This window comes from Escherichia fergusonii ATCC 35469 (assembly GCF_000026225.1).
Classification (GTDB): Bacteria; Pseudomonadota; Gammaproteobacteria; order Enterobacterales; family Enterobacteriaceae; genus Escherichia; species Escherichia fergusonii.
The window spans coordinates 3,286,226-3,343,896 of the sequence record NC_011740.1; the positions used below are offsets into that span (position 1 = coordinate 3,286,226).

Consider the following 57,671-nt stretch of genomic DNA (forward strand, 5'->3'; position numbering starts at 1 on the left):
GAGCCTGATCAGCTACGGTTGGGCGCGCGGCGATCAGCCAATCGAGCAGGGCAACATGGATCGCCATAAAGATCGGGTTGCCGGGGATCTCCGCCAACACGCGGTGGAAATCAACGTCTGAACGAATGAATGCCGCGTTGTTATCCAGCGACTGACTGTTGATTTCCAGTGCTTTTGCCAGCAAATCAATTTGCTCATCGGTGGCATGTTCAGCCGCATAGCGCACCAGGCTGGATTCAAAGAACAGACGTAATTGTTCGAAATGGGCAATCCCGCCAGGATGAGAAAGGAAATCTTTCGCCATGCCGGAAAGCTCGCCGATGATGGTGTCCGCCGAAGGACGCGAGACGCGGGCGCGTTCTCCATTGTTTATTTGCACCAGACCTTTTCGTTTTAATGCTGCCAGCGCTTCACGCACCGAAGGTCGCCCGACGTTAAAGAACGCCATCAGTTCGCGCTCAGACGGCAACTGCTCACCTTCGCCAAACTCGCGGCGGCGGATCATCTGCTCCAGCTCTTCTTCCACCATTTCGGAGAGTTTTTTACGCGCCAGCGGGCGGCTGCGCAAGTTGCGACCGATAGTAGTAGTAGAATCTTCAGCTTGCGGATCAAATGCGTTCATAAGGCTCTTTCTGGGAAAATGCGTTAACGGATAATAACGAAGTTATCGTAACACAGTATCAAAATCAGACGAAAAGAAGGTAGATAGCAAAACAGGCCACATGGGCCTGTTTATCATTTATTTCACAACCCGCAATGCCGGGCGTCCACCTCGTGGAGGCTGTGGCGGCTCGTCATCAGGATTATTGTCATCGTCATGATCGGGCTTATCACCGTCAATGACCGACATCACCGTCTCGCTTTCATCAGCAGAAGTGGTTTCGTCATCATTCTGGCTTGCGATTTCTTCGTCGTAAGCCGCTTCCGGCTCAAACATAGTGCCCGCACCATTTTCTCGTGCATAAATTGCTAACACGGCTGCCAGCGGAACATAGACCTGGCGAGGAACGCCACCAAAGCGCGCATTAAAACGCACTTCATCATTTGCCAGTTCAAGATTTCCCACGGCACGCGGTGCAATGTTCAGAACAATTTGCCCATCACGCGCATATTCCATCGGGACTTTCACGCCGGGAAGCGTCACATCCACCACCAGATGCGGTGTGAGCTGGTTATCCAGCAGCCATTCGTAAAATGCACGAAGCAGGTATGGCCGACGTGGTGTTAGCTGTGACAAATCCATACAGATTAACTCCGACCGAGGCGCATTTCGCGTTCGGCTTCTGTTAAGGAAGCGAGGAAGGAATCACGTTCAAAGACGCGCGTCATATAGCCTTTCAGCTCTTTCGCGCCCGGACCGCTGAACTCAATCCCCAGTTGCGGCAGACGCCACAGCAGCGGTGCCAGATAGCAGTCTACCAGGCTGAATTCATCGCTCAGGAAATAAGGCTTCTGACCGAAAACTGGTGCGACAGCCAGCAACTCTTCGCGCAGCTGTTTACGCGCAGCATCAGCTTCTGCATTAGAACCGTTCATGATGGTATTCATCAGTGAGTACCAGTCTTTTTCGATACGGTGCATGTACAGGCGGCTTTCACCACGTGCAACCGGGTAAACCGGCATCAGCGGCGGATGAGGGAAACGCTCATCAAGGTATTCCATAATGATGCGAGATTCCCACAGGGTCAGCTCACGATCAACCAGGGTCGGTACGCTCTGATTCGGGTTGAGGTCAATCAGATCCTGAGGCGGATTGTCCTTTTCCACGTGTTCGATCTCAAAGCTAACACCTTTTTCAGCCAGCACAATGCGGACCTGATGGCTATAGATGTCAGTAGGACCAGAAAACAGCGTCATTACCGAACGTTTGTTGGCAGCGACAGCCATGAAAACCTCCAGGTATAGTCAGAATTTTTACTGCTACCAGCCAACATATGGCCAGTCAGAAGTGATGTTACCCGCCAGCGGATGCGTCATTCATGTTCGGAACGCAAACAAAAAATGAACAATACCCGTCATTTGGGCAGAAAATTGGATGATAGTTTACCAGATTTTGCGACCTTTGTGGTGAGTCGATTCTGGAAATGGGGAAAAAGAGGCGACAATCAGAAGAATGCGACAAAACCAGACCCACTTTGGCGATAAAAAAACCCGCCGAAGCGGGTTTTTTCGCCAATGGTAATCTGCGTAAGCAGAAACCAATTAACGTTTGGAGAACTGCGGACGACGACGTGCTTTACGCAGACCGACTTTCTTACGTTCAACCTGACGAGCGTCACGAGTAACGAAGCCAGCTTTACGCAGTTCGCCACGCAGGGACTCATCATACTCCATCAGAGCGCGGGTGATACCGTGACGGATCGCACCAGCCTGACCAGAGATACCACCACCTTTAACGGTGATGTACAGGTCCAGTTTCTCAACCATGTCGACCAGTTCCAGCGGCTGACGAACTACCATGCGGGCAGTTTCACGACCGAAGTACTGTTCCAGAGAACGTTGGTTGATTACGATTTTACCGTTGCCCGGTTTGATGAAAACGCGAGCTGCGGAACTTTTGCGGCGACCAGTGCCGTAGTATTGATTTTCAGCCATTGCCTATAATCCCGATTAGATGTCAAGAACTTGCGGTTGCTGTGCCGCGTGGTTGTGCTCGTTACCCGCGTAAACTTTCAGTTTACGGAACATAGCACGACCCAGCGGGCCTTTTGGCAACATGCCTTTAACCGCGATTTCAATCACACGCTCAGGACGGCGAGCAATCATCTCTTCAAAGGTCGCTTGTTTGATACCACCGATGTGGCCGGTGTGGTGATAGTACACTTTGTCAGTACGCTTGTTGCCGGTTACAGCAACTTTGTCAGCGTTCAGAACGATGATGTAATCACCGGTATCTACGTGCGGAGTGTATTCCGCTTTGTGCTTACCGCGCAGGCGACGAGCCAGTTCAGTAGCCAGACGGCCCAGAGTTTTACCGGTCGCGTCAACAACATACCAGTCGCGTTTTACGGTTTCTGGTTTAGCTGTAAAAGTTTTCATTAAAAGCTTACCCAATAAATAGTTACACGTTGGTGAACACCCAAACGTCTTCAATTGTTGAGGTTCACACGACAAAGTCCGGCAAACCTACCCCTTCGAATAGCCTATGCCAGCACACAAAAAGTTTTGGGAAAAAAACTTTCTTGTAACGTGGGGTCGCAGGATTATAGAGAAGTCGGGGTCAAAGATCGACCCCTTTTTGTGATTTGTGGCAGGTTTTAACCCGCTAAATGCTCGCGCTTCAGATACTCTTCGCTTTGCATCTCTTGCAGACGTGACAGGCAACGCTGGAACTCAAATTTCAGCCGCTCGCCCTGATAAATTTCATATAGCGGCACTTCTGCACCCACCACTAATTTGACATGGCGCTCGTAAAACTCATCCACCAGCGCAATAAAGCGCCGCGCTTCGCTCTCCATCAACCGCGTCATGACTGGTACATCAAACAACATGACCGTGTGAAAGAGACGTGAGAGCGCAATATAGTCATGCTGACTGCGGGCATCAACGCACAGCGTAGTAAAAGAGACCGCCAGCGTCTGGTTCTCGACGCCCATTGTCGCCAACGGCCGATGGTTGATTTCTAACGTCGGTGAATTTTCTCGTTTCGCCCCCGCCAGCGCCAACCATAGTTTATCCATTTGCGCCTGGGTTTCATCGTTGAGTGGCGAAAGCCACAGGTGCGCCTGAGTGAGCGTACGCAGTCGATAATCAACACCAGCGTCCACGTTCATTACATCACAATGCTGTTTAATGGCATCGATTGCAGGCAAAAAACGCGCACGTTGCAGGCCATTTCGATAAAGTTCGTCCGGCGGAATATTTGACGTCGCTACCAGGGTAATACCGCGGGCGAACAGGGCTTTCATCAGGCCGCCAAGTAGCATGGCATCGGTAATATCAGAAACAAAAAATTCGTCAAAACAGAGCACGTCAGTTTCTGCTTTAAAGCGATCGGCAATAATTTCCAGCGGATCGGTCTGCCCCTGCAAAGCAGTTAGCTCTTCATGTACCCGCAGCATAAAACGGTGAAAGTGCAGACGCTGTTTCCGCTCTCCCGGCAGGCTTTGATAGAAAAGGTCCATCAGCCAGGTTTTCCCGCGTCCTACCCCGCCCCACATATACAACCCGCGCACGGGTGCATTAGTTGTATCTTCGCGTTTTCCCAGCAGTTTTCCGATCCGCACCATTAACCCGCTCGCTTTGGGCGCTGTTGGCGTACCGTTAATTAACTCCTGATAAATCGTTTCCAGTCGATTCACCGCCTCTTTTTGTACGTCGTCCGGTTGGTGACTACCCTCTTTCAGAGCCTGGAGGTAACGCGATGTTGGGGTAAAGCTTTGCATGATGTTATTGTTATTCCTCGAATACTTTATCTGTCGTAGTTCATGCCTGGCGAAAAAAAGGCCGTTCTACACTACGTGATATGCTGTCGGGATTCCACTTCTACGGGATTAACGGTTATAGTGGCATTATCAGCCGCAGGCATGGAGCCTGAAGCCAACACCCTACGGAAACAAAAGACAACGGGAGATGTTCATGACCTGGGAATATGCGCTAATTGGGTTAGTCGTCGGCATCATTATCGGTGCCGTGGCCATGCGTTTTGGTAATCGTAAATTACGTCAACAACAGGCGTTGCAGTACGAACTGGAAAAAAATAAAGCTGAGTTGGATGAGTACCGCGAAGAGCTGGTTAACCACTTTGCCCGCAGCGCCGAATTACTGGACACCATGGCGCACGACTATCGCCAGCTGTACCAGCATATGGCGAAAAGCTCCAGCAGCCTGCTGCCGGAGCTGTCTGCGGAGGCTAACCCGTTCCGCAACCGTCTGGCGGAATCTGAAGCCAGTAATGATCAGGCACCGGTGCAAATGCCGCGTGACTATTCCGAAGGCGCTTCCGGCCTGCTGCGTAGTGGCGCAAAACGCGATTAATTTATTTTTCGGGCGCAGCCATTGCGCCCTCCTCTTCTGTCCTGGCCCGACTATCATTTAATCTGACATCTGATTGTTCGCAGATTAGAAATTCAATAACATCAATCTGTTTTGAATCGATTTTCCTTATCACTCAAGGTACGAGAGCCGGAATATGAAAAAGCAAACCCAGCTGTTGAGTGTATTAGCGTTAAGTGTCGGGTTAATTCTCGCGGCACCGTATCAAGCCGCAGCATCAATTCCCGGCCAGGTTGCTGGTCAGGCACCTTTACCCAGCCTCGCCCCCATGTTGGAAAAAGTATTACCTGCGGTGGTCAGCGTTCGAGTCGAAGGCACAGCTGTTCAAAGCCAGAATATACCGGAAGAATTCAAAAAGTTTTTTGGCGATGACCTGCCAGAAGGACCTTCACAGCCTTTTGAAGGACTCGGATCAGGTGTCATTATCGATGCAGCTAAAGGCTATGTTCTCACCAATAACCATGTCATAAATCAGGCGCAGAAAATCAGCATCCAGCTCAATGATGGGCGCGAGTTCGATGCGAAACTGATTGGTAGCGACGATCAGAGCGATATCGCCCTGTTGCAAATTCAAAATCCCAGCAAACTGACACAAATTACCATTGCTGATTCCGACAAATTACGTGTCGGTGATTTTGCCGTGGCGGTGGGTAACCCTTTTGGTCTGGGGCAAACCGCGACCTCCGGGATTATCTCGGCGTTAGGTCGTAGCGGGCTAAATCTGGAAGGTCTGGAAAACTTTATTCAAACTGACGCCTCAATCAACCGGGGTAACTCTGGTGGTGCCCTTATTAACCTTAATGGCGAACTGATTGGGATTAATACTGCTATTCTGGCACCAGGTGGGGGCAGTGTAGGTATTGGCTTCGCCATCCCAAGTAATATGGCGCGCACTCTGGCTCAGCAACTGATTGATTTCGGCGAGATAAAACGTGGGTTGCTCGGAATTAAAGGTACGGAGATGACCGCTGATATCGCCAAAGCGTTCAAGCTGGATGTGCAACGTGGCGCATTTGTCAGTGAAGTCATGCCAAACTCCGGTTCAGCGAAAGCAGGTATCAAGTCAGGCGATATCATCACTAGTCTCAATGGGAAGCCATTGACCAGCTTTGCCGAGCTACGTTCCCGCATTGCCACGACCGAACCTGGCACTAAAGTCAAACTGGGCCTGTTGCGTAATGGCAAGCCACTGGAGGTTGAAGTCACGCTGGATACCAGCACCTCATCTTCTGCCAGCGCAGAGATGATCGCCCCAGCGCTACAGGGCGCAACGCTTAGCGATACACAACTAAAAGATGGTACCAAAGGTATCCGCATTGAAAATATTGAGAAAAGCAGTCCGGCGGCACAATCAGGCCTGCAGAAAGACGATGTGATTATTGGAATTAACCGTGATCGCGTGAACTCAATTGCTGAGATGCGTAAAACACTGGAAGCAAAACCGGCGATCATTGCTTTGCAGATTTTGCGTGGCAACGACACCCTTTATCTCCTCCTGCGTTAATGTAGCAAACCGGGCATCAGCCTTACGTGTGATGTCCGGTTAACTCATGGTATGCTGCTCCCGTTCCTTATTTTTATGACGCCTCCATCATGTTTGTGAAGCTCTTACGTTCAGTTGCTATTGGTTTAATTGTTGGCGCCGTGCTGCTGGTCGCCATGCCCTCATTGCGGACAATCAATCCTTTTTCTGCACCGCAATATGACAGTACCGATGAGACGCCAGCCAGCTACAACCCGGCCGTTCGCCGCGCAGCTCCGGCTGTGGTCAACGTCTATAACCGTGCAGTTAACAGCACTTCCCGCAATAAACTTGAGATCCGTGGACTGGGCTCCGGGGTTATCATGGATCAGCGCGGTTATATCATTACCAATAAACATGTGATCAGCGATGCGGATCAAATTATCGTCGCATTACAGGATGGTCGTGTATTTGAAGCCTTGTTGGTAGGCTCCGACAGCCTGACTGATCTGGCCGTTTTGAAAATCAACGCCACCGGTGGATTGCCGACAATTCCAATTAATGCCAATCGTACACCGCACATTGGCGACGTGGTTTTGGCTATCGGTAATCCCTACAACTTGGGGCAGACCATTACTCAGGGGATCATCAGCGCTACCGGGCGTATTGGTCTGAATCCCAGCGGAAGACAAAACTTCCTGCAAACCGACGCCTCCATCAACCACGGTAACTCCGGTGGTGCACTGGTAAATACGCTGGGAGAATTGATGGGTATTAACACACTGTCCTTTGATAAGAGTAATGACGGCGAAACACCAGAAGGGATTGGATTTGCGATTCCTTTCCAGTTAGCAACCAAAATTATGGATAAGCTGATTCGTGATGGCCGGGTAATTCGTGGATTTATCGGTATTGGCGGACGTGAAATTGCCCCGATGCACTCCCAGGCTAATGGGATTGATCAACTCCAGGGCATAGTGGTTAATGAAGTTTCCCCGGATGGCCCGGCAGCTCTGGCAGGTATTCAGGTTAATGATGTGATTATCTCCGTGAACAACAAACCTGCAGTTTCCGCTTTGGAGACAATGGATCAGGTTGCCGAAATTCGCCCTGGTTCAGTGATTCCTGTAGTAGTAATGCGTGACGACAGGCAGTTAACATTCCAGGTCACCATTCAGGAATACCCGGCAACAAACTGATAAAGCTCCCCCGCCTGAGGAGCTATATTAAATCAACAATATTGGCCCGGCCGGGAATCTGGCGAGAAACCCGGCCACCACCAGCGGCGCAACACCAGAAGCTATCGCTACTTTATAGAACAAGGCCAACACTCCAGGTGTGTACCCCATATCTACAGCCACCGTTTCCATATGAGCCAGGACTGACGGTATGGCCAATGCCAAAGCGTTTTTAATGGCATAAACATCAGACAGACAATTAAGCTTTGCGGCAATTATCGCCAGTTGATGCTTCCGGGAAATAATGGTTTACAACGACTGACATACAATAGCCTTTATAAGGAAGGCACAATAATGGTGCTATAAGCGACTTAAAAAATAAGTATGGACTTCCCCAGGCCTACAGACTGGCGATACTTTTTAAAAATCACCAACAGACACCTTTATTGTGCGCAAGGTTAAATCAGACGTTATTTAATAAAGCTGACGTTCTGGCATATTTCTTCAGCAACAATATCTTTACGCTGATTAAAGATAACTTTATTTTGCTCGAACAGGTTATTGCCATGAGTATCAATTGAAACAATTAAAGGGCCAAACTCTTTAACCCGGCAAACCCACAATGTTTCCGGCATCCCTAAATCGCGCCACTGTGCATCTTCAATTTCTTCAACACAGACCGCAGCAACAACCGCACAACCAGCAGGGAAAACACAATGCAAAGCTTTATGTTCAGCACAACCCTCTTCAGTGCCTTTTCCCATACCACCTTTACCGACAATCAGTTTTACCCCGGTTTGCGCAATAAATTCTTTCTCAAATTTTTCCATACGCATACTGGTGGTAGGCCCAACAGAGACCATTTCAAATTTGTCATCAGATCCTGCAATCGGACGAACAATCGGTCCGGCATGAAGAATTGCGCCACCTTCGATATTAACCGGCAGTTCTCTACCACCTTCAATTAATCGGCGATGCGCAACATCACGACACGTTACAATATGACCATTGAGATAAATAATATCTCCCGCTTTAATATCTGCGAGGTCTTCATCTTTAATTGGCGTAGTCAGGATTTTTTTAGTCATTAGAGAGTCACTCCTGTATGAGACGTAATGGTATAATTTAAATCTTTATCGAAAACGATATGGCCTTTGCGGTGCGACCAGCACCCAACGTTTACTGCTACACCAATTGTGGAAGGATGACGTGCAGTATTTTCAATATTCACGCCCATCACGGATGTATTACCAGACATTCCCTGAGGACCTAATCCAATTTTATTAATGCCCTCTTCAAGCATTTTTTCCAGTGATGCAGCCCGTTCATTTTCATTATGAGAACCAACCGGGCGCATCAGCGCTTTTTTCGACAGCAATGCAGCCGTTTCTACAGAGGTCGCCACACCAACACCTACCAACAGCGGCGGACAAGCATTTAGCCCGTAACTGGTCATCACATCCAGCACAAAGCGCGTCACACCTTCGTAGCCTGCGCCCGGCATTAATACCATCGCTTTACCCGGCAAAGAGCAGCCACCGCCAGCCATATAGGTATAAATGCTGCACTGATCAGAGTTGGGAACAATCTCCCAGAACACCGTTGGCGTACCTTTACCCACGTTTTTTCCGGTGTTGTATTCATCAAATGTTTCGACGCTATTGTGCCGTAGTGGAGAGTCAACGGTCGCTTTGATCACCGCTTCACGCAGTAGTGCTTCCAGTTCGCCAATCAGTGGAAAATTCGTACCACACTCCACCAGAAACTGGATTACGCCGGTATCCTGACAAGACGGACGATCCAGTTCTTTTGCCAGACGCTGGTTATCAAACATGGTGGTAAAGATGACATTCGCCAGTTGGCTGGTCTCTTTTTTCTGTAAATCTTCCAGTTTTGCGGTGACATCATCAGGCAGTACTTTGCCGGTATATCCCACAAACCTGGCCATAATATTGGTCATATGGGATATCTGTTCGCTTTTGCTCATAATTGCTCCTTGAAAAGGACAGTTGCGTTAATTACGGGTGAAAGGGGAAAAGAATTGGCAGCAAAATCAGGCTGACAATGGTTGAAACGATAATCAGGGGAATGCCAGCTTTGGCGTAGTCGATGAACTTATAGCCGCCAGCCGAGAGCACCATCATATTTGCTGGCATACCAATGGGTGTGGCGTAGGCACAGGAACCGCCGATAACTGTTGCCATTAAAACAGCACGTGGATCTGCGCCCATTCCAGCTGCAATCGACAAACTTACGGGCACCAGCAACGCTGTTGTCGCAGTGTTAGACATAAAGTTGGTCATAATCACCGATAAGGTAAACACCGCCACCAGTAACATAAAAGGTGAGGAGTTTTGCCCCAACATGCTAATGACATAGTCAGCAACCAGTTTGCCAGCACCTGTCATCTCCAGTGCTTTTGCCAGCGCCAGCGTGCCGCCGAAGATAAAAATGGTCTGCGAATCAATAGCGTTATAGGCCTGTTTTTCATTCAGGACACCTGTCACCACTAACACCAGCGCCCCAACACAACCGATCACTGCCAGACTAATACCGATCTGTTTTTCGAAGATCATGCCAAGGATCGTGGCGATCAATACCACCATAGACAGGATCTGCTTCCACTGTGGTATATGGCTGTAATCTCGTTGCTCGCCCACGCTACCAACCGCACCACCATTCGAGTTAGCAGGCAGGAATTTATAGCCAATTGTCAGGAAGTAAAAAATGCCGCAAGCCAGCATGGGCAGGCCGATTTTGGCGTATTCAAAAAAGCCAAACCCACTACCAATATTCTGTAAAGCGGACTGAGCAATCAGGTTACCCGGCGCACCAATCAGCGATAAGTTGCCGCCGAGCGCCGCAGCAAACACCAGTGGCATCAGCAGATGTGAGCGACTAAAACCTGATTTTGCTGCCACACCGATAACGACCGGAATCAACACCGCTGCTGTTCCGGTGTTGGAAAGAACACCGGACATCAATCCAGTCACCAGCATGATGGTGAAAATGAGCTGCTTTTCGGTTTTGGCAAAGCGAGTGATAACGCCGCCTACTTTATTCGCCATTCCGGTTTCGAATAGCGCACCGCCAACAATAAACATCGCAACAAATAAAATGACGTTATTGTCGATAAAACCGCCAAAAGCCTGTTTAACGTTGAGCACACCGGTAATGACCAGCGCAACACAAACGATCATAGAAGTGACCGCCAGCGGCACTTTTTCCCACACAAACATAGCTATGGCAAAGACCAGTAAACATAGGGTGATGGTAATGGGTTCCATATTTATAATTATCCTATCAATGATATATGATATTGTATCCAATATTGTTGGGGCGAAAATTATGCCTCGCGCCAGGCGAAGTCAACGCGTTTTTAAGAAATGGATCAGTTTTGCGATCTAAATCAAGATCGTCAGAAAACGGTTTCGATGGAAAATTTATTCGTTATATCAATGATTAATATCGCCTGCACAGGAGGTGCAGACGATCAGATCAGGCGGCGGGATCGTCTACGTAGCGGGTTAGCATGTTTTCCATTGAGCGAATAATATGGTCATGCATACGCTGGCGGGCCAGTTTTTCATCATTTTTTTCAAGAGCTTCTAATATACCTTTATGTTCCTGAATGGAAATACCGGCATATTGCTCTTCCGTCACTTTATGACCCATCGACAGGCCATTCCACATATTGGAAAGCAGCATTTTCATTTTTTCATTACCCGCAGCGTTCCAGATTTCCATATGAAACGCCTGATTCAGGTCGGAATATTCAGCAGAATTATTATCAGCGAGGGCTTTCTCCGCCGAATAGTACACCTGAGCAATGCGTGAAATATCGACTCCAGGGCGCGAGGCTTTCGCCACGGCTTCACTCTCCAGCAATGCCCGGATCTCGTAGTGTTCACGAATAGTTTGTTCCTTAATACCCAGCACAACCGCACCTTTGTTTGGTCGTACTTTAATCAGTCCATCTGCCGCCAGAATCTGAAATGCTTCGCGCACGGGCATACTGGAGACGCCCACCATACTGGCAATACCTTCCAGGGTGATCTCCTGTCCTTCCACCAGCTCACGAGACAGTATGGCCTTGCGTAATACCGCTGCGACCTGTTCTTTCGCTGAAAGAAGCTTAATTTTCCCTAACTTAGGTCTCGGCAATTTCCAAATCCTTCATATGTTGACGCATAATTTCTGCTAATGAGAGGAAGTAACGCAGAGTGACCTGCACTATTTCATCGCGTTCACCTTTGCCGATGGCAGTACTGAGTTCGCGTAAAAGTAGCGCTGACTCCTGGCTATCCTCTTTCAGATACAAAATGACATAAGAGATGTAGCCATCCAGAAACTGCTGGTAGGCTTTCGAAAGATAACGGTTATCAATATATGATACGAGTGTCAGATGAAATTCCAGCTCACGAGATTTATCTCCGGGCTGCGCCAGGCTCCGGGCAAGTTGCTTAAGTGTTTCGCCTGCCGCCGATGGAATTAAGGCAAACAGCTCAGCAGCCATTGCCGCAATGACACGAAAGATCTGACTGACATCATCAGCAGCCAGTTTCGCCACTTGCATATGGCGGTTTGGCAAACGGATCAAAAAACCTTCCTGTTCAAGGGCTTGTAATGCTTCTCTGACCGGCATTCTTGAAAGCCCCAGTTGCTCAGCAATACTCTCCTGCGCCAGTTCATCGCCGGCCTGTATATTGCCGGACAAAATTTCGTAGCGAATGATTTGAGAGATCTGATCCCTGGTTTGCTTTCTTTCGATTTTCTTCACAACATCCCCATCAGCTGTCACTAAAGACGCCGGGAGTTTAACAGATTTGTGACGTGGGTTAGTAATTCCAGTGAGGATCTGCAAGAACAAAAAACCGGAGGCATTACTCCGGTTTATCGTTGTGGTGATACAAATTCGCTTATTTATTAACGAACGCTTCACCCAGCTGAATATCTTTCTTCAGTGTATCCAGCATACCTTCCAGCGCATTCTGTTCAAAAGCGCTCAGTTTGCCGATTGATTTACGTTCTTCTACGCCGTTTTTACCCAGCAGCAGTGGCTGAGAGAAGAAACGCGCATATTGGCCATCACCTTCTACATAGGCGCATTCCACCACACCTTTTTCACCCTGTAGCGCACGAACCAATGACAGACCAAAGCGTGCTGCGGCCTGCCCCATCGACAATGTCGCAGATCCGCCACCGGCTTTTGCTTCCACCACTTCAGTACCCGCATTTTGGATACGTTTAGTCAGATCAGCAACTTCTTGCTCGGTAAAGCTCACGCCCGGAATCTGTGACAGCAGGGGCAGAATGGTCACGCCGGAATGGCCGCCAATTACCGGAACTTCGATTTCGTCAGGTTGTTTGCCTTTAAGCTCTGCCACAAAAGTATTGGAGCGGATAATATCCAGCGTGGTTACGCCGAACAGTTTGTTTTTGTCATAAACACCCGCTTTTTTCAGCACTTCTGCTGCAATAGCAACAGTCGTGTTAACCGGGTTAGTAATGATACCAATGCAGGCTTTCGGGCAAGTGGTCGCAATTTGCTGGACCAGATTTTTCACAATGCCAGCATTCACGTTGAACAGGTCAGAACGATCCATACCTGGTTTACGCGCAACGCCCGCAGAGATCAGCACCACATCAGCACCTTCGAGGGCTGGGGTAGCGTCTTCACCAGCAAAACCTTTAATTTTTACAGCAGTAGGAATGTGACTCAGATCAACAGCCACGCCGGGAGTAACTGGAGCGATGTCATACAGGGAGAGTTCTGAACCTGAAGGCAGTTGGGTTTTTAACAGTAGTGCAAGCGCCTGGCCGATACCACCAGCGGCGCCGAGGACTGCGACTTTCATCCTAAACTCCTTATTATATTGATTAGCTAAATATTTGTTGCTCCGCGGCGGCGACCTTAATTCAGAAATTCAATGAATACAATAACCACACTCTAAGAATGTGTACTCACGCGAATTTAGCTTTTATGTATTTAATTTTCCTGATTATAGCCACCCACACAACAGAACAACTTTCCAACAGGTATTGACAATATACCGTACTATTTGACCAAAACAACATCAATTTCATAACATTTTTTTTACTTTTGACGAGATTTGCGAGCCGTGACACAGGCATGTTTCTTGATAACGAAATTTGATAAAATTCTGCTCTTTCATAACATTATTTCAGCCCTCATCAGGGCAGACTGTTTGCATAAAAATTCATCTGTATGCACAATAATGTTGTTTCTACTGCCATATTACGGGTGACTTATGCGAAGCTCGGCAAAGCAAGAAGAATTAGTTAGAGCGTTCAAAGCGCTACTTAAAGAAGAAAAGTTTAGTTCACAGGGCGAAATCGTCGTCGCGTTGCAGGAACAAGGCTTTGACAATATCAATCAGTCTAAAGTCTCACGCATGCTGACGAAGTTTGGCGCAGTGCGTACTCGTAACGCCAAAATGGAAATGGTTTATTGCCTCCCGGCGGAACTGGGTGTACCGACAACATCCAGCCCATTGAAAAACCTGGTGCTGGACATCGACTATAACGATGCCGTTGTGGTAATTCATACCAGCCCAGGTGCGGCGCAACTGATTGCTCGCCTGCTTGACTCTTTGGGTAAAGCAGAGGGGATTCTCGGCACCATCGCCGGTGATGACACAATCTTTACCACGCCCGCCAGCGGCTTCTCAGTGAAAGAACTGTACGAAGCTATTCTGGAACTGTTCGAACAAGAACTTTAATCCCTTTCCCCCGTCGCCAGACGGGGGAAATCTTTCGCCACTCCCCGTTTTCTCCATGGCCTTTCACCTACCTGCTTTAGCATTGAGTGCCTTTATTAGCGACCTCATATTGATGATATGAATACAAAATGTAAATCAGGTCTATTTCCTGGTAATTCACATCTCATTGATTTATCAACAATTAAAAAATGAAATGATTCATATTTGTTATGATTTTAAGATTTGTTAACAATTAATATCACTGCAAATAATTAGCCAGGTATTAATTATTCATGCAACTAGTGTATACTTGATTTTGTGATGAGGGTCACGAAATAAAGGCCCTGATAAAGAATTCTACGAGGTGAAATAATATGAAAATGAAAACAACTGTTGCTGCCCTGAGTGTCCTCTCCGTACTGTCTTTTGGTGCGTTCGCTGCTGACTCCATTAATGCTAATCAGGCGCAAAATCGTGAAGCAATCGGTACGGTATCCGTTAGTGGCGTTGCTTCTTCGCCAATGGATATGCGTGAAATGCTCAACAAAAAAGCAGAAGAGAAAGGGGCATCAGCCTATCAGATCACTGAAGCACGTAGCGGCGATACTTGGCACGCCACGGCCGAACTGTACAAATAAACCCTCATCGTCAAGTCCGACGATATTGCCCCCCAACTGCCGGGGGCTTTTTTTATCTTAATGACGCATATTAAAGCGCAAGTGCCCTTCCAGTTCTTCTTCCGCTTCATCAAATAAAAGAATCAGAGCGCCAAAACGCCTGCGCGTTTTGTCATGGACATGAATAAACTCAATTTCCAGTGGCAGCGGTAGCTTATCCTCCATGATGACATCCCAAAGTGAGTCAAGATCGCGTACCTGATCCCGGGTAAGTCCAAACGTTTGGGTAAACTCACGGAAAAAATCTTCCAGGTTCTCAATCTCATCAAAATCAAAAGTATAGATATTCATCAACTGCACCATTTTTTCCGTCGGCTTTCCACATGACATAGTGATCAGATTATCCGCACAACGACTAAGTATAGGCGTAAAAAAACCGACGCTGTTGGCATCGGTTTTCATACTTAACTGCTTGTCAGCGCATGTTGATACTTATGCAACATGCCTGAAAGTCGCTTCACCGGCTCGGTGACTTGTGGCGGTGCGTGCCATATCCGCAATTTCTCCTGATAAATCTCCAGCTCTTCCAGCAGCTGGCTAAAATATTTACGTCGTTTATCATCGCTGCGTGCAGAAATCACCTTATCGGCAGTGCGCCGCATCTGACGATGAAATGCAGATAAGTCGTCGTTAATCGGTACGGGTGCATCGCGCAAACGCTGATGAGCAATAATCATCGTCAATGCCAGACGAAACTTCGGCAGATCACCAGGAAACTTATTCATTAACAAGAACAGCTGCTGATAAAGTGCCGGAAGGTGATTCTCTTTACGTCGCACGACATTAGTCGTCATGGCAGAGATAGCCGCTGAGACAAACTGATTTAGCAACACACGTCCGGTGCGATCCCGGGATTTATCACGCACCAGCAAAATGACGGTAAATGCCAACACGCAGCCGACAATCTGTCCAAGCGCGCTATCCAGGAACAAACTGAATTCAAACTTCATCGGGTTATCCAGCACAATGATGTTAATTGTACTGGCCAGCGCCCCCATCGAACCCAGTCGACGTTTTTGCACTTCAATACCAAGGAAGAATCCCAGCACTGCCAGACTCAGGCATAACAACAACATGCTTTGTTGCGTATTGGGGATGATCACCAAAAAATAGAGTAACCCCAACGGCAGTGCCGCCAGCGTGCCATAGATAAAATCGATTCCCACCATTCGAGGATTAGGCAGCCGCATTGCCAGTGATGTTACAACAGCAATCATCACCATTGCCCCACTACCAGAAGTCCAGCCGGTCCATAACCAGAACAATGTTCCCAACACGCAAGAAATCGTGGTTCGCCAGAAGTTAACCATTGCGTGGTGGCGTTCGGCTGACTCGGCTTTCACCACCGGCTCACCTTGTAAGATCTCTTCTTCCGTAGCGCTAATTTTGGTGTTGCTGATAACCCCGCGTTTGATCAACAGATAACGTGTCGCCGCCCCTGCCCAACTATAAATCGTCACGGGCGTTTCACGCTCTCCTGTCCATGCAATAACGCGACGTAAACGCTTAAGCTGCTTATGCACATCCTGAGCAGTTTCAACAGGAGTGCTGAAGAACTCCCGAAAAGTCTCGGTGATCAGTTCTGGTCGGGTGTTCTGAATTAAATAGGTTTCGCATGATTGAGTAATCAATGTCAGCGATAACGTATTAAGTGCTTTTAAGCGTCGATTTGCCCGCGCCCAGCGGGAAGATTCCATATTAAGATTGCTGCGCATCCCTTCCAGGGCTGTTGTCCGCCGCACCAGATTTCCCCAGGCTTTGTCCACCTCCTCCGCTTCACCGTGTTTGATACACAACTGCATCAGTTGATACTGGGCCACCAGCAAGCTATCCAGTTCACGATCCACTTCTTGTTTGATCGATCGCGGCGAAAAGATCAGGTCCGCCACAATTGCGCAGACAATACCGACGACAATCTCACTGCAACGTTCAAGCGCAAACTGCGGCGTCAGCAAAGGCTCGGGCTGAATGGTAATGACGATAATGAGCGCGGTGTAGCCTGCCAGCCCCCACGCATACGAATTTTCAACCCGTACCAGCGATGAGATCCAGGTACAAAATCCAGCCCAGATACAGCACACCAGAATCATCAACAGTGGCGCACGGATCATAGCGATGATAATCACCAACCCGGCGATACAACCAATAAACGTCCCAATAATACGCAACATTCCGCGATAACGAATCGCCCCGGCGTAAGGCTCTCCCCCGGCGGCAAACGCCGGGCCAGCGGCGACAATTGCCGCCGTCAATACCGCCCAGCGTGGCGTCTCCAGCTGAAAATGGAAACCGACAAACAGCGTCAACACGATGGCGCTCGCCAGCTTGACTGCAAAGCGAATATGTTGGTTAGCTATAGAAAAAATGCCCATCGTGATTAACCAAACTCACGCAGTCGGTGAGCCATTTTGCGAAAGAATGAATCCTGACTCTCGTCACGATCATCTTTCCCGGTAACCACCACCGTTGCTGTAGTACCTGCGGGCCACAAATTTTCTGGTTGTGCGTCAAGGCGTATCCGTACGGGTACACGTTGTGCCAGGCGAACCCACTCCAGATTTGAATCAATGGTCGCCATACCTTTAGCATCGCGGGTACTGCTGGCATTAGTTACCCCGGCAGCAATACTATCAACAGTGCCTTTTAACACACGGTTACTGCCCAGTGGTGTAATTTCCGCCCGGTAACCAGGACGAACCCCTTCCAGCTTTGTTTCTTCCATATAGGCCAGCACATAGAAGGTGTTCTGTTTTACCAGTGCAACCGCCGTTGAACCTCGGGTAATAAATTCACCAGTATATACATTCAGGTTAGTTACCCAGCCATCAGCAGGCGCGCGGATCACGGTACGTTCAAGATCGAGTTTAGCTAAGTCACGAGTTGCCTGAGCTTTCGCTAACTGGTGTAACACCGTTTGCAGGACGTTATTCGCCTGGTCAATCTCTTCACGAGACATCGCCTGTACACCCAGCCTATTACGACGACTCGCTTCCTGGCGCTTTTCCTGTGCCAGCACGCTGTAATACGCGACATCAGCTTCCGCTTCTGCCAGTGCTTTTTGATAACGTGGCTGATCGATAGTGAACAGAACCTGCCCTTTTTTCACCAACTGGTTATCATGAACATTGACGTTAGTGATGAGTCCGGCAACATCCGGGGCGATAGCCACCACATCGGCGCTAAAGCGGGCGTCGCGTGTCCACGGTGACTCCGTGTAGTAGACCCAGGCGCGAAAAATGGCAATAAATGCCAGGATAACCAGTACCAGCGTAATCGCCGTACGCGTGAGTTTTCTTATTAGTGTTTTCACTTAAACCTCAAACAAACAGGCGCGATATCAAGTAGAAGAGACAGCAATAGAGCGCAGTGTTAAACAACGCGGGATGCCAGACAAAATCGTAGATGCCAGTCGGCACTAAGACCCGACGCACCAGCCAGAAAATCGCCAGTGATAACAGCAGCTCGAAAAATATCGGTGGGAAGGAAAGACCAAACACCACGATAACGGGAAACAGACTCATGTTGACCTTGATAACTTTAGAGAGCGCAGATGATGTAGTTGTCAGACTATGTCACCGCAGAGAAGGGCAAGAAAAGCCAGGTGAGAACGACATAGCTGTTAATTGATAATTAATATATTAGCGTAACTGTTATGCTGTTATCTATATAATGTGATCTAAATCACTTTTAAGCCAGAGTGAATAATGGAAAGACTAAAACGCATGTCGGTGTTCGCCAAAGTTGTTGAATTTGGCTCTTTTACTGCCGCCGCCAGACAGCTACAGATGAGTGTTTCCTCCATCAGTCAAACTGTCTCTAAACTGGAAGATGAGTTGCAGGTTAAGCTGTTGAATCGCAGTACGCGTAGTATCGGGCTGACTGAAGCGGGTCGAATTTACTATCAGGGTTGCCGCAGGATGCTACATGAAGTTCGTGATGTTCATGAGCAACTTTACGCCTTTAACAACACCCCTATTGGTACACTACGGATCGGCTGTTCTTCAACTATGGCGCAAAATGTTCTCGCCGGACTAACCGCCAAATTATTAAAAGAGTACCCCGGTTTAACCGTAAATCTGGTGACCGGCATTCCGGCTCCTGATCTGATCGCTGATGGTCTGGATGTGGTGATTCGTGTCGGTGCCTTGCAAGACTCAAGCCTGTTTTCACGTCGCCTTGGCGCGATGCCGATGGTGGTTTGCGCCGCTAAAAGCTATCTCAGCCAGTATGGCATACCAGAAAAACCTGCCGACCTTAGCAGCCATTCATGGCTTGAATACAGTGTGCGACCGGATAACGAATTTGAGCTGATCGCCCCGGAAGGGATCTCTACACGGTTGATCCCACAAGGGCGGTTTGTCACCAACGATCCCATGACTCTGGTACGCTGGCTGACAGCAGGCGCAGGGATCGCATATGTTCCACTGATGTGGGTGATCAATGAGATCAACCGTGGAGAACTGGAGATCTTGCTGCCACGTTATCAGTCGGACCCGCGCCCGGTTTATGCCCTGTACACTGAAAAGGATAAAATGCCTCTGAAGGTGCAGGTGGTGATTAACTCATTGACGGATTACTTTGTCGAGGTGGCAAAACTGTTCCAGGAGATGCACGGGCGAGGAAAAGAGAAGTAATTAACTATCAGCACTCATGTCACATCTGGTGGCGACCTGTGCCTGATACGACGCTGACGTCGTATCAGGCCTGCACAGATTACGCTGTACCACCAACCGTCAGGTTATCAACTTTGAGTGTAGGTTGCCCTACCCCCACAGGCAGACTTTGCCCCTCTTTGCCGCAGACACCAACGCCATTATCCAGTTTAAGGTCGTTGCCGACCATGGAGATCTGCTGCATGGTTTCGATCCCAGAACCGATCAACGTTGCACCTTTTACCGGTTTCGTCACTTTGCCATTTTCAATCAGATACGCTTCTGAGGTGGAGAAAACGAATTTACCGGAAGTGATATCAACCTGGCCGCCACCAAAGTTCGGCGCATAAATACCATATTCAACAGATTCAATAATTTCCTGCGGAGTAGATTTGCCTGGCAGCATGTAAGTATTGGTCATACGCGGCATAGGCAAATGAGCATAAGATTCACGGCGACCATTCCCGGTCGGCGTCATGCCCATTAGACGTGCGTTGAGTTTATCCTGCATGTAGCCTTTCAGAATGCCGTTTTCAATCAGCACGTTGTACTGACCCGGAGTGCCTTCATCATCAATCGCCACCGAACCACGGCGATCAACCATCGTACCGTCATCAACCACAGTACACAGCGTTGAGGCAACCAGCTCACCCACCTGACCACTAAAGACGGAAGTGCCACGGCGGTTAAAGTCACCTTCCAGCCCGTGTCCGACCGCTTCATGCAACAATACCCCCGGCCAGCCTGCACCGAGAACTACCGGCATTGTCCCTGCTGGTGCCGCAACAGCTGAAAGATTGACCAGCGCCATACGCACCGCTTCTTTCGCCCAGGCGTCTGCACGGACTTCACCGTCCAGATCTGCAAGGAAAAATTCATAACCAAAACGACCGCCACCACCGCTTGCGCCGCGTTCACGTTTGCCGTCTTCTTCTACCAGCACACTGACAGACAAGCGCACCAGGGGGCGAACATCGGCTGCCAGCGTACCGTCAGTGGCAGCAACCAAGATTAATTCATAGACACCACTCAGGCTGGCAGTCACTTCCTGTACGCGCTTGTCCGCTTCGCGAGCGACCTTATCGACGCGGCGCAGGATATCCAGCTTCTCTTCACGACTCATGCTTTGCAGCGGATCAACAGCGGTATACAGCGGGGAGTGTTCAACAGCGCCCAGGGTTTGTACTTTTCCATCACCACTGTCACGGACAATAGTGCGCGCGGCCTGGGCGCTCTGTTCAAGTGCCAGCAGACTTATCTGATCGGCATAGGCAAAGCCTGTTTTCTCACCGCTGATCGCCCGAACACCGACACCCTGATCGATGTTATAAGAACCATCTTTAATGATGCGATCTTCTAAAACCCAGGATTCGTGATAGCTCGACTGAAAATAGAGATCGCCATAATCCAGGCGACGTTCGGCCAGTTGACCGAGAATGGCGAACAGATCCTGATGCTTCAGGCCATTCGCGGTTAGCAGTTGTTCACTTACCAGGTTAAGACTCATCGTTTTTGCTACTCGTTAGTTACTGCGGTAGAGGATTTTTACAGCTGCCGGATGCGGCTTTAACACCTTACCAGCTTACGGTTTCGTTCCTGCTCATTGGCCTTACGGCAACGACTCTTTAATGAGATTGGGGCAATTACACGCCCCCGTCAAATCATTGCTGGTTTTCTTTACGCGGCTGACGAAGTACTTCGTTAATCTGCGGCTGATCGATAGTCCCTGAAATGTGGTAACGCAAAATTGAGACTTTACTCCACAATGGCCCCAGAACTTTACTGGCGGCGAATACAGCCGCCCCCACAATCGGATTAACAGCAAACGCTGCTGCCACGCCGACTGTTGCTGAAATTTCAGGTGCAACCACGGCTTCCATATTCAGTTTACGCTGCACAAGATTAACCGAACCTTTCATCGCGATATCCGCTTCAAGTCCGTCCACCAGCGTATCATCCGTATGTAATACGCCATCTTTAATCCAGGCGGTACTGTTTATTGAATCGTAATAAAAACCTTCACCAAAGGTATCGCTGAAATCAAAGCGCAATTTACGCAACAAGGCATCGACACTCAGCAAGCGCAGCAACTGCCCCGCATGACCTGTGCTGATATCGGTTAACTCACCTTTGCCCAAATGCGTACGGATAATGCCGTTGAGTGTGGCTTCATCTGGCTGCCAGGGCGGATTACGCCAGTGCAGATCATATTCGAAATTAAACGACGAATTACGGATCGGCGTTGAAACACCAAAAAACTCAACTGCGGCATCAATCTTTTTACCCCGCAGCTTACCTTTAATCGATGTACGTTCGTTACCCGGCGCATTTACCCACTCGCCGTCAGCGGTGAGTCTGGCATAGCCCGTATCAAGTAGCCCGTTGCTCAGGGTGAGCGTGTTGCCATTAATTGCAATATCGCCGTCGATCCGGCCATATTTTTGCCCCCAAAACCAGCATTGTTGGCAGCGTATTTGCGCATCTGGCCAGCCCTGGAAACTAATCTGGTTGGCAGCAGCAAATGGCGACGATGTTCCGTTACTCTTCGCCACGCTGGGGTTGTAATAGAGATATTTAATATTTGCCAGCCACGGTGCGTTATTGTGCATCGCCAGAGAGGCATTAATTTCACGCCCCTGAGCTTCCACTACCGTACCATTGGCAGATGGCTCAGAAATAATACTCAGATTGTTCCAGCGCTGCCCACCTAAAGACAACATCGGCGTACGTAAGGTGATATATTCCGGGAAGTGGGTGGTATTTCCGACCTGATTCCCCACGCCTTGCTGAAACAGTGCCAGCCACTCTGCACCATCCATTGCCGGAAGATTCAACTCAACACCAGAGTGTTCTGGCAACGGCGGAAGTGTTTTACTGTCAGATGCCCAAATAGCCCGCTCAAGAGAGAGCCTCTCTCCCAGCATCCAGTGACTATTAAAATGGTTGTTTTCCCCGACAAGCCCTGTCAGTTCAAAGCCCTGCAAATTACCTTTCACGTTCATTGTGAATGGTAGCGGTTCGCCAGCGCTTTTTTCCAGCGGTGATGGTAAGTGACTACTTACATTCTTCATATCACCACTAAGTTCAACGTCATAAGTAGCGCCAGCACGATACGGAAGCTCAATACCTACTTTTCCGTCCCACGTTACGCTACCACTCAGCGCATCATTTATCTGTGTCGGAAGAACACCGGTACGTGCCGGTTGCCAGTTTCCGCTTAGATTCACCGCGACCTGATATGCTTTCGCCCCTTCGTTGGTGGTGAAATCGACATTCAGCGGTTGATTAAACCAACGTGCTGTCAACGGCTCACTGGTCAGATTGCCGTTGATAAAGCGGAATTTACCACTCAGGTTATCCAGTTTGCTATCGAGAGGCTTAATAAACAGGCTGTTATTTTTAAGTGCAACCTCGCCTTTGGCAGTAACAAGTTCGCCATTCAGTGGAATATCCAGATGTAAGCGAGCATTCACATTACCATCCAGCTGAAGTTGCTCAAGCGTTGCACCAAGTGAATCTTTTAACGGCGATTCGTCGAAATACGGCCCAACGGCTTTACCAGGACCACTGATATCCGCATCAATTAATAACTTCTCTTTCGAATAATCAGGGATGACCGCTGTCAGATTACTGGCCTGAACACCGCCCAGATTCACTTTGTCACTGCGCATCCATAAGCCGTCATTGATAAAATCCAGCTCAATATCAAGATTTGTTAGCGCAGGCCAGTCGGGTTGAAAGGCAAATTTGGCATTACGTAGCGGGACTAATACTTCAAATTGCCCGTCATTGTTTTCATAAGGGAAGTTTTGTGGGTTACCGCCGTACACCAGAGTTGCGTTATCTGCCTGACCGCCCTGAATGGCGCTACTGAGATAATCAACCAGCTCTTTACCCATCAGGTTTTCCGGGAAGTAGCGCCAGGCTTGTGAACCATCGTCGGTACTGATTCCCGCCAGAATACCCAGCCATGGCTCATCATTGGCAGGCTGTAGATAGCGAAAACCACCATGGGCATGAACAGCCGTTGCTTTGACGTCTATATTGCGACCATCTAACTGAAATCCTTTGTCATTTTTCAGCCAGTTTATAGTTGCCACACCCTCTTCTATTTCCAGCGGGGCGCGGAAAACCGTTTCGTAAGGCATTTTTGCCTGTTTCATCGAAACCGTCATGCTGGCGTTTTCGACACTACCAGCCAGCGTACCGGAGAAATGCTCAGCACCTGGCAGCAGTTTCCACTGTTTCCAGGCAAGATCACGCCAGTCGATTTGAAAACGGGTTTTTTCTGTTTGCTGTAGAGGAATATCCAGCGCAAGGACGTTTATTTGCCCGCTCGGTTGAGTCGCTTGCCAGATCTCACTCAGTGCCGGTGAAAGTTTACTTGCCAACGGACGGAGACCTTCCAACCCAGCCAGCTCCAGATGACTGGCACGGATTCGCAGCTCATCACTACGCTGATTATTCTTACCACCAACATCCTGTTCCGGTATCCAGGCCAAAGTTAATGCCCCACTCGGCCACGGTTTGTCATCCATCGTAATACGGGTATCAGGAATGGAAAATTGCCAGCCAGGCTGTTCGCGGGTGATGTGCGCAGTGAGATTATCAACAGAAAGAGTATGGGTTTTACCTTCTCCCAGCCAGCTTGCACCGCCCTTTTTCAGCCAGATATCGCCTCCGATAATGTCGCCATCGTCGATAGTCATCCAACCTTCAAGGGAGAATTGCGCCGTTTCAAGAGCAATGTTGTCCTGCATCCATTTACCCAGCCACGGCTTTACATCGATATCATCAGCCTGTAGCCAGATTCGACCATCTTTCAGCAGGCCATCGTTATCCTGCAAATCCATACGCACCTGCATCACACCATGCTGCCCGGTAAGGCTGGAAAGGCTGACCTGTCCTTCGGCACGGTGGCGAGCCTGGTCGTTCAGCCACGTCAGTTGCGGGATCGCCAGTTCAGCGCGTTGCCCGGATAACGTAATAAAACTGACTTCGCTGTCACGTAGATCAAAGTGATCGAACTGGCGCAGAAAAAGATCGCTGAGTTGGCTGCCTTCCAGCCCTTCACCACCATCACCTGGTTCTATGGGTGTATTGGTACGAAAACGTAATTGCCAGAAAGTGAGATCGCGAAATTGCCAGCGCATATGCAGCAAGCTTTGCCACACATCCAGTGCAAGAGTGACACGTTTTACAGAAAATTCACCGCCATCTTTTAAATCAGCGTGAATATCACGGGCTTCAAGGGTCGGGCCGAAAGTCTGCCAACTGGCGGAGAGCTGGCTGGCATCGACCGGGACTCCGGTCGCGGATTCAATTTTGTTGAGGATCTCTGGACGCCAGTGATCAAGATGGGGTAACGCCAGGCGCAGGCCACTGACCAGCAGCGCCACAACGACGACGAGCGTGGCTCCAGTGAGCAGTAAAATCCCCGGCAATCGCCTCACGCGTCTCTCCTTGTCTGCCTAAAAAGGGCCGTCTGACTGGCGGCCCGGTGCGGGTTTACATCATTACAACGTCAAACTGCTCCTGGTTATAGAGCGGTTCGATTTGTACTTTAACTTGTTTACCAACAAAAATTTCCACTTCTGCCAGCGCGTGTGACTCTTCTCCCTTCAGCGCTTCTGCCACTGCCGGAGAAGCATAGACGAGGAAGCGATCAGAGTCATAAGCATGATGCACGCGCACGATTTCACGCATGATCTCATAGCAGACGGTTTCTACCGTTTTCACCGTTCCACGGCCATGGCACGTTGGGCATTCGTTACACAACACATGCTCAATACTTTCGCGGGTGCGCTTGCGTGTCATCTCCACCAGCCCCAGAGCTGAAAATCCGTTAACGCTGGTTTTTACCCGATCTTTACTCAGCGCCTGCTCCAGCGAATGGAGTACCCGACGACGGTGATCTTCATTATTCATATCAATGAAATCAATAATGATTATGCCACCAAGGTTACGTAAACGCAGTTGGCGAGCAATCGCTTGTGTTGCTTCGATGTTGGTGTTGAATATGGTGTCATCCAGGTTGCGATGGCCGACAAATGCGCCGGTGTTGATATCTACTGTGGTCATCGCTTCCGTCTGATCAATGATCAGGTAGCCGCCAGATTTCAACTCAACTTTACGCTCCAGCGCCCGCTGGATCTCATTTTCCACATCAAAGAGATCGAAAATCGGCTGGCGCCCGCTGTAATGTTCCAGTTTGCTGGTCATTTCGGGAATGTACTCAGCGGTAAATTCCAGCAATGCTTCATAGGTTAAACGAGAGTCCACGCGGATCCGATCCAGCTCAGCATCAGCAAAATCTCTTAATACACGCTGTGCCAGGGCCAGTTCACCATAAAGCTGATAGCGGGTTTGTGGGCGCTTTTTGCGCTCCATCACTTTGGTCCACACGCGCTTGAGATAAGCCGCGTCAGAAGCCAGTTCCGCCTCTCCTACGCCTTCTGCCGCTGTTCGGATAATAAATCCGCCCTGCTCATCACAATAGTCTGCCACCACCTTTTTCAGGCGTTCGCGTTCAGACTCACTTTCAATGCGTTGAGAAACTCCAACATGTGAAGCTCCTGGCATAAATACCAGATAACGAGAAGGCAAAGTGATATCAGTGGTCAGGCGCGCCCCTTTAGTGCCAAGGGGATCTTTGACCACCTGCACCATCAGATCCTGCCCCTGACGCACCAGTTCAGAGATATCCCGGACGGTAAACTGCTTTTGTTCATCACCTGCCACACATTCGGTATGCGGCATAATATCGGAAGCATGGAGGAATGCGGCTTTTTCCAGGCCAATATCTACAAAAGCCGCCTGCATACCCGGAAGTACACGACTCACACGACCTTTGTAGATATTGCCTACGATTCCGCGTCGCGCCTCACGTTCAATATGAATTTCCTGCAGAATACCGCCATCAATATACGCCACGCGTGTTTCCGATGGCGTTACGTTTACCAACAATTCAGCCGTCATGTTTATCCCTTTCTTCACGCAGTGCGTTAAAATTACTTAATAATTCATACGTTTCAACCAGCGGTAAGCCGACTACGGCGTGATAGCTGCCATTTATCTTCCTGACAAAACAACCACCCAGCCCCTGAATACCGTATGCACCTGCTTTATCTAACGGTTCACCGCTGGCGACGTAACCTGCGATGTCTTCGTCTGTTAACGTTCTGAAAGTCACATCAGTAACCACCAGGCAATCCAGCACATGTTGGCGGTCTGCCAGTGCCACTGCCGTCATCACCTGGTGAGTCTGCCCTGATAGTTTGCGTAGCATTGCGCTTGCGTGTGCAGCGTCGCGCGGTTTTTCCAGTACTTCTCCGTTGAGAATGACAATAGTATCTGCCCCCAATACTGGCAGATTCTGCGTCACTTTAGCGACACCTGCCTGCGCCTTTTCCCGCGCCAGACGTGTGACATATTGCTGAGCGCTCTCCTGCGGCTGACGCTGTTCTTCAATACCCGTAACAATACGTTCAAAGGTAACGCCAAGTTGCGCAAGTAACTCCTGACGACGCGGAGAACCGGAAGCTAAATACAGAGAAGTCATAGAAACCTTTAATGCACTTATTGCACTGCAAACTGCTGGCGAACTTTTCGCATCAGCAAGAAAATCCACGGCCAGAGCACGCCATTAACTACACTACTCCAGAACACTTCGGGTCTGAAAGAGACGTTGATCACTAAAAACTCTGCCCAGAAAACAATAATATCCACCACCAGCGAAAGCAACATGACGACCAGCGCCTGCTGCCATAATGCAAGGTTACGGAAAAGCTGGTACTTAAGTGCCACCAGATAGGCGACGATGCTCATTGAAAGCGCACGCACCCCCAGTGTTGAACCGCTGATGAGATCCAGTATGGCACCCATCACAAAACCTGTGCCCACATTTACGCGGTGCGGCAGAGCGAGTATCCAGTAGAGCAGTATAAGCAGTACCCAATTAGGCCGGAAAACAATGATATTCTCCGGCCAGGGCATGATTTGCAGTAACAAAGCTATAAGGAAAGAGAGCCAGATTACCCAGCGCCCCTGACTGCGATAACTGGCCACTACTGCCTCCCCGGCGCGCGCGCAGGCGTCGTCGTTGCAGGTGGCGGAGTGACCGCCTGCCCTGATGCAGCAGCTGGCGGCGTTGCAGGTTGAGTAGCCGCTGGCGGAGCGATGCCTGTAGCTGGCTCAGGTAACTGCGGCCCCATCGCGTCTGGCGAAGGTAATACTTGTGGCATCATCTGCATCAGGCGTTCATTAGCAACCCGATGTACTTCTTCCGGCGTCATTGGATTAGCGCCGTTACGGTCCGCGCCCCAAAGCAGCAGCAAGTAACGTAAACGTTGCAACCCGGCTGTTGGACGTGCCTGAATCACGGTATAAGCCCGCTGGGTGTCAAGTTTCACGGAAGAAACCACGGCAACCGGATAACCTTCCGGGAAACGCCCCCCGAGACCGGATGTCACCAGAACATCCCCCACCCGAATATCTGTGTTGGCGGGTAAATGTTCCAGTTGCAGATCATCAGTACAACCGTTACCTGCGGCAATCACACGGATATCGTTACGCAGCACCTGAATCGGCAGCGCATGAGTTGCATCACAAATCAGCAGCACCCGGCTGGTGAGTTTTGCTACCGCAACAACCTGACCGACAACACCTTTATCGCTAATTACCGGCTGCCCTTCGTAGACGCCGTTATCGCTGCCTTTGTCGATGACAACCTGGTCGCTGTAAGGATCGTTAACCGTCGAGATGACCTGAGTCACCATCTTTTGTTCATCCTGACGCAACGGCGATCCCAGTAATTCACGCAGACGTGCGTTCTCCTGCTTGTATTGCCCGAGCATAAGCAGATCGCTGTTTTTCAGCAGCAGTTCCTGACGCAGCGCACGGTTTTCCAGTTCAAGCTGATCGCGTGAGGCCAGCGTTTGCGAGACGCCATCAAGCAATTCGCGAGGTGCGTTAGAGATAAAAAAGAAAGGGCTGACGGCGGTATCCATATAAGTACGGATTTGACTGAACGTCCCCAGGCGGCTGTCGGCGATAATAACGCCGAGCGCCACCAGCACCGCCAGAATAAGGCGAATCTGTAGCGACGGGCCACGGCTAAAAATTGGCTTCATAAGTTATGCGTATTCTCGTGTCAGATTCGGCAGGGTTAGCAAGCGCTCACCCTGCCAGCATCTGGCTACTCTTCGCTGAACAGGTCGCCGCCGTGCATGTCGATCATTTCCAGCGCCTTGCCGCCGCCGCGAGCCACACAGGTCAGCGGATCTTCAGCAACAACAACTGGAATACCGGTTTCTTCCATTAACAAACGGTCAAGGTTACGCAACAGTGCGCCACCGCCAGTGAGCACCATACCGCGCTCGGAGATATCTGACGCCAGTTCTGGCGGACACTGTTCGAGAGCAACCATCACCGCGCTTACGATACCGGTCAGCGGTTCCTGTAGTGCTTCGAGGATTTCATTGGAATTCAGAGTAAAGCCGCGTGGTACACCTTCTGCCAGGTTACGACCACGGACTTCGATTTCACGGACTTCATCGCCCGGATAAGCAGAACCGATTTCGTGTTTGATACGTTCTGCGGTAGCTTCACCGATCAGAGAACCGTAGTTACGACGAACATAATTGATGATGGCTTCGTCGAAGCGGTCGCCGCCGATGCGTACAGAAGAGGAGTAAACCACGCCGTTCAGGGAGATAACGGCAACTTCAGTGGTACCACCACCGATATCAACAACCATGGAACCGGTCGCTTCCGAAACCGGCAGGCCAGCACCAATTGCGGCAGCCATCGGTTCTTCAATCAGGAATACTTCACGGGCGCCAGCGCCCTGTGCGGATTCACGGATAGCACGACGCTCAACCTGAGTCGCACCCACCGGCACACACACCAGAACACGCGGGCTTGGACGCATAAAGCTGTTGCTGTGCACTTGCTTGATGAAGTGCTGGAGCATTTTTTCAGTCACGAAGAAGTCGGCGATTACGCCATCTTTCATTGGGCGAATAGCAGCAATATTGCCCGGCGTACGGCCCAACATCTGCTTCGCATCATGACCTACTGCAGCCACGCTTTTTGGTGAACCGGCACGATCCTGACGAATGGCCACGACAGAAGGCTCATTCAATACGATGCCTTGTCCTTTTACATAAATGAGGGTATTCGCAGTACCCAGGTCAATGGACAAGTCATTGGAAAACATGCCACGAAATTTTTTTAACATACTAAGGGATAATCCTGAAAGCTGGGGCGGAAAAGAAAATCCGCTTACTTTACCAACCACACGCAGCAGCGACAAGGCGCAAAAATCATCTGCTACGGTGAAAATTAGTGCAGTTCGTTTCCTGTGTTACAAATCTCTGCCTGAGTCCCTGAGGGCTGAATACATCAGCAGCAATCCTGGCCCTCATTTGCAACCTGTTAAGGTCATTCACCTGCAAATGCGCTGTAACAATCTGGCGAGCAGACAAGCACACTCCCATGAGGCACAGCGCGCGTTATTCTACGTGAAAACAAATTAAACGGCAGGTTAAACCGAGTATCTTTGCGAATATTTTTTCACGTTAGTATCAAGTGGCTGAGAGGCCGCAAAAAATTCCCCTTGCCCACCAGCAACTCCACGTTCTGTCAGTGTCTGCCACTCACCACGTGAGCGTACTCCGGTGGCATAAACCTGAGTGTTTGTTCCGGTGCAAGCTTCAACCAAACTTTGCACCAACAGCTGATTCTCGGTGCGCTTCTCGATGTTTCTGACCAGACTTGGGTGAAGTTTCAGTAACTCAACATTCAACTCTTTGATCCAGGTGGTACTTACCAGTGTTAAACCGGCTTGTGTTACCGCCACCCGAACACCCAGCGCGTGTACCAACCGCAATACGGATTGCAAACGGCTGATGTGTTGACCTACATCCGCCTCTGCAAGTTCAATAATTATGCGTTTACGCTGCGATTTTTCGCATTGCATCAATGTATCGCGCAACCAACGCTGAAAACGGGGGCGAATCAATGACTCTACTGTCACTTCCAGAGCCAGCGTTTCTTCTGGCCAGTACCTGAGCAACGGGATCACACGGCTAATCTGCAAACGGTCATACTCTTCTGCCAGGCCAAACTGCTGGACCATAGGCATATATTCAGCGGAGCTGACTTCTTCGTTGCCGTCATATATACGACACATCAACTCACGATGATGGACATGACCTTCACGGGTTACCGCAGGTTTTTGATATATCCGTGGCCCACCACGGCTAAGCATTTGCTCAATAAGCGTACGCCAGCGAACATTTCCGCGTCCTTTTTCTGGCAACGAATCATCATAAACGGCCCAACCATTCCCGCCCTGCAACACGGCGTTGCGGGTTGCAGACTCCGCATGTTCCATCACTTGCTCAGTGCTCTGACCACCACGCCAGCCGCAAATACCAATGTGCATCATGTCATCACGATCAAGCATTTTATTGCTCGGCAACGTGTCAATTGCCTTCAATAATTGCCCGGCAATGCTTTCCGCTTCTTTCAGAGTGCGATGAGGCAGCAGAACCGTAAAATCACTGCGGTGATAACGCGCCAGCAACGCACCGGGATAGCGCATCATAAAGGTAGATAACAGATTGATCAGACTGAAAAGTTGCTCTTCGGTCTGGCTATGCCCCCAGGTTTCGCTCAGCAAAGTAAAGTCTGGCAGACGAATCATCATCACGATGCCATGCGTTCCCACCTTCTCTTGATCTTCCAGAAGCGTTGCCAGTTGATTATCGAAAAAGAAACGGTTATTAAGACCCGTTTTAGTGTCATGTGCAGCATACGAGCGAATCAGTGTATCCAGTCGGCTATGCTGTTCACGGGCGTTCTGAATTTCTGATAACAGCATATCTAATGCGCTACTGGTTCTTTGTGGCCACTCGTAGATTGTCCCCCTCACGTTCGCCCCACGCTCACCGTTCAGAATACGAGTTGAACGGATCTCCAGTAGCTCCTGCCCGGAAAGTTGTCGTTGCAACCAGCGTACGGCCAGAAAAAGCATAATAATGATAAAGCCAATGGCAATGGTGAGTGGTGCCGTGGTCATCAGCGAATGGAAATAGTTACCCATCGGATCCTGATACACCAGCCGCAAGGACATGCCCGGATGTTTCACCAATGAAACAGTAATATCCCGAAACTGATTACTTGTACCAAGAGGGCGATAGCTGCCGCCACGTGTCTGGGAATAAACCAGCTTTTCCCCCTGAAGAAAATCGACACGAACGATATCAGTAGACACCATCAGTTCATTGATTTGTGGCTTAAGCGTTTTGAAGTCGTGGGTAACCAGATGGGTATCAATTGCCGTCGCCACCGCCTGAACCCGGTGACTAAACTTAAACTGAATGGCGTTATAAAAGCTCAGCGTACAGCCGATCAGCGTAACAAATATCGTTAATCCGGTGAGCAGCGTGACAAAGGCCGAAAATTTCGTCGTTAATCTCATCCTTGTCTTAACTCCGATAAAGGGGAAGCGGGCATACTACCAAATAGGATTTTTCTCGCAATTTATTGCGCTTCGTCGGCATTGCGATTTAATTAGCGAGTATAGTCTTCAGAAATTATTTTCCAATCCATCATACACATGAGGACAGCGTATGCAGGCTTTGATCTTAGAACAGCAGGACGGCAAAACCATTGCTACCGTACAGAGCATTGAAGAGAGTCATCTGCCTGCGGGCGATGTGACTGTTGATGTTCACTGGTCGAGCCTGAATTATAAAGATGCTCTGGCAATTACCGGCAAAGGGAAAATAATCCGCAATTTTCCGATGATTCCTGGCATCGACTTCGCCGGAACTGTTCGTGCCAGTGAAGATCCGTGTTTTCATGCTGGTCAGGAAGTGTTACTGACTGGCTGGGGTGTTGGGGAGAATCATTGGGGTGGACTGGCAGAACAAGCGCGTGTGAAAGGCGACTGGCTGGTTGCTATGCCGCAAGGTCTGAATGCGCGTAAAGCGATGATTATCGGTACCGCCGGGTTTACCGCCATGCTGTGCGTGATGGCGCTGGAAGATGCAGGTATTCGTCCGCAAGATGGCGAGATTGTCGTGACGGGTGCCAGTGGTGGCGTCGGCAGTACCGCCGTGGCGCTGCTGCATAAGTTGGGTTATCAGGTCGTTGCCGTTTCCGGTCGCGAAAGTACCCATGAATATCTGAAAAGTTTAGGTGCCAGCCGTATTCTTCCGCGCGATGAGTTTGCCGAATCTCGTCCTCTGGAAAAACAAGTCTGGGCTGGGGCAATTGACACCGTCGGTGACAAAGTACTGGCAAAAGTGCTGGCGCAAATGAATTACGGCGGCTGTGTGGCGGCCTGTGGTCTGGCGGGCGGTTTTACTCTGCCTACAACGGTCATGCCATTTATTCTGCGTAATGTCCGTTTACAAGGGGTGGATTCGGTGATGACGCCACCAGCACGCCGTGCGCAAGCCTGGCAGCGTCTGGTCGCCGATCTACCAGAATCATTCTACTCACAGGCTGCAAAAGAGATTGCACTGGCTGATGCACCAAAATTTGCCGAGGCCATTATTAACAATCAGATCCAGGGCCGTACGCTGGTAAAAATTAACTAAGCGTTAGCATAAAATAATTTACATATCGTTAACGAATTTTAGCAGCACTTTGACATTCTCCCTGCCATAGTAATCATGAGCATACCGGGAGTCTGTTATGAAAAAAATTCGCAAACTTACAGAAGCCGATGTCACTGCAGAATCGGCTTTTTTTATGCAACGTCGACAAGTTCTGAAAGCATTAGGCATTAGCGCTGCCGCCCTCTCTTTACCAAATGCCGCACACGCCGATTTGCTTAGCTGGTTTAAAGGGAATGATCGTCCGCCCGCACCTGCCGGAAAACCGCTGGAGTTCAGCAAACCGACAGCCTGGCAAAATAATCTGCCATTGACACCGGAGGATAAAGTTTCCGGTTACAACAATTTCTATGAGTTTGGGCTGGATAAAGCCGATCCCGCAGCGAATGCTGGCAGCCTGAAAACTGATCCGTGGACGCTAAAAATCAGCGGCGAAGTCGCCAAACCGTTAACGCTTGACCATGACGCATTAACCCGCCGCTTCCCGCTGGAAGAGCGAATTTATCGTATGCGCTGCGTAGAAGCGTGGTCGATGGTGGTGCCATGGATTGGTTTTCCGCTAAATAAACTGCTGGCGTTGGCAGAGCCGACCAGCAACGCAAAGTACGTCGCTTTCGAAACGATTTATGCACCGGAACAGATGCCCGGTCAGCAGGACCGATTTATCGGCGGTGGTCTGAAATACCCTTATGTAGAAGGGTTACGTCTCGACGAAGCAATGCATCCGCTCACGCTGCTGACTGTTGGTGTCTACGGCAAGGCGTTGCCACCGCAAAATGGCGCGCCGGTACGCCTGATTGTGCCGTGGAAATATGGCTTCAAAGGTATCAAGTCTATCGTCAGCATCAAGCTAACGCGCGAACGTCCACCAACAACCTGGAATCTTGCGGCCCCAGACGAATATGGCTTTTACGCCAACGTTAATCCGCATGTTGATCATCCCCGCTGGTCACAGGCCACTGAACGATTTATCGGTGCAGGTGGCATTCTGGATGTACAACGTCAACCAACACTGCTGTTTAACGGATATGCCGATCAAGTGGCGTCCCTCTATCGTGGACTAGATTTACGGGAGAATTTCTAAGTGCGACTGACAGCAAAACAAGTGATATGGCTGAAAGTTTGCCTGCATCTTGCCGGGTTTTTGCCCTTTGTCTGGCTTGCCTGGGCAATCAATCATGGTGGATTAAGTGCCGATCCGGTGAAAGATATCCAACATTTTACCGGTCGGACTGCGCTGAAATTTTTGCTCGCAACATTATTAATCACGCCGCTGGCGCGCTACGCTAAACAGCCATTATTGATACGCACTCGCCGTCTGTTAGGTTTATGGTGTTTCGCCTGGGCTACGCTGCACTTAACCAGTTACGCCTTACTGGAGTTGGGCGTGAATAACCTGGCGCTATTTGGTCAGGAATTAATCACTCGACCTTATTTAACGCTCGGCATTGTCAGTTGGCTGATATTGCTGGCATTAGCGTTTACCTCAACTCAGGCAATGCAGCGAAATTTAGGCAAACACTGGCAACAGTTGCACAACTTCGTCTATCTGGTCGCGATCCTGGCACCCATACATTATTTGTGGTCAGTGAAGATTATCTCGCCACAACCAATTCTGTATGCCGGACTTGCTTTGCTACTTTTAGCCTTGCGATACAAGAAGTTCCGTACATGGCTTAAGTAGTTTTCCGAATTGTGCAGTGAGTAGCAAAACGAAGACGCGTGGATGTTATTTTCCTGTTAGCTGTTGATTATCTTCCCTGATAAGACCAGTATTTAGCTGCCAATTGCTACGAAATCGTTATAATGTGCGACCTTGCTTATCTCCTGGCGGTTTTTTGCGCCGTACAGAGGGTGACATTCGCACAATAGAGGTATATTTTGTTTTTTGCCGGAGGATTGCAGAAGATCGCTGCAAAATATCCGACAAGTCTCGCAACTAGTCTGAGACCGAATATACCTGCGAACCGGCACGACTACGCTATGAATGCAGTTGTCGGAGCATACGCTTTACAGACGGCGGTGAAACGCCTGTCACAATCACACTAAACAAAGAGTACGGAACCCACTCATGGATATTCGTAAGATTAAAAAACTGATCGAGCTGGTTGAAGAATCAGGCATCTCCGAACTGGAAATTTCTGAAGGCGAAGAGTCAGTACGCATCAGCCGTGCAGCTCCTGCCGCAAGTTTCCCTGTGATGCAACAAGCTTACGCTGCACCAATGATGCAGCAGCCAGCTCAATCTAACGCAGCCGCTCCGGCGACCGTTCCTTCCATGGAAGCGCCAGCAGCAGCGGAAATCAGTGGTCACATCGTACGTTCCCCGATGGTTGGTACTTTCTACCGCACCCCAAGCCCGGACGCGAAAGCGTTCATCGAAGTGGGTCAGAAAGTCAACGTGGGCGATACCCTGTGCATCGTTGAAGCCATGAAAATGATGAACCAGATCGAAGCAGACAAATCCGGTACTGTGAAAGCAATTCTGGTCGAAAGTGGACAACCGGTAGAATTTGACGAGCCGCTGGTCGTCATCGAGTAACGAGGCGAACATGCTGGATAAAATTGTTATTGCCAACCGCGGCGAGATTGCATTGCGTATTCTTCGTGCCTGTAAAGAACTGGGCATCAAGACTGTCGCTGTGCACTCCAGTGCGGATCGCGATCTAAAACACGTATTACTGACAGATGAAACGGTCTGTATCGGCCCTGCTCCGTCAGTAAAAAGTTATCTGAACATCCCGGCAATCATCAGCGCCGCTGAAATCACCGGCGCAGTAGCAATCCATCCGGGTTACGGCTTCCTCTCCGAGAACGCCAATTTTGCCGAGCAGGTTGAACGCTCCGGCTTTATCTTCATCGGCCCGAAAGCAGACACCATTCGCCTGATGGGTGATAAAGTATCCGCAATCGCCGCGATGAAAAAAGCGGGCGTTCCTTGCGTACCGGGTTCTGACGGCCCGCTGGGCGACGATATGGATAAAAACCGCGCCATTGCAAAACGCATTGGTTACCCGGTGATTATCAAAGCCTCCGGCGGCGGCGGCGGTCGTGGCATGCGTGTAGTACGCGGTGACGCTGAACTGGCACAATCCATCTCCATGACCCGTGCGGAAGCGAAAGCCGCTTTCAATAACGACATGGTTTACATGGAGAAATACCTGGAAAATCCTCGCCACGTCGAGATCCAGGTACTGGCGGACGGTCAGGGCAACGCTATCTATCTGGCGGAACGTGACTGCTCTATGCAGCGTCGTCACCAGAAAGTGGTCGAAGAAGCGCCAGCACCGGGCATTACCCCGGAACTACGTCGCTACATCGGTGAACGTTGTGCTAAAGCGTGTGTTGATATCGGCTATCGCGGTGCAGGTACTTTCGAGTTCCTGTTCGAAAACGGCGAGTTCTATTTCATCGAAATGAACACCCGTATTCAGGTAGAACACCCGGTTACTGAAATGATCACCGGTGTTGACCTGATCAAAGAACAGCTGCGTATTGCTGCTGGTCAGCCACTGTCGATCAAGCAAGAAGAAGTTCACGTTCGCGGCCATGCGGTGGAATGCCGTATTAACGCCGAAGATCCGAACACCTTCCTGCCAAGCCCGGGCAAAATCACCCGTTTCCACGCACCTGGCGGTTTTGGCGTGCGTTGGGAGTCTCATATCTACGCGGGCTACACCGTGCCGCCGTACTATGACTCAATGATCGGCAAACTAATTTGCTACGGTGAAAACCGTGACGTGGCGATTGCCCGCATGAAGAATGCATTGCAGGAGCTGATCATCGACGGTATTAAAACCAACGTTGATCTGCAGATTCGCATCATGAATGACGAGAACTTCCAGCATGGTGGCACTAACATCCACTATCTGGAGAAAAAACTCGGTCTTCAGGAAAAATAAGACTGCAAAAGCGTCAAAAGGCCGGATTTTCCGGCCTTTTTTATTACTGGGGATCGACAACCCCCATAAGGTACAATCCCCGCTTTCTTCACCCATCAGGGACAAAAAATGGACACTCGTTTTGTTCAGGCCCATAAAGAGGCGCGCTGGGCGCTGGGGCTGACCCTTTTGTATCTGGCGGTATGGTTAGTAGCCGCTTACTTACCTGGCGTTGCCCCCGGTTTTACCGGCTTTCCGCGCTGGTTTGAGATGGCTTGCATCCTGACGCCGCTGCTGTTTATTGGACTGTGCTGGGCGATGGTGAAATTTATCTATCGCGATATCCCACTGGAGGATGACGATGCAGCTTGAAGTGATTCTACCGCTGGTCGCCTATCTGGTGGTGGTGTTCGGGATTTCAGTTTATGCGATGCGTAAACGGAACACCGGCACCTTCCTTAATGAGTATTTCCTCGGCAGCCGTTCTATGGGCGGTATTGTGCTGGCGATGACGCTCACCGCGACCTATATCAGTGCCAGTTCGTTTATCGGCGGGCCAGGAGCTGCTTATAAATACGGCCTGGGTTGGGTATTGCTGGCGATGATTCAGCTACCTGCGGTCTGGCTTTCGCTCGGTATTCTCGGCAAGAAGTTCGCGATTCTTGCGCGCCGATACAATGCAGTGACGCTGAACGATATGCTGTTTGCCCGCTACCAGAGTCGTCTTCTGGTATGGCTGGCGAGTTTGAGTTTGCTGGTTGCGTTCGTTGGTGCGATGACCGTGCAGTTTATCGGCGGTGCGCGCCTGCTGGAAACCGCGGCGGGTATTCCTTATGAAACCGGGCTGCTGATTTTCGGTATCAGCATTGCGTTGTATACCGCCTTTGGCGGCTTTCGCGCCAGCGTGCTGAACGACACCATGCAAGGGCTGGTGATGCTGATTGGCACCATTGTGCTGCTTATTGGCGTGGTCCATGCTGCTGGCGGCTTAGGCAACGCAGTAGAGACACTGCAAACCATTGATCCGCAACTGGTTACGCCACAAGGCGCTGACGATATTCTGTCGCCTGCCTTTATGACGTCGTTCTGGGTGCTGGTGTGCTTTGGCGTTATTGGCCTGCCGCATACTGCGGTGCGCTGTATCTCCTATAAAGACAGCAAAGCAGTACATCGGGGGATCATCATCGGTACGATTGTAGTCGCAATCCTGATGTTCGGTATGCACCTGGCCGGAGCATTAGGTCGTGCAGTGATCCCCGATCTCACCGTACCGGACCTGGTGATCCCGACGTTGATGGTAAAAGTATTGCCACCGTTTGCTGCCGGGATCTTCCTTGCAGCTCCTATGGCTGCGATCATGTCGACGATCAACGCCCAATTGCTGCAAAGTTCCGCTACGATCATTAAAGATCTCTATCTGAATATCCGTCCGGATCAAATGCAAAACGAGACGCGCCTGAAGCGGATGTCGGCGGTGATTACGTTGATTCTCGGCGCGTTGCTGCTGCTTGCTGCATGGAAGCCGCCTGAAATGATCATCTGGCTGAATTTGCTGGCCTTCGGCGGGCTGGAAGCTGTCTTCCTGTGGCCGCTGGTACTGGGTCTTTACTGGGAACGCGCTAACGCCAAAGGCGCGCTAAGTGCGATGATCGTTGGCGGCGTACTGTATGCCGTACTTGCGACACTGAATATTCAGTACCTGGGCTTCCACCCTATCGTGCCCTCGTTGCTGCTAAGTTTGCTGGCTTTCCTGGTCGGAAACCGTTTCGGTACGTCCGTCCCGCAAGCTACCGTTTTGACTACTGATAAATAAAGAGTTTTGCCATGCCTTGGATCCAACTGAAACTGAACACCACCGGCGCGAACGCCGAAGATCTTAGCGATGCGCTGATGGAAGCGGGTGCCGTTTCTATCACTTTTCAGGATACCCACGATACGCCTGTATTTGAGCCGCTTCCGGGCGAAACGCGTCTGTGGGGCGACACCGATGTGATTGGTCTGTTCGATGCTGAAACCGACATGAAAGAAGTCGTGGCGATTCTGGAGAATCATCCGCTGCTCGGCGCAGGCTTCGCGCACAAAATCGAACAACTGGAAGATAAAGACTGGGAGCGCGAATGGATGGATAATTTCCACCCAATGCGCTTTGGCGAACGTCTGTGGATCTGCCCAAGCTGGCGTGATGTGCCGGACGAAAATGCCGTCAACGTAATGTTAGACCCAGGGCTGGCGTTTGGTACAGGGACTCATCCAACCACCTCTCTGTGCCTGCAATGGCTCGACAGCCTCGATTTAACCGGTAAAACGGTCATCGACTTTGGCTGTGGTTCCGGCATTCTGGCTATCGCGGCGCTGAAGCTGGGTGCAGCAAAAGCCATTGGTATTGATATCGACCCGCAGGCGATTCAGGCCAGCCGCGATAACGCCGAACGTAATGGCGTTTCTGACCGTCTGGAACTCTACTTACCGAAAGATCAGCCAGAAGAAATGAAAGCCGACGTGGTGGTCGCGAACATCCTCGCAGGCCCGTTACGTGAACTGGCACCATTAATCAGCGTCCTGCCAGTTTCAGGCGGTTTGCTGGGCCTTTCCGGTATTCTGGCAAGCCAGGCGGAGAGCGTTTGCGAAGCTTATGCCGACAGCTTCGCTCTGGACCCGGTCGTGGAAAAAGAAGAGTGGTGTCGCATTACCGGTCGTAAGAATTAACTTTCGCATCACCGTATAGTGATGCAGAGCGAAGTGCGAGCAATATCACAAAAGGCACGTTAATTTGCCGATTATTTACGCAGATTTGCGTGCCAAAATTTTCATTCATAAAGAAAAATTGAGAACTTACTCAAATTTCTTGGAGTGTGAATTTTAGTCACTATTTTCTAATATGATGATTTTTATGAGTAATTATCGCGCTACGCTCATTTTAAATGCAATTCTTTGATCCATCTCAGAGGATTGGTCAAAGTTTGGCCTTTCATCTCGTGCAAAAAATGCGTAATATACGCCGCCTTGCAGTCACAGTATGGTCATTTCTTAACACATGCGCATCGGACAATATCAGCTCAGAAATCGCCTGATCGCAGCGCCCATGGCTGGCATTACAGACAGACCTTTTCGGACGTTGTGCTACGAGATGGGAGCCGGATTGACAGTATCCGAGATGATGTCTTCTAACCCACAGGTTTGGGAAAGCGACAAATCTCGTTTACGGATGGTGCACATTGATGAACCCGGTATTCGCACCGTGCAAATTGCCGGTAGCGATCCTAAAGAAATGGCAGATGCAGCACGTATTAACGTGGAAAGCGGTGCCCAGATTATTGATATCAATATGGGTTGCCCGGCTAAAAAAGTGAATCGCAAGCTCGCAGGTTCAGCCCTCTTGCAGTACCCGGATGTCGTTAAATCGATTCTTACCGAGGTCGTCAATGCAGTGGACGTTCCTGTTACCCTGAAGATTCGCACCGGCTGGGCGCCGGAACACCGTAACTGCGAAGAGATTGCCCAACTGGCTGAAGACTGTGGCATTCAGGCTCTGACCATTCATGGCCGTACACGCGCCTGTTTGTTCAATGGAGAAGCTGAATACGACAGTATTCGGGCAGTTAAGCAGAAAGTTTCCATTCCGGTTATCGCGAATGGCGACATTACTGACCCGCTTAAAGCCAGAGCTGTGCTCGACTATACAGGGGCGGATGCCCTGATGATAGGCCGCGCAGCTCAGGGAAGACCCTGGATCTTTCGGGAAATCCAGCATTATCTGGACACTGGGGAGTTGCTGCCCCCGCTGCCTTTGGCAGAGGTTAAGCGCTTGCTTTGCGCGCACGTTCGGGAACTGCATGACTTTTATGGTCCGGCAAAAGGGTACCGAATTGCACGTAAACACGTTTCCTGGTATCTCCAGGAACACGCTCCAAATGACCAGTTTCGGCGCACATTCAACGCCATTGAGGATGCCAGCGAACAGCTGGAGGCGTTGGAGGCATACTTCGAAAATTTTGCGTAAACAGAAATAAAGAGCTGACAGAACTATGTTCGAACAACGCGTAAATTCTGACGTACTGACCGTTTCTACCGTTAACTCTCAGGATCAGGTAACCCAAAAACCCCTGCGTGACTCGGTTAAACAGGCACTGAAGAACTATTTTGCTCAACTGAATGGTCAGGATGTGAATGACCTCTATGAGCTGGTACTGGCTGAAGTAGAACAGCCCCTGTTGGACATGGTGATGCAATACACCCGTGGTAACCAGACCCGTGCTGCGCTGATGATGGGCATCAACCGTGGTACGCTGCGTAAAAAATTGAAAAAGTACGGCATGAACTAATTCAGGTTAGCTAAATGCTTGATTAAAAGGCGCTACTCGGCATGGGGAAGCGCCTTTTTTATACGTGTCACACTGGGGAGTGACCATGAGATCAAAATGTGAACCAACCTGGTTTGGTGATGAGTCCAGGCGCATTATCCACGGTGACGCGCTTTCTGAATTAAAAAAACTTCCTTCTGAAAGTGTAGATTTAATTTTTGCTGACCCGCCCTATAACATCGGCAAAAATTTTGATGGACTGGTTGAGTCCTGGGATGACGCCGATTTTCGCTCCTGGCTGTTTGAAATCATTGCTGAATGCCACCGCGTTCTGAAGAAACAAGGCAGCATGTACATCATGAACAGCACGGAAAATATGCCCTGGATCGATCTTGAATGTCGTAAACTCTTCACCATTAAAAGCCGCATTATCTGGGCTTATGACAGCTCTGGAGTGCAGGCGAAAAAATACTTCGGCTCAATGTATGAACCCATCCTGATGATGGTCAAGGATGCCAAAAACTATACCTTTAACAGTGATGCGATCCTGGTAGAAGCCAAAACCGGGGCGAAGCGTGCATTGATTGACTACCGTAAAAACCCACCACAGCCATATAACTCGCAAAAAGTTCCAGGGAATGTTTGGGAATTCTCTCGTGTGCGTTATTTGATGGATGAGTATGAAAACCATCCCACGCAAAAGCCTGTTGCCCTTCTTAAGCGGATTATTCTGGCGTCTTCCTGCCCTGGCGATATTGTTCTGGACCCATTCGCGGGTAGCTTCACCACCGGCGAAGTTGCGGTAGAAACAGGACGTAGATTCATCGGTATTGAAGTTAACTGCGAGTATGTGAAGATGGGGCTTAGAAGATTGAATGTTGACTCCCATTTTTCTGCCGAAGAGCTGGCGAAAGTGAAAAAACGCAAAACGCGGAATCAGTCGAAAAAAAGTCAAAACTCACGTGGTTCCCTTTTACCCCGTTAACGTAAAAGCATTGTAAGCTCACTTTTCAACTCATAATTTTCGTGTATATTTCCAGCTCATCTGGAGATGAATACGCAGGGTTGAGCAATGATTCGTAAATATTGGTGGCTGATTGTGTTTGCAATTTCGGTTTTTGTTTTTGATGCTTTAATCATTCAATTGATTGAGTTAATGACGACTGAAGCCGATAAATGCCGCAATATGAACTCTGTGAATCCACTTAAGCTGGTGAACTGTTCTGAACTTGACTAATAAATATGATTAATAAATCATGCGAGTGATATATTCACATCATGGATGTATGAAGTTTTATTATGATCTGCCATAAGCATCCGTAACACGTTATCAACTAATACGGGAGCCTGCTGATACAGGTTATATCCCGTTGGATTTATCAACCAGTTTTTAACAATGCCGCTAAACGCCCCATAAATCACAATAACCATTACGTCTAAATCAAGTTGATTTGCGATCTCTCCCTTCGCCATACTTTTTTGTAACGTTTGCCGCAGAGTGTGAAGGTTAAACCCCATTTTCTCCCTTATTTCCTGTTCTGATATCATCTCTTCATTAAATTCACATTTATGAAACAGAATTTGTAATAACGCCTGCTGCCTTGGTATTTCAGCAATATACTGCAGACCAACGATGAGCTGCTCCCGAAGTTGTTCCAGGGGGCTTTCTGCATCGTGAACCAGGAGCTTGTCTTGAATCAACTCACGTAACGCTGGTTGCTGCGCCCACACCTCATTGAACAACTGCGTTTTGTTCTCAAAATGCCAATAGATAGCTCCCCGCGTAACCCTTGCGGCATCGGCGATGTCATTCAGCGTTGTGTTGCTTACTCCACGCAGAGCAAACTGCACAATTGCCGTTTCAATCAAATGTTGTCTGGTTTTAAGGGCATCAGCCTTCGTTTTCTTCGCCATAATTTTATTTGCAGAGTTATCACAGGAGACAGTATTCCGTTGTTAGCGGAAAGAATAAGGGGCAAATTTATCATTTACCGTAGAATTAAACGAGCCTCTCCCTTTTAATTTCCTGACCCTCACCAAATCATTATTCCCATGAATCAACAAAGGCAATTTATTCATTGAGAAAATATATTTCTGGCTGTATTTGAAGATCGTAAAAAGTTACACTTCTGCGAATTGATAAACATCAGAATATTAATCTATTTTTGTTTTTATGTGCCGTATTTCGCGCACATAAATAAGTATTACTTACATCCACCGATGTTAATTTGTAGGATAGCGGATTGCTATTTTCCATCTTGTGCCTTTGCGCTTTACCGTTCTCCGGTAAATAACGTGCTTCTGTTTTTAAGGATTAGTAATGACGAAACATGCCAGGTATTCACTCCTGCCTTCATTCATCATCATCTCTGCCGTGTTACTTGCCGGATGTAAAGAAAAGGAAGAAACACCAGCGGTACATGCTGAACCACACGTCACAGTACACGTGGTCAAATCAGCACCGCTGGCAGTTACCACCGAATTACCAGGCCGGACTTCAGCCTTCCGTATTGCAGAAGTTCGTCCGCAAGTGAGCGGCATCATTCTGCAGCGCAATTTTAAAGAAGGCAGTGATGTTCAGGCAGGTGATTCGCTTTATCAAATTGATCCCGCCACATATCAGGCCAGTTTCGATAGCGCTAAAGGCGAACTGGCGAAAAGCGAAGCTGCAGCTGCTATCGCACACTTAACAGTGAAACGCTATAACCCACTGGTGGGCACCAAATACATCAGCCAACAGGAATACGATCAGGCTATTGCCGACGCCCGTCAGGCTGACGCAGCGGTGATCGCCGCAAAAGCTGCGGTTGAAAGTGCACGCATTAACCTGGCTTACACCAAAGTGACTTCGCCTATTAGTGGACGTATTGGCAAGTCCAGCGTCACCGAAGGTGCACTGGTGACCAATGGTCAGGCATCACAACTGGCTACAGTGCAGCAGCTCGATCCAATTTATGTTGATGTTACTCAGTCCAGCAATGACTTTATGCGACTGAAACAGTCAGTTGAGTTGGGTAATCTGCATAAAGACAGTGCCAGCAGCAGTGTCGAACTGGTAATGGAAAATGGCCAGGTTTATCCACTGAAAGGCACGTTGCAATTCTCAGATGTCACCGTTGATGAAAGCACCGGCTCCATCACTTTAAGAGCTGTGTTTCCGAATCCACAGCACACCCTCTTGCCTGGTATGTTTGTCCGCGCACGCATTGACGAAGGCGTACAGCCTGACGCCATTCTTATCCCTCAACAGGGTGTTTCCCGGACACCACGAGGCGATGCTACGGTCATGATTGTGAATGACAAAAATCAGGTTGAGGCACGCTCTGTCGAGGCATCTCAAGCCATCGGTGATCAATGGTTGATCAGCAAAGGATTAAAACAGGGTGAGCAAGTTATCGTTAGCGGCTTACAAAAAGCACGTCCTGGAGCACAGGTTAAAGCCACTGTGGATACACCCGCTGCCGATGCGTCTAAATAAGGTAACCTGATATGGCAAACTTTTTTATTCGACGCCCAATTTTTGCCTGGGTGCTAGCCATCATTTTAATGATGGCTGGTGTGCTGGCTATTTTACAGTTGCCGGTTGCGCAGTACCCAACCATTGCGCCACCAGCAGTTTCAATCTCAGCTAACTATCCGGGAGCTGATGCACAAACGGTGCAGGATACAGTTACTCAGGTTATCGAACAGAATATGAACGGTATCGATAATCTGATGTATATGTCCTCCACCAGCGACTCAGCCGGGAGCGTGACCATTACCCTGACCTTCGAATCTGGCACAGATCCCGATATCGCCCAGGTACAGGTACAGAACAAACTTCAGCTTGCTACGCCGCTTTTACCACAAGAAGTCCAGCAACAGGGGATTAGCGTAGAAAAATCAAGCAGTAGCTACCTGATGGTTGCAGGGTTTGTTTCTGATAATCCAGATACAACCCAGGATGATATTTCTGATTATGTTGCGTCAAATATCAAAGATTCGATCAGTCGTCTGAATGGTGTTGGTGACGTACAACTGTTCGGCGCCCAGTATGCTATGCGCATCTGGCTTGATGCGGATTTGCTGAATAAGTACAAACTGACTCCCGTTGATGTCATTAATCAACTGAAAGTACAAAATGACCAGATTGCTGCCGGACAGCTCGGCGGAACACCTGCATTGCCAGGACAACAGTTGAATGCCTCGATCATTGCGCAAACCAGGCTGAAAGATCCGCGGCAGTTCGGTAATGTTACGTTACGGGTAAACACTGATGGCTCAGTGGTGCATCTGAAAGATGTAGCCAGAATCGAGCTTGGTGGTGAAAACTACAACGTCATCGCCAGAATCAATGGAAAACCCGCTGCGGGTCTGGGTATCAAACTGGCTACTGGTGCCAATGCTCTGGACGCCGCGACGGCAATCAAAGCAAAACTGGCAGAACTCCAACCCTTCTTCCCGCAAGGGATGAAAGTCGTTTACCCCTATGACACAACGCCATTCGTTAAGCTCTCCATCCATGAAGTGGTAAAAACGCTGTTTGAGGCGATTTTACTGGTTTTCCTGGTGATGTACTTGTTCTTGCAGAACATCCGCGCAACGCTGATCCCAACTATCGCAGTACCCGTCGTTCTGTTGGGTACGTTCGCCGTTCTTGCTGCTTTTGGTTATTCCATCAACACGCTAACAATGTTTGGCATGGTGCTCGCCATCGGTCTACTCGTCGATGACGCCATCGTGGTTGTTGAAAACGTCGAACGCGTCATGATTGAAGATAACTTGCCACCAAGGGAAGCAACGGAAAAATCGATGTCGCAGATTCAGGGCGCCCTGGTCGGTATTGCGATGGTGCTCTCGGCAGTATTTATTCCAATGGCCTTTTTTGGTGGTTCAACCGGAGCGATTTATCGCCAGTTCTCTATCACCATCGTTTCGGCAATGGCGCTTTCAGTATTAGTAGCGTTAATTCTGACACCCGCTCTGTGCGCAACTTTACTTAAACCCGTTACCGCTGAGCATCACGATAATAAGAGCGGATTTTTTGCGTGGTTTAACAGAACGTTTGATCACAGCGTTAATCACTATACCAATAGCGTTAGCCGGATCATCGGCGTAACAGGTCGTTATCTGCTGATTTATGTACTGATTGTTGCAGGAATGGTGGTGTTGTTCTTACGTCTGCCGTCTTCATTTTTACCAGAAGAGGATCAGGGGGTATTTCTGACCATGATTCAGTTGCCAGCAGGTGCAACTCAGGAACGCACCCAAAAAGTGCTGGATCAGGTCACTGATTACTATCTGAAAGAAGAAAAAGCGAATGTCGAAAGCGTCTTTACCGTGAACGGCTTTAGCTTCAGTGGACAAGGACAGAACGCTGGCATGGCCTTTGTGAGTCTTAAGCCATGGGAAGAACGTAGCGGTAAAGAAAACAGTGCAGAAGCCGTAATCAGTCGAGCAAAACAAGCGTTAGGGCAGATTCGTGATGGCTTTGTCATCCCTTTTAACATGCCAGCTATTGTCGAACTGGGTACTGCCTCTGGCTTTGACTTTGAGTTAATCGACCAGGGCGATCTCGGTCATGATGCCCTTACCCAGGCGCGCAATCAATTGCTGGGAATGGCTGCACAACACCCGGATAAATTAGTCAGTGTGCGTCCAAATGGACTGGAAGATACCGCACAGTTCAAACTTGAGGTTGATCAGGAGAAAGCGCAGGCATTAGGTGTTTCTCTCTCCGATATAAACCAGACGATTTCTGCTGCACTGGGCGGCTCCTATGTTAACGACTTCATTGACCGTGGGCGCGTGAAGAAAGTTTATGTTCAGGCTGATGCCAAATTCCGTATGCTGCCAGAAGATGTCAACAAACTCTTTGTCCGTAGCGCGAACGGTGAAATGGTGCCTTTCTCAACATTCAGTTCCGCGCATTGGGTATACGGTTCTCCTCGACTGGAACGCTATAACGGCTTGCCTTCTATGGAGATTCAGGGGGAAGCGGGTCCGGGTACCAGTTCCGGTGATGCGATGGCTTTAATGGAAAGCTTTGCTACCAAATTACCAACAGGTATTGGCTACGACTGGACAGGAATGTCGTACCAGGAACGGTTATCAGGAAACCAGGCGCCTGCCTTGATTGCAGTCTCCTTCGTCGTGGTCTTTCTTTGTCTCGCTGCGCTCTATGAAAGTTGGTCAATACCCTTCTCAGTAATGTTAGTTGTACCGTTAGGAATTGTTGGCGTTCTGTTGGCAGCTACGCTCTTTAACCAGCAAAACGATGTTTACTTCATGGTGGGCTTGTTGACCACTATCGGCTTGTCGGCCAAAAACGCCATTTTGATTGTCGAGTTCGCCAAAGATCTGATGGATAAAGAAGGTAAAGGGGTTATCGAAGCAACATTGTCTTCGGTACGTATGCGCTTACGACCTATCCTGATGACTTCGCTCGCTTTTATACTCGGTGTACTGCCACTGGCGATAAGTAGTGGCGCGGGAAGTGGTGCGCAGAATGCGGTCGGGATTGGTGTTATGGGAGGCATGATCTCCGCAACACTGCTGGCAGTGTTCTTTGTACCAGTTTTCTTTGTGGTGGTAAAACGTCGATTTAGCCGTCACAGTAGTTAACATTTTTTATAAAGGCGCTTAATGCGCCTTTATTTCTTTATTTATGAATATGATATTTATTTCTCTGTTGCCTTCATTACCGTCCCCTCCATTATTTTTACAATTCACATGAATTGAGATTATTTATCATGATTGACCTTATTATCGCAGTGGTAATATACGATTGAACTCGTATTCGATCCGTCACTTATTTACTGACTGCGCGAAATGTTAATATTTGAGGTAACATCATGAAAAGATTAATTCCTGTAGCATTGCTTACCGCTCTGCTTGCGGGTTGTGCGCATGATTCACCCTGCGTTCCGGTTTATGATGATCAGGGGCGCCTGGTTCACACTAATACCTGTATGAAAGGTACAACTCAGGATAACTGGGAAACTGCCGGGGCAATTGCTGGTGGGGCTGCAGCAGTCGCAGGTTTGACAATGGGTATTATCGCGTTATCCAGGTAGCGTTGATCTTTTCTCATAAATTCAGGTGATTGAAAAACACTGGAATACCTGAAGCAATAAATTTATTAACTTTTCTTCTCTACAAAAATACTAACGCGCGAAATTGTTATTTCGCGCTTCATCCTCCCTGAACTTTTTTGCGCCAAAATGTGGCTTAGGTTGCAATTTTGCACCATTCTGGCGCGTTCTCTTTTTTATTTCCTGTCTACACTCAGCATATTGCGACAAATATATAGTCGCAAAAGCTGGCACTACTTTTGCTTATAAAAGGATGGCCACAGACAGGTAAAAGACGTTTCCCAAACGTCCTATAACGATAATTTTCGCCTCACAGGAAGCATTATGAAAAAGATGATGATAGCCACACTGGCTGCCGCCAGCGTGCTGCTTGCCGTTGCAAATCAGGCGCATGCTGGCGCGACGCTTGATGCCGTACAGAAAAAAGGTTTTGTGCAATGCGGGATCAGTGATGGATTACCTGGGTTCTCTTATGCCGATGCTGACGGTAAGTTTTCTGGTATTGATGTTGATGTTTGTCGTGGTGTTGCAGCTGCTGTATTCGGTGACGATACGAAAGTGAAATATACCCCGCTCACTGCAAAAGAACGCTTCACCGCTTTACAGTCAGGGGAGGTGGATTTGCTCTCCCGTAATACGACCTGGACTTCCTCTCGCGATGCCGGTATGGGAATGGCATTTACTGGCGTCACTTATTATGACGGCATTGGTTTCCTGACGCACGATAAAGCGGGATTAAAAAGCGCGAAAGAACTGGATGGCGCAACAGTCTGTATTCAGGCGGGTACTGATACCGAACTCAACGTCGCCGATTACTTCAAGGCAAATAATATGAAGTACACACCAGTGACTTTCGATCGCTCTGACGAATCCGCGAAGGCACTGGAATCTGGTCGCTGCGATACGCTGGCCTCGGATCAATCACAACTGTATGCCCTGCGCATCAAATTAAGCAACCCAGCTGAATGGATTGTTTTACCGGAAGTTATCTCTAAAGAACCGCTTGGGCCGGTAGTTCGTCGTGGCGATGATGAATGGTTCTCTATAGTGCGCTGGACGCTTTTCGCCATGCTGAATGCTGAAGAGATGGGCGTTAATTCGCAAAACGTTGATGAAAAAGCGGCTAATCCTGCAACGCCTGATATGGCGCATCTGCTGGGTAAAGAGGGCGATTACGGTAAAGATCTGAAGCTGGATAATAAATGGGCTTACAACATCATCAAACAGGTGGGTAATTACTCGGAAATTTTTGAGCGTAACGTAGGTTCAGAAAGCCCCCTGAAGATTAAACGTGGGCAAAATAATCTCTGGAATAACGGCGGTATTCAGTACGCGCCGCCCGTGCGTTAAGTCGGTGTGAGGTAATGAGCGTCGCTACGGCGGCGCTCTCTTCAGCGTTATGGTTTCCGAGGTTTCTATGTCTCATCGCCGCCCGTCCGTTAAAGGCTCACTCTCCTTTGCCAACCCTACGGTTCGCGCCTGGTTATTCCAGATCCTTGCCGTTGTTGCTGTTGTCGGCATTATTGGTTGGTTATTTCACAACACCGTAACGAATCTCAGTAATCGCGGCATTACTTCAGGTTTTGCCTTCCTGGACCGCGGCGCTGGCTTCGGTATTATCCAGCATTTGATCGATTACCAGCAGGGTGATACCTACGGACGCGTTTTCATTGTTGGCTTACTCAATACGCTACTGGTTTCGGCATTGTGTATTGTGTTCGCTTCTGTTCTGGGCTTTTTTATCGGTCTGGCGAGACTTTCGGATAACTGGCTGCTACGAAAGCTTTCCACAATTTATATTGAGATCTTCCGTAATATTCCGCCCCTGCTGCAAATCTTCTTCTGGTACTTTGCCGTATTGCGCAATTTGCCCGGACCACGCCAGGCAGTGAGTGCATTTGATCTGGCCTTTTTAAGCAATCGTGGGCTTTATATTCCGTCGCCGCAGCTGGGAGACGGGTTCCTTGCATTTATCCTGGCTGTTGTTATGGCTATAGCCCTTTCTGTTGGGCTATATCGCTTTAATAAAAAACACCAGATAAAGACCGGACAACTGCGCCGAACCTGGCCGTTCGCCGTTGGGTTAATCATTGGCTTGCCTTTACTGGCGCAATGGCTTTTTGGCGCAGCACTGCACTGGGATGTTCCAGCCCTACAAGGTTTTAATTTCCGCGGCGGAATGGTTTTAATTCCTGAACTGGCAGCCTTAACGATGGCGCTTTCGGTTTATACCTCTGCATTTATCGCCGAGATTATCCGCGCCGGGATTCAGGCAGTGCCTTATGGTCAACATGAAGCTGCCAGGTCACTGGGATTGCCCAACCCGGTTACGCTACGCCAGGTCATTATTCCTCAGGCACTGCGAGTGATTATTCCTCCATTAACCAGCCAGTATCTCAACATCGTCAAAAACTCCTCTCTTGCCGCCGCTATTGGCTATCCGGATATGGTTTCGCTGTTTGCTGGCACCGTACTAAACCAGACAGGGCAAGCCATCGAGACGATAGCTATGACCATGTCGGTCTATCTGATTATCAGTCTGACTATCTCGCTGCTGATGAATATTTATAACCGCCGCATCGCGATCGTTGAACGCTAAGGAGTCATGATGACAAAAGTATTGCTATCTCATCCCCCGCGCCCGACGAGCCATAACTCAAGTCGCGCTATGGTGTGGGTGCGAAAAAATCTGTTCTCCAGCTGGAGCAATAGCCTGCTGACTATTGGCTGTCTGTGGCTGATGTGGGAACTGATCCCACCATTGCTGAACTGGGCATTTTTGCAGGCTAACTGGGTTGGCTCAACGCGTGCCGACTGCACAAAAGCAGGTGCCTGTTGGGTCTTCATCCACGAACGATTTGGTCAGTTTATGTATGGGCTTTACCCACACGACCAACGCTGGCGAATTAACCTCGCATTACTGATTGGGCTTGTGTCGATCGCACCAATGTTCTGGAAAATACTCCCGCATCGCGGTCGCTATATTGCGGTATGGGCGGTGATTTACCCACTGATTGTCTGGTGGCTGATGTATGGCGGGTTTCTTGGTCTTGAGCGGGTTGAAACCCGGCAATGGGGCGGGCTGACGCTAACTTTAATTATTGCATCAGTTGGGATTGCGGGGGCGCTGCCGTGGGGGATCTTACTGGCGTTAGGTCGCCGCTCCCATATGCCGATTGTGCGTATCTTATCGGTCATTTTTATCGAGTTCTGGCGCGGTGTACCGCTGATTACCGTTCTGTTTATGTCTTCGGTCATGCTGCCGTTGTTTATGGCAGAAGGCACCAGTATCGACAAATTGATCCGCGCGCTGGTTGGCGTGATCCTGTTTCAGTCAGCATATGTTGCGGAAGTCGTGCGAGGCGGATTACAGGCGCTGCCTAAAGGGCAATATGAAGCGGCAGAGTCGCTGGCGTTGGGTTACTGGAAAACCCAGGGGCTGGTTATTCTGCCACAGGCGTTGAAGCTGGTGATTCCTGGGCTGGTAAATACCATCATCGCACTCTTCAAAGATACCAGCCTGGTGATCATCATCGGGTTGTTCGATCTTTTCAGTAGCGTTCAGCAGGCAACCGTTGATCCCGCCTGGTTGGGTATGTCGACGGAAGGGTATGTTTTCGCCGCACTGATCTACTGGATCTTCTGTTTCAGCATGTCACGTTATAGCCAACATCTGGAAAAACGTTTTAATACCGGGCGTACACCGCATTGAGGACACTATGAGCCAAATTTTACTGCAACCTGCTAACGCGATGATTACGCTGGAAAATGTCAATAAATGGTATGGACAATTCCATGTTCTGAAAAATATTAATTTAACCGTACAACCGGGAGAACGAATCGTTCTGTGTGGCCCTTCTGGTTCGGGGAAATCGACAACCATTCGCTGTATTAATCATCTGGAAGAACATCAACAGGGACGAATCGTGGTAGATGGCATCGAACTTAATGAAGATATCCGCAATATTGAGCGTGTCAGGCAGGAAGTGGGAATGGTCTTTCAGCATTTCAATCTCTTCCCTCATCTGACCGTTCTACAGAACTGTACCCTGGCACCGATTTGGGTACGCAAGATGCCTAAGAAAGAGACTGAAGCTCTGGCGATGCATTACCTTGAGCGGGTGAGAATTGCCGAACATGCCCAGAAGTTTCCGGGACAGATTTCTGGTGGTCAGCAGCAACGTGTTGCCATTGCGCGCTCGCTGTGTATGAAGCCGAAAATTATGTTGTTTGATGAGCCCACATCGGCGCTCGATCCGGAGATGGTAAAAGAAGTGCTGGATACGATGATTGGGCTGGCGCAGTCGGGTATGACAATGTTGTGCGTAACGCACGAGATGGGGTTTGCGCGAACCGTCGCTGACCGGGTGATTTTTATGGATCGTGGGGAAATAGTGGAACAAGCTGCACCGGATGAATTTTTTGCGCATCCTAAATCAGAGCGTACGAGGACATTTTTATCGCAGGTAATCCATTAAGTTTTACATGGATTCTGAACGCAAAAAGGCCATCCTTTCGGATGGCCTTTCACTTGATTTGATGTCTGGCAGTTTATGGCGGGCGTCCTGCCCGCCACCCTCCGGGCCGTTGCTTCGCAACGTTCAAATCCGCTCCCGGCGGATTTGTCCTACTCGGGAGAGTGTTCACCGACAAACAACAGATAAAACAAAAGGCCCAGTCTTCCGACTGAGCCTTTTGTTTTATTTGATGTCTGGCAGTTCCCTACTCTCGCATGGGGAGACCCCACACTACCATCGGCGCTACGGCGTTTCACTTCTGAGTTCGGCATGGGGTCAGGTGGGACCACCGCGCTACTGCCGCCAGACAAATTCTTTTCTAATCTGCCGAACTTTAACCTAAAAAGTGGTGCTGATACCCAGAGTCGAACTGGGGACCTCACCCTTACCAAGGGTGCGCTCTACCAACTGAGCCATATCAGCACACTAAATTTGATGCCTGGCAGTTCCCTACTCTCGCATGGGGAGACCCCACACTACCATCGGCGCTACGGCGTTTCACTTCTGAGTTCGGCATGGGGTCAGGTGGGACCACCGCGCTAAGGCCGCCAGGCAAATTCTGTTTCATCAGACCGCTTCTGCGTTCTGATTTAATCTGTATCAGGCTGAAAATCTTCTCTCAATCCGCCAAAACACCTTCGGCGTTGTAAGGTTAAGCCTCACGGTTCATTAGTACCGGTTAGCTCAACGCATCGCTGCGCTTACACACCCGGCCTATCAACGTCGTCGTCTTCAACGTTCCTTCAGGACCCTTAAAGGGTCAGGGAGAACTCATCTCGGGGCAAGTTTCGTGCTTAGATGCTTTCAGCACTTATCTCTTCCGCATTTAGCTACCGGGCAGTGCCATTGGCATGACAACCCGAACACCAGTGATGCGTCCACTCCGGTCCTCTCGTACTAGGAGCAGCCCCCCTCAATTCTCCAGCGCCCACGGCAGATAGGGACCGAACTGTCTCACGACGTTCTAAACCCAGCTCGCGTACCACTTTAAATGGCGAACAGCCATACCCTTGGGACCTACTTCAGCCCCAGGATGTGATGAGCCGACATCGAGGTGCCAAACACCGCCGTCGATATGAACTCTTGGGCGGTATCAGCCTGTTATCCCCGGAGTACCTTTTATCCGTTGAGCGATGGCCCTTCCATTCAGAACCACCGGATCACTATGACCTGCTTTCGCACCTGCTCGCGCCGTCACGCTCGCAGTCAAGCTGGCTTATGCCATTGCACTAACCTCCTGATGTCCGACCAGGATTAGCCAACCTTCGTGCTCCTCCGTTACTCTTTAGGAGGAGACCGCCCCAGTCAAACTACCCACCAGACACTGTCCGCAACCCGGATCACGGGTCCACGTTAGAACATCAAACATTAAAGGGTGGTATTTCAAGGTCGGCTCCATGCAGACTGGCGTCCACACTTCAAAGCCTCCCACCTATCCTACACATCAAGGCTCAATGTTCAGTGTCAAGCTATAGTAAAGGTTCACGGGGTCTTTCCGTCTTGCCGCGGGTACACTGCATCTTCACAGCGAGTTCAATTTCACTGAGTCTCGGGTGGAGACAGCCTGGCCATCATTACGCCATTCGTGCAGGTCGGAACTTACCCGACAAGGAATTTCGCTACCTTAGGACCGTTATAGTTACGGCCGCCGTTTACCGGGGCTTCGATCAAGAGCTTCGCGTTACCGCTAACCCCATCAATTAACCTTCCGGCACCGGGCAGGCGTCACACCGTATACGTCCACTTTCGTGTTTGCACAGTGCTGTGTTTTTAATAAACAGTTGCAGCCAGCTGGTATCTTCGACTGATTTCAGCTCCACGAGCAAGTCGCTTCACCTACATATCAGCGTGCCTTCTCCCGAAGTTACGGCACCATTTTGCCTAGTTCCTTCACCCGAGTTCTCTCAAGCGCCTTGGTATTCTCTACCTGACCACCTGTGTCGGTTTGGGGTACGATTTGTTGTTACCTGATGCTTAGAGGCTTTTCCTGGAAGCAGGGCATTTGTCACTTCAGCACCGTAGTGCCTCGTCATCACGCCTCAGCCTTGATTTTCCGGATTTGCCTGGAAAACCAGCCTACACGCTTAAACCGGGACAACCGTCGCCCGGCCAACATAGCCTTCTCCGTCCCCCCTTCGCAGTAACACCAAGTACAGGAATATTAACCTGTTTCCCATCGACTACGCCTTTCGGCCTCGCCTTAGGGGTCGACTCACCCTGCCCCGATTAACGTTGGACAGGAACCCTTGGTCTTCCGGCGAGCGGGCTTTTCACCCGCTTTATCGTTACTTATGTCAGCATTCGCACTTCTGATACCTCCAGCATGCCTCACAGCACACCTTCACAGGCTTACAGAACGCTCCCCTACCCAACAACGCATAAGCGTCGCTGCCGCAGCTTCGGTGCATGGTTTAGCCCCGTTACATCTTCCGCGCAGGCCGACTCGACCAGTGAGCTATTACGCTTTCTTTAAATGATGGCTGCTTCTAAGCCAACATCCTGGCTGTCTGGGCCTTCCCACATCGTTTCCCACTTAACCATGACTTTGGGACCTTAGCTGGCGGTCTGGGTTGTTTCCCTCTTCACGACGGACGTTAGCACCCGCCGTGTGTCTCCCGTGATAACATTCTCCGGTATTCGCAGTTTGCATCGGGTTGGTAAGTCGGGATGACCCCCTTGCCGAAACAGTGCTCTACCCCCGGAGATGAATTCACGAGGCGCTACCTAAATAGCTTTCGGGGAGAACCAGCTATCTCCCGGTTTGATTGGCCTTTCACCCCCAGCCACAAGTCATCCGCTAATTTTTCAACATTAGTCGGTTCGGTCCTCCAGTTAGTGTTACCCAACCTTCAACCTGCCCATGGCTAGATCACCGGGTTTCGGGTCTATACCCTGCAACTTAACGCCCAGTTAAGACTCGGTTTCCCTTCGGCTCCCCTATTCGGTTAACCTTGCTACAGAATATAAGTCGCTGACCCATTATACAAAAGGTACGCAGTCACCCCATAAAGAGGCTCCCACTGCTTGTACGTACACGGTTTCAGGTTCTTTTTCACTCCCCTCGCCGGGGTTCTTTTCGCCTTTCCCTCACGGTACTGGTTCACTATCGGTCAGTCAGGAGTATTTAGCCTTGGAGGATGGTCCCCCCATATTCAGACAGGATACCACGTGTCCCGCCCTACTCATCGAGCTCACAATATGTGCATTTTTGTGTACGGGGCTGTCACCCTGTATCGCGCGCCTTTCCAGACGCTTCCACTAACACACACACTGATTCAGGCTCTGGGCTTCTCCCCGTTCGCTCGCCGCTACTGGGGGAATCTCGGTTGATTTCTTTTCCTCGGGGTACTTAGATGTTTCAGTTCCCCCGGTTCGCCTCATTAACCTATGGATTCAGTTAATGATAGTGTGACGAATCACACTGGGTTTCCCCATTCGGAAATCGCCGGTTATAACGGTTCATATCACCTTACCGACGCTTATCGCAGATTAGCACGTCCTTCATCGCCTCTGACTGCCAGGGCATCCACCGTGTACGCTTAGTCGCTTAACCTCACAACCCGAAGATGTTTCTTTCGACTCATCATCGTGTTGCGAAAATTTGAGAGACTCACGAACAACTTGCGTTGTTCAGTGTTTCAATTTTCAGCTTGATCCAGATTTTTAAAGAGCAAAACTTCGCAGTGAACCTTTGCAGGTACACTCTGAAGTATTTTTTATTTAATCACTACAGAGATGGTGGAGCTATGCGGGATCGAACCGCAGACCTCCTGCGTGCAAAGCAGGCGCTCTCCCAGCTGAGCTATAGCCCCATAACATGTAGTTAAAACCTCTTCAAATTTGCGGTGCAAATTTGGTAGGCCTGAGTGGACTTGAACCACCGACCTCACCCTTATCAGGGGTGCGCTCTAACCACCTGAGCTACAAGCCTGTAGAGGTTTTACTGCTCATTTTCATCAGACAATCTGTGTGAGCACTGCAAAGAACAGTTCTTTAAGGTAAGGAGGTGATCCAACCGCAGGTTCCCCTACGGTTACCTTGTTACGACTTCACCCCAGTCATGAATCACAAAGTGGTAAGCGCCCTCCCGAAGGTTAAGCTACCTACTTCTTTTGCAACCCACTCCCATGGTGTGACGGGCGGTGTGTACAAGGCCCGGGAACGTATTCACCGTGGCATTCTGATCCACGATTACTAGCGATTCCGACTTCATGGAGTCGAGTTGCAGACTCCAATCCGGACTACGACGCACTTTATGAGGTCCGCTTGCTCTCGCGAGGTCGCTTCTCTTTGTATGCGCCATTGTAGCACGTGTGTAGCCCTGGTCGTAAGGGCCATGATGACTTGACGTCATCCCCACCTTCCTCCAGTTTATCACTGGCAGTCTCCTTTGAGTTCCCGGCCGGACCGCTGGCAACAAAGGATAAGGGTTGCGCTCGTTGCGGGACTTAACCCAACATTTCACAACACGAGCTGACGACAGCCATGCAGCACCTGTCTCACGGTTCCCGAAGGCACATTCTCATCTCTGAAAACTTCCGTGGATGTCAAGACCAGGTAAGGTTCTTCGCGTTGCATCGAA

At 49.5% G+C, this 57,671-nt stretch carries 50 protein-coding genes, 3 tRNA genes, 4 rRNA genes and 1 pseudogene (2 of these 58 running past the window's edge); 25 read left to right on the forward strand and 33 right to left on the reverse strand.

Annotated elements, in window-relative coordinates:
• The 6 genes from nanR to zapE form a co-directional block, all read right to left on the reverse strand.
• Window positions 1-622 carry the 5' portion of a transcriptional regulator NanR gene (gene nanR / locus EFER_RS16105; protein WP_000990913.1) on the reverse strand. The gene continues 161 nt to the left of window position 1, outside the view, so only the first 622 of its 783 coding nucleotides appear in the window; it begins with the start codon at window positions 620-622; its stop codon lies beyond the left edge, outside the window.
• Window positions 623-739: 117 nt separating this feature from the next.
• Complete coding sequence (gene sspB / locus EFER_RS16110) at window positions 740-1,243, reverse strand: ClpXP protease specificity-enhancing factor (RefSeq protein ID WP_000366121.1); 504 nt, start codon at window positions 1,241-1,243, stop codon at window positions 740-742.
• A gap of 5 nt (window positions 1,244-1,248) precedes the next feature.
• Window positions 1,249-1,887, reverse strand: a complete 639-nt coding sequence (gene sspA, locus EFER_RS16115) for a stringent starvation protein SspA (protein WP_000257287.1) — start codon at window positions 1,885-1,887, stop codon at window positions 1,249-1,251.
• Window positions 1,888-2,202: 315 nt separating this feature from the next.
• On the reverse strand, window positions 2,203-2,595 hold the full coding sequence (rpsI, locus tag EFER_RS16120) for a 30S ribosomal protein S9 (RefSeq protein WP_000829815.1): 393 nt from the start codon (window positions 2,593-2,595) through the stop codon (window positions 2,203-2,205).
• Window positions 2,596-2,610: 15 nt separating this feature from the next.
• A complete protein-coding gene (gene rplM, locus EFER_RS16125) occupies window positions 2,611-3,039 on the reverse strand; it encodes a 50S ribosomal protein L13 (RefSeq protein ID WP_000847559.1) in 429 nt (142 codons plus the stop codon).
• A gap of 218 nt (window positions 3,040-3,257) precedes the next feature.
• Window positions 3,258-4,385 (reverse strand): cell division protein ZapE, encoded by a 1,128-nt coding sequence (gene zapE, locus EFER_RS16130; RefSeq protein ID WP_001190506.1) that lies wholly within the window; start codon window positions 4,383-4,385, stop codon window positions 3,258-3,260.
• A 193-nt stretch (window positions 4,386-4,578) separates the two neighbouring features.
• Here zapE and zapG point away from each other — a divergent pair, with 193 nt between their 5' ends.
• From zapG to degS, 3 genes are all read left to right on the forward strand, one after another.
• Window positions 4,579-4,977 (forward strand): Z-ring associated protein ZapG, encoded by a 399-nt coding sequence (gene zapG / locus EFER_RS16135; RefSeq protein ID WP_002431325.1) that lies wholly within the window; start codon window positions 4,579-4,581, stop codon window positions 4,975-4,977.
• 154 nt (window positions 4,978-5,131) lie between these two features.
• Entirely contained in the window at window positions 5,132-6,499 is a 1,368-nt protein-coding gene (degQ, locus tag EFER_RS16140) for a serine endoprotease DegQ (RefSeq protein ID WP_000745040.1), read from the forward strand.
• Between the two features lie 89 nt (window positions 6,500-6,588).
• The gene (gene degS / locus EFER_RS16145; protein ID WP_000497731.1) at window positions 6,589-7,656 is read left to right on the forward strand and encodes an outer membrane-stress sensor serine endopeptidase DegS; all 1,068 of its coding nucleotides are present in this window, start codon (window positions 6,589-6,591) and stop codon (window positions 7,654-7,656) included.
• 36 nt (window positions 7,657-7,692) lie between these two features.
• Here the strand turns inward: degS and EFER_RS23250 are convergent.
• The 7 genes and pseudogenes from EFER_RS23250 to mdh form a co-directional block, all read right to left on the reverse strand.
• Window positions 7,693-7,923: pseudogene (locus EFER_RS23250) on the reverse strand (oxaloacetate decarboxylase subunit beta); the annotation flags it as partial.
• A gap of 182 nt (window positions 7,924-8,105) precedes the next feature.
• Complete coding sequence (gene ttdB, locus EFER_RS16150) at window positions 8,106-8,723, reverse strand: L(+)-tartrate dehydratase subunit beta (protein ID WP_000162409.1); 618 nt, start codon at window positions 8,721-8,723, stop codon at window positions 8,106-8,108.
• On the reverse strand, window positions 8,723-9,622 hold the full coding sequence (ttdA, locus tag EFER_RS16155) for a L(+)-tartrate dehydratase subunit alpha (RefSeq protein ID WP_000045353.1): 900 nt from the start codon (window positions 9,620-9,622) through the stop codon (window positions 8,723-8,725). Before ttdA ends, ttdB begins: the two co-directional genes overlap by 1 nt.
• A 31-nt stretch (window positions 9,623-9,653) precedes the next feature.
• Window positions 9,654-10,922, reverse strand: a complete 1,269-nt coding sequence (locus EFER_RS16160; RefSeq protein ID WP_000433387.1) for an SLC13 family permease — start codon at window positions 10,920-10,922, stop codon at window positions 9,654-9,656.
• A gap of 211 nt (window positions 10,923-11,133) precedes the next feature.
• Window positions 11,134-11,799, reverse strand: coding sequence for a GntR family transcriptional regulator (locus tag EFER_RS16165; RefSeq protein ID WP_001137891.1), 666 nt, complete (start codon window positions 11,797-11,799; stop codon window positions 11,134-11,136).
• Window positions 11,786-12,415, reverse strand: coding sequence for a GntR family transcriptional regulator (locus EFER_RS16170; RefSeq protein ID WP_024256539.1), 630 nt, complete (start codon window positions 12,413-12,415; stop codon window positions 11,786-11,788). The genes EFER_RS16165 and EFER_RS16170 overlap by 14 nt, the downstream gene beginning before the upstream one ends.
• Before the next feature lie 139 nt (window positions 12,416-12,554).
• On the reverse strand, window positions 12,555-13,493 hold the full coding sequence (gene mdh / locus EFER_RS16175) for a malate dehydrogenase (RefSeq protein ID WP_000861594.1): 939 nt from the start codon (window positions 13,491-13,493) through the stop codon (window positions 12,555-12,557).
• 414 nt (window positions 13,494-13,907) lie between these two features.
• Here mdh and argR point away from each other — a divergent pair, with 414 nt between their 5' ends.
• Together argR and yhcN are read left to right on the forward strand one after the other, a co-directional pair.
• Window positions 13,908-14,378 (forward strand): transcriptional regulator ArgR, encoded by a 471-nt coding sequence (gene argR / locus EFER_RS16180; RefSeq protein ID WP_001257854.1) that lies wholly within the window; start codon window positions 13,908-13,910, stop codon window positions 14,376-14,378.
• A 353-nt stretch (window positions 14,379-14,731) separates the two neighbouring features.
• The gene (gene yhcN, locus EFER_RS16185) at window positions 14,732-14,995 is read left to right on the forward strand and encodes a peroxide/acid stress response protein YhcN (protein ID WP_000782936.1); all 264 of its coding nucleotides are present in this window, start codon (window positions 14,732-14,734) and stop codon (window positions 14,993-14,995) included.
• A gap of 57 nt (window positions 14,996-15,052) precedes the next feature.
• Here yhcN and EFER_RS16190 read toward each other — a convergent pair whose 3' ends face one another.
• From EFER_RS16190 to aaeX, 4 genes are all read right to left on the reverse strand, one after another.
• The gene (locus tag EFER_RS16190) at window positions 15,053-15,325 is read right to left on the reverse strand and encodes a barstar family protein (RefSeq protein WP_024256540.1); all 273 of its coding nucleotides are present in this window, start codon (window positions 15,323-15,325) and stop codon (window positions 15,053-15,055) included.
• A 113-nt stretch (window positions 15,326-15,438) separates the two neighbouring features.
• Window positions 15,439-17,406, reverse strand: coding sequence for a p-hydroxybenzoic acid efflux pump subunit AaeB (aaeB, locus tag EFER_RS16195; RefSeq protein ID WP_000510919.1), 1,968 nt, complete (start codon window positions 17,404-17,406; stop codon window positions 15,439-15,441).
• Window positions 17,407-17,411: 5 nt separating this feature from the next.
• The gene (gene aaeA / locus EFER_RS16200; protein ID WP_000854043.1) at window positions 17,412-18,344 is read right to left on the reverse strand and encodes a p-hydroxybenzoic acid efflux pump subunit AaeA; all 933 of its coding nucleotides are present in this window, start codon (window positions 18,342-18,344) and stop codon (window positions 17,412-17,414) included.
• 7 nt (window positions 18,345-18,351) lie between these two features.
• Window positions 18,352-18,555 (reverse strand): p-hydroxybenzoic acid efflux pump operon protein AaeX, encoded by a 204-nt coding sequence (aaeX, locus tag EFER_RS16205; protein WP_000051841.1) that lies wholly within the window; start codon window positions 18,553-18,555, stop codon window positions 18,352-18,354.
• A gap of 183 nt (window positions 18,556-18,738) precedes the next feature.
• Between aaeX and aaeR the strand changes: the two genes are divergently transcribed.
• Complete coding sequence (gene aaeR / locus EFER_RS16210) at window positions 18,739-19,668, forward strand: HTH-type transcriptional activator AaeR (RefSeq protein WP_000440325.1); 930 nt, start codon at window positions 18,739-18,741, stop codon at window positions 19,666-19,668.
• 79 nt (window positions 19,669-19,747) lie between these two features.
• Here the strand turns inward: aaeR and tldD are convergent, their stop codons facing one another.
• The 8 genes from tldD to csrD form a co-directional block, all read right to left on the reverse strand.
• Window positions 19,748-21,193, reverse strand: a complete 1,446-nt coding sequence (tldD, locus tag EFER_RS16215; protein ID WP_000055947.1) for a metalloprotease TldD — start codon at window positions 21,191-21,193, stop codon at window positions 19,748-19,750.
• A 154-nt stretch (window positions 21,194-21,347) separates the two neighbouring features.
• The gene (gene yhdP / locus EFER_RS16220) at window positions 21,348-25,139 is read right to left on the reverse strand and encodes an AsmA2 domain-containing protein YhdP (RefSeq protein WP_001253643.1); all 3,792 of its coding nucleotides are present in this window, start codon (window positions 25,137-25,139) and stop codon (window positions 21,348-21,350) included.
• A gap of 55 nt (window positions 25,140-25,194) precedes the next feature.
• A complete protein-coding gene (rng, locus tag EFER_RS16225) occupies window positions 25,195-26,664 on the reverse strand; it encodes a ribonuclease G (RefSeq protein WP_000123204.1) in 1,470 nt (489 codons plus the stop codon).
• Complete coding sequence (locus EFER_RS16230) at window positions 26,654-27,247, reverse strand: Maf family protein (RefSeq protein ID WP_000203087.1); 594 nt, start codon at window positions 27,245-27,247, stop codon at window positions 26,654-26,656. The genes rng and EFER_RS16230 overlap by 11 nt, the downstream gene beginning before the upstream one ends.
• 17 nt (window positions 27,248-27,264) lie before the next feature.
• Window positions 27,265-27,753 carry a rod shape-determining protein MreD gene (mreD, locus tag EFER_RS16235; RefSeq protein ID WP_000179411.1) on the reverse strand — a complete coding sequence of 163 codons (489 nt, stop codon included), beginning with the start codon at window positions 27,751-27,753 and terminating at the stop codon, window positions 27,265-27,267.
• On the reverse strand, window positions 27,753-28,817 hold the full coding sequence (mreC, locus tag EFER_RS16240; protein WP_000802528.1) for a rod shape-determining protein MreC: 1,065 nt from the start codon (window positions 28,815-28,817) through the stop codon (window positions 27,753-27,755). The genes mreD and mreC overlap by 1 nt, the downstream gene beginning before the upstream one ends.
• A 65-nt stretch (window positions 28,818-28,882) precedes the next feature.
• On the reverse strand, window positions 28,883-29,926 hold the full coding sequence (gene mreB / locus EFER_RS16245) for a rod shape-determining protein MreB (protein WP_000913396.1): 1,044 nt from the start codon (window positions 29,924-29,926) through the stop codon (window positions 28,883-28,885).
• A 306-nt stretch (window positions 29,927-30,232) separates the two neighbouring features.
• Window positions 30,233-32,173, reverse strand: a complete 1,941-nt coding sequence (csrD, locus tag EFER_RS16255; protein WP_001241390.1) for an RNase E specificity factor CsrD — start codon at window positions 32,171-32,173, stop codon at window positions 30,233-30,235.
• A gap of 151 nt (window positions 32,174-32,324) precedes the next feature.
• On the opposite strand from csrD, the gene acuI reads away from it, so the two are divergent.
• From acuI to EFER_RS22525, 12 genes are all read left to right on the forward strand, one after another.
• The gene (acuI, locus tag EFER_RS16260) at window positions 32,325-33,299 is read left to right on the forward strand and encodes an acrylyl-CoA reductase (NADPH) (protein WP_001148234.1); all 975 of its coding nucleotides are present in this window, start codon (window positions 32,325-32,327) and stop codon (window positions 33,297-33,299) included.
• 97 nt (window positions 33,300-33,396) lie between these two features.
• A complete protein-coding gene (gene msrP / locus EFER_RS16265; RefSeq protein WP_000723811.1) occupies window positions 33,397-34,401 on the forward strand; it encodes a protein-methionine-sulfoxide reductase catalytic subunit MsrP in 1,005 nt (334 codons plus the stop codon).
• Window positions 34,402-35,001, forward strand: a complete 600-nt coding sequence (gene msrQ, locus EFER_RS16270) for a protein-methionine-sulfoxide reductase heme-binding subunit MsrQ (protein WP_001240059.1) — start codon at window positions 34,402-34,404, stop codon at window positions 34,999-35,001.
• Between the two features lie 387 nt (window positions 35,002-35,388).
• Complete coding sequence (accB, locus tag EFER_RS16275; protein ID WP_000354622.1) at window positions 35,389-35,859, forward strand: acetyl-CoA carboxylase biotin carboxyl carrier protein; 471 nt, start codon at window positions 35,389-35,391, stop codon at window positions 35,857-35,859.
• A 10-nt stretch (window positions 35,860-35,869) separates the two neighbouring features.
• Window positions 35,870-37,219, forward strand: a complete 1,350-nt coding sequence (accC, locus tag EFER_RS16280; RefSeq protein ID WP_000884650.1) for an acetyl-CoA carboxylase biotin carboxylase subunit — start codon at window positions 35,870-35,872, stop codon at window positions 37,217-37,219.
• A gap of 108 nt (window positions 37,220-37,327) precedes the next feature.
• Window positions 37,328-37,570, forward strand: a complete 243-nt coding sequence (locus tag EFER_RS16285) for a YhdT family protein (RefSeq protein ID WP_000381170.1) — start codon at window positions 37,328-37,330, stop codon at window positions 37,568-37,570.
• A complete protein-coding gene (gene panF, locus EFER_RS16290; protein WP_001175689.1) occupies window positions 37,560-39,011 on the forward strand; it encodes a sodium/pantothenate symporter in 1,452 nt (483 codons plus the stop codon). Before EFER_RS16285 ends, panF begins: the two co-directional genes overlap by 11 nt.
• Window positions 39,012-39,022: 11 nt before the next feature.
• Window positions 39,023-39,904 carry a 50S ribosomal protein L11 methyltransferase gene (gene prmA / locus EFER_RS16295; protein WP_001145812.1) on the forward strand — a complete coding sequence of 294 codons (882 nt, stop codon included), beginning with the start codon at window positions 39,023-39,025 and terminating at the stop codon, window positions 39,902-39,904.
• Window positions 39,905-40,232: 328 nt separating this feature from the next.
• Entirely contained in the window at window positions 40,233-41,198 is a 966-nt protein-coding gene (dusB, locus tag EFER_RS16300; RefSeq protein WP_001219652.1) for a tRNA dihydrouridine synthase DusB, read from the forward strand.
• 25 nt (window positions 41,199-41,223) lie between these two features.
• Window positions 41,224-41,520 carry a DNA-binding transcriptional regulator Fis gene (gene fis / locus EFER_RS16305; RefSeq protein ID WP_000462905.1) on the forward strand — a complete coding sequence of 99 codons (297 nt, stop codon included), beginning with the start codon at window positions 41,224-41,226 and terminating at the stop codon, window positions 41,518-41,520.
• Window positions 41,521-41,605: 85 nt separating this feature from the next.
• A complete protein-coding gene (gene yhdJ / locus EFER_RS16310) occupies window positions 41,606-42,484 on the forward strand; it encodes an adenine-specific DNA-methyltransferase (protein ID WP_001256680.1) in 879 nt (292 codons plus the stop codon).
• Window positions 42,485-42,571: 87 nt separating this feature from the next.
• A complete protein-coding gene (locus EFER_RS22525) occupies window positions 42,572-42,736 on the forward strand; it encodes a DUF2556 family protein (protein ID WP_000620009.1) in 165 nt (54 codons plus the stop codon).
• Between the two features lie 17 nt (window positions 42,737-42,753).
• Here the strand turns inward: EFER_RS22525 and envR are convergent, their stop codons facing one another.
• Window positions 42,754-43,413, reverse strand: a complete 660-nt coding sequence (gene envR, locus EFER_RS16320) for an acrEF/envCD operon transcriptional regulator (protein ID WP_001085733.1) — start codon at window positions 43,411-43,413, stop codon at window positions 42,754-42,756.
• Window positions 43,414-43,819: 406 nt separating this feature from the next.
• Here envR and EFER_RS16325 point away from each other — a divergent pair, with 406 nt between their 5' ends.
• The 7 genes from EFER_RS16325 to EFER_RS16360 all read left to right on the forward strand — a co-directional run bounded on the left by EFER_RS16325 (window position 43,820) and on the right by EFER_RS16360 (window position 53,050).
• A complete protein-coding gene (locus EFER_RS16325) occupies window positions 43,820-44,977 on the forward strand; it encodes an efflux RND transporter periplasmic adaptor subunit (RefSeq protein ID WP_000160393.1) in 1,158 nt (385 codons plus the stop codon).
• Between the two features lie 11 nt (window positions 44,978-44,988).
• Window positions 44,989-48,102 carry an efflux RND transporter permease subunit gene (locus EFER_RS16330; protein WP_001273299.1) on the forward strand — a complete coding sequence of 1,038 codons (3,114 nt, stop codon included), beginning with the start codon at window positions 44,989-44,991 and terminating at the stop codon, window positions 48,100-48,102.
• Between the two features lie 230 nt (window positions 48,103-48,332).
• Complete coding sequence (locus tag EFER_RS16335) at window positions 48,333-48,554, forward strand: putative periplasmic lipoprotein (protein ID WP_000825640.1); 222 nt, start codon at window positions 48,333-48,335, stop codon at window positions 48,552-48,554.
• A gap of 342 nt (window positions 48,555-48,896) precedes the next feature.
• Window positions 48,897-49,922 (forward strand): amino acid ABC transporter substrate-binding protein, encoded by a 1,026-nt coding sequence (locus EFER_RS16345; protein ID WP_000738584.1) that lies wholly within the window; start codon window positions 48,897-48,899, stop codon window positions 49,920-49,922.
• A gap of 67 nt (window positions 49,923-49,989) precedes the next feature.
• Window positions 49,990-51,171: an amino acid ABC transporter permease gene (locus tag EFER_RS16350; RefSeq protein WP_015953775.1), complete on the forward strand. Its 1,182-nt coding sequence runs from the start codon at window positions 49,990-49,992 to the stop codon at window positions 51,169-51,171.
• A 9-nt stretch (window positions 51,172-51,180) separates the two neighbouring features.
• The gene (locus EFER_RS16355) at window positions 51,181-52,284 is read left to right on the forward strand and encodes an amino acid ABC transporter permease (RefSeq protein WP_015953776.1); all 1,104 of its coding nucleotides are present in this window, start codon (window positions 51,181-51,183) and stop codon (window positions 52,282-52,284) included.
• A gap of 7 nt (window positions 52,285-52,291) precedes the next feature.
• Complete coding sequence (locus EFER_RS16360) at window positions 52,292-53,050, forward strand: amino acid ABC transporter ATP-binding protein (protein WP_000078352.1); 759 nt, start codon at window positions 52,292-52,294, stop codon at window positions 53,048-53,050.
• A 231-nt stretch (window positions 53,051-53,281) separates the two neighbouring features.
• Here EFER_RS16360 and rrf (EFER_RS16365) read toward each other — a convergent pair.
• The 7 genes from rrf (EFER_RS16365) to EFER_RS16395 form a co-directional block, all read right to left on the reverse strand.
• Window positions 53,282-53,397 (reverse strand): 5S ribosomal RNA (gene rrf, locus EFER_RS16365).
• A 39-nt stretch (window positions 53,398-53,436) separates the two neighbouring features.
• Window positions 53,437-53,512 (reverse strand) — tRNA-Thr (locus tag EFER_RS16370).
• A gap of 14 nt (window positions 53,513-53,526) precedes the next feature.
• A 5S ribosomal RNA gene (rrf, locus tag EFER_RS16375) occupies window positions 53,527-53,642 on the reverse strand.
• A gap of 95 nt (window positions 53,643-53,737) precedes the next feature.
• Window positions 53,738-56,642, reverse strand: a 23S ribosomal RNA gene (locus EFER_RS16380).
• 183 nt (window positions 56,643-56,825) lie between these two features.
• Window positions 56,826-56,901 (reverse strand) — tRNA-Ala (locus EFER_RS16385).
• A gap of 42 nt (window positions 56,902-56,943) precedes the next feature.
• Window positions 56,944-57,020, reverse strand: a tRNA-Ile gene (locus EFER_RS16390).
• Between the two features lie 68 nt (window positions 57,021-57,088).
• Window positions 57,089-57,671: ribosomal RNA gene (locus tag EFER_RS16395) — 16S ribosomal RNA — on the reverse strand; it runs 959 nt beyond the window's last position.
• The 16S, 23S and 5S rRNA genes sit together here with 3 tRNA genes alongside, the layout of an rRNA operon.

Coding starts and splice junctions, on each gene's coding strand:
- sspB (WP_000366121.1), bottom strand. CDS start 1,243: ATGGATTTGTCACAGCTAACACCACGTCGGCCATACCTGCTTCGTGCA.
- sspA (WP_000257287.1), bottom strand. CDS start 1,887: ATGGCTGTCGCTGCCAACAAACGTTCGGTAATGACGCTGTTTTCTGGT.
- rpsI (WP_000829815.1), bottom strand. CDS start 2,595: ATGGCTGAAAATCAATACTACGGCACTGGTCGCCGCAAAAGTTCCGCA.
- rplM (WP_000847559.1), bottom strand. CDS start 3,039: ATGAAAACTTTTACAGCTAAACCAGAAACCGTAAAACGCGACTGGTAT.
- zapE (WP_001190506.1), bottom strand. CDS start 4,385: ATGCAAAGCTTTACCCCAACATCGCGTTACCTCCAGGCTCTGAAAGAG.
- zapG (WP_002431325.1), top strand. CDS start 4,579: ATGACCTGGGAATATGCGCTAATTGGGTTAGTCGTCGGCATCATTATC.
- degQ (WP_000745040.1), top strand. CDS start 5,132: ATGAAAAAGCAAACCCAGCTGTTGAGTGTATTAGCGTTAAGTGTCGGG.
- degS (WP_000497731.1), top strand. CDS start 6,589: ATGTTTGTGAAGCTCTTACGTTCAGTTGCTATTGGTTTAATTGTTGGC.
- ttdB (WP_000162409.1), bottom strand. CDS start 8,723: ATGACTAAAAAAATCCTGACTACGCCAATTAAAGATGAAGACCTCGCA.
- ttdA (WP_000045353.1), bottom strand. CDS start 9,622: ATGAGCAAAAGCGAACAGATATCCCATATGACCAATATTATGGCCAGG.
- EFER_RS16160 (WP_000433387.1), bottom strand. CDS start 10,922: ATGGAACCCATTACCATCACCCTATGTTTACTGGTCTTTGCCATAGCT.
- mdh (WP_000861594.1), bottom strand. CDS start 13,493: ATGAAAGTCGCAGTCCTCGGCGCCGCTGGTGGTATCGGCCAGGCGCTT.
- argR (WP_001257854.1), top strand. CDS start 13,908: ATGCGAAGCTCGGCAAAGCAAGAAGAATTAGTTAGAGCGTTCAAAGCG.
- yhcN (WP_000782936.1), top strand. CDS start 14,732: ATGAAAATGAAAACAACTGTTGCTGCCCTGAGTGTCCTCTCCGTACTG.
- EFER_RS16190 (WP_024256540.1), bottom strand. CDS start 15,325: ATGAATATCTATACTTTTGATTTTGATGAGATTGAGAACCTGGAAGAT.
- aaeB (WP_000510919.1), bottom strand. CDS start 17,406: ATGGGCATTTTTTCTATAGCTAACCAACATATTCGCTTTGCAGTCAAG.
- aaeX (WP_000051841.1), bottom strand. CDS start 18,555: ATGAGTCTGTTTCCCGTTATCGTGGTGTTTGGTCTTTCCTTCCCACCG.
- aaeR (WP_000440325.1), top strand. CDS start 18,739: ATGGAAAGACTAAAACGCATGTCGGTGTTCGCCAAAGTTGTTGAATTT.
- tldD (WP_000055947.1), bottom strand. CDS start 21,193: ATGAGTCTTAACCTGGTAAGTGAACAACTGCTAACCGCGAATGGCCTG.
- rng (WP_000123204.1), bottom strand. CDS start 26,664: ATGACGGCTGAATTGTTGGTAAACGTAACGCCATCGGAAACACGCGTG.
- EFER_RS16230 (WP_000203087.1), bottom strand. CDS start 27,247: ATGACTTCTCTGTATTTAGCTTCCGGTTCTCCGCGTCGTCAGGAGTTA.
- mreC (WP_000802528.1), bottom strand. CDS start 28,817: ATGAAGCCAATTTTTAGCCGTGGCCCGTCGCTACAGATTCGCCTTATT.
- mreB (WP_000913396.1), bottom strand. CDS start 29,926: ATGTTAAAAAAATTTCGTGGCATGTTTTCCAATGACTTGTCCATTGAC.
- csrD (WP_001241390.1), bottom strand. CDS start 32,173: ATGAGATTAACGACGAAATTTTCGGCCTTTGTCACGCTGCTCACCGGA.
- acuI (WP_001148234.1), top strand. CDS start 32,325: ATGCAGGCTTTGATCTTAGAACAGCAGGACGGCAAAACCATTGCTACC.
- msrP (WP_000723811.1), top strand. CDS start 33,397: ATGAAAAAAATTCGCAAACTTACAGAAGCCGATGTCACTGCAGAATCG.
- accB (WP_000354622.1), top strand. CDS start 35,389: ATGGATATTCGTAAGATTAAAAAACTGATCGAGCTGGTTGAAGAATCA.
- accC (WP_000884650.1), top strand. CDS start 35,870: ATGCTGGATAAAATTGTTATTGCCAACCGCGGCGAGATTGCATTGCGT.
- EFER_RS16285 (WP_000381170.1), top strand. CDS start 37,328: ATGGACACTCGTTTTGTTCAGGCCCATAAAGAGGCGCGCTGGGCGCTG.
- panF (WP_001175689.1), top strand. CDS start 37,560: ATGCAGCTTGAAGTGATTCTACCGCTGGTCGCCTATCTGGTGGTGGTG.
- prmA (WP_001145812.1), top strand. CDS start 39,023: ATGCCTTGGATCCAACTGAAACTGAACACCACCGGCGCGAACGCCGAA.
- dusB (WP_001219652.1), top strand. CDS start 40,233: ATGCGCATCGGACAATATCAGCTCAGAAATCGCCTGATCGCAGCGCCC.
- fis (WP_000462905.1), top strand. CDS start 41,224: ATGTTCGAACAACGCGTAAATTCTGACGTACTGACCGTTTCTACCGTT.
- yhdJ (WP_001256680.1), top strand. CDS start 41,606: ATGAGATCAAAATGTGAACCAACCTGGTTTGGTGATGAGTCCAGGCGC.
- EFER_RS22525 (WP_000620009.1), top strand. CDS start 42,572: ATGATTCGTAAATATTGGTGGCTGATTGTGTTTGCAATTTCGGTTTTT.
- envR (WP_001085733.1), bottom strand. CDS start 43,413: ATGGCGAAGAAAACGAAGGCTGATGCCCTTAAAACCAGACAACATTTG.
- EFER_RS16325 (WP_000160393.1), top strand. CDS start 43,820: ATGACGAAACATGCCAGGTATTCACTCCTGCCTTCATTCATCATCATC.
- EFER_RS16330 (WP_001273299.1), top strand. CDS start 44,989: ATGGCAAACTTTTTTATTCGACGCCCAATTTTTGCCTGGGTGCTAGCC.
- EFER_RS16335 (WP_000825640.1), top strand. CDS start 48,333: ATGAAAAGATTAATTCCTGTAGCATTGCTTACCGCTCTGCTTGCGGGT.
- EFER_RS16345 (WP_000738584.1), top strand. CDS start 48,897: ATGAAAAAGATGATGATAGCCACACTGGCTGCCGCCAGCGTGCTGCTT.
- EFER_RS16350 (WP_015953775.1), top strand. CDS start 49,990: ATGTCTCATCGCCGCCCGTCCGTTAAAGGCTCACTCTCCTTTGCCAAC.
- EFER_RS16355 (WP_015953776.1), top strand. CDS start 51,181: ATGACAAAAGTATTGCTATCTCATCCCCCGCGCCCGACGAGCCATAAC.
- EFER_RS16360 (WP_000078352.1), top strand. CDS start 52,292: ATGAGCCAAATTTTACTGCAACCTGCTAACGCGATGATTACGCTGGAA.